Here is a 50,734-nt window from a genome sequence, read left to right on the forward strand (position 1 = left end):
GCTCCTGGTTCCCGGCCCGTTCCGCCCTTCCCGGGCGTACGGCTGCGTGCAGGCCGTACGGAACAGATCGGTGAGCCACCTGTCGATGTCCGCCGCGCGCTCCTTGCGGGCCGCGGCGAACGAGCGAGCATCCCCTCTCATCATGCGATTACAGGGCCTCCGGCCCGCGCTCGCCGGTGCGAACGCGGATCACCGTGTCCACCGGGACGGACCACACCTTGCCGTCGCCGATCTTGCCGGTCTGGGCGGCCTTGACGATGACGTCGATGACGTCGTCGGCGTCGTCCTCCTCGGCGAGCACCTCGACCCGGACCTTGGGGACCAGGTCCACCTGGTACTCGGCGCCGCGGTACACCTCGGTGTGCCCGCGCTGGCGACCGTAGCCGCTGGCCTCGCTGACCGTCATGCCCTTGATGCCGAACTGCTCCAGCGCCGCCTTGACGTCGTCGAGCTTGAAGGGCTTGATCACTGCCGTGATGAGTCTCATGCGTCCACCTTCTTGGCCTCGGCCGGGACCGCCGGCCCGTTGAGGGAGGCTACGCCGGAGGCGTGGATGGTGCCGAGGTCGTAACCGGTCTCGGCGTGGGTCGTGATGTCGATGCCGGTGACCTCCTCCTCCTGCGTGATCCGGAAGCCCATCGTCTTGTCGATGATCTTGCCGATGATCCACGCCATGGCGAAGGAGTAGAGGCCGACGACCACCGGGCCGAGCGCCTGGACGCCCAGCTGGGAGAGCGGGCCGCCGTACAGCAGGCCCTTCTCCTGACCGTCGGCGAACGGGTAGCGGGCGATGATGCCGAGGGCGACCGCGCCGATCGCGCCGCCGACCAGGTGCACGCCGACCACGTCGAGCGAGTCGTCGAAGCCGAACCGGTACTTCAGGCCCACCGCGTACGCGCAGACCGCGCCGGCGATGGCCCCGAGGACCACCGCGGCCCACGGGTCGATGAAGCCACAGGCCGGGGTGATGGCGACCAGACCGGCGACCGCGCCCGACGCCACGCCGAGCGTGGTGGAGTGGCCGTCGCGCAGCTTCTCGACCAGGATCCAGGCGCCCGCGGCGGCCGCCGTGGCGACCTGGGTGTTCATGAACGCCAGGCCCGCGGTGCCGTCGACGGCGAGCTCGGAGCCCGCGTTGAAGCCGAACCAGCCGAACCACAGGAGACCGACGCCGAGGAGGACCAGCGTGAGGTTGTGCGGCCGCATCGGCTCCTTGCGCCAGCCGGCTCGCTTACCGAGCACCAGCGCGAGCGCCAATCCCGCGGCACCCGCGTTCACGTGGACGACCGTGCCGCCCGCGAAGTCCTCGATGCCGAGACCGGCCAGCCAGCCGCCGCCCCAGACCCAGTGCGCGACGGGGAAGTAGACGAGGGTCGACCAGACGACGGAGAACACGACCCAGGCGCCGAACTTGGCGCGGTCCGCGATGGCGCCGCTGATCAGCGCGACGGTGATGATGGCGAAGGTCATCTGGAAGGCCGAGAACACCATGCTCGGCATCCCGCCCTCCGCCTTCGTGGCGGTGTCGATGATGCTCTGCAGGCCGAGGGCCTCGAAGCCGCCGACGAACTTGTCGATGAAGCTGTTGCCGCTACTGGTGAAGGCCAGCGAGTACCCGTAGAAAACCCATGCGATGCTGACCGTGATGATGCTGACGAACGACATCATCATCATGTTCAGGACGCTCTTCGCCCTGGTCATGCCCCCGTAGAAGAACGCGAGGCCGGGAGTCATCAACAGCACCAGCGCGGTGGCTGTGATCATCCAGGCCGTGGTGCCGGTATCGATCTTGTCCATCGAACGCGGCCCTCCTTAACATTGCCATGTGGCCGGCTATTCACGCGCTCAGTTGCGTCCGTCCAGGGCATCGTCGACCGGCTGGCGCACTGACGTTGGCCACAGCGTGTTCCTTCACCGTTTCCGGGCGGGACTCTGTGTGTTTCACGTCTGTGAAACTCGCCTTGGCGGTGTTTCGGGTGCGTTTCGGATGGCTCATACACAAGCGAAACGCGCACCGTAATCGGTGCGCGCTCGCGTTACGTCCTTCTCACGTCGACCGGCGGCTCACATCGACCGGCGGGCGGCCGCGCCGATCTCCCCGTCCTCGTCGCCGTCTCGGCGCTCTCGTCCTTGTCGCCGTCGTCCTTCTTGCCGGTGGTCCTTCTCGGCGCTCGCGTCCGTCTCGTCCGCGCGGCTCAGGCCGCCGCGCCGGCCATCTTGCGCAGGCGCAGCAGCGCGTCGCGCTCCAGCCGCCTGGCCCGGTCACGGCCGATGCCGTACCGCTCCCCCACCTCGGTGAGCGTGTGCTCACGGCCGTCCACGAGGCCGTACCGCCACCGGAGCATCTCGCGGATCTGCCCCTCCAGACCCGTCAGCCAGAGCTCCAGGCGCTCCTTCTCCAGCGTCTCCATCGCCTGCTGCTCCGGATCGGCCCAGGTCTCGTCGGCGATCATGTCGCCGAGCTCGGTCTCGTCCTCGTCACCCACACCGAGCTGCAGCGACACCGGATCGGACGCCCAGCGGCGCAGCTCCTGCACCCGCTCGATCGGCAGGTCGAGCATCTCGGCGAGGTCCGCGTCGGTCGGCTCGACGTCGTACTCGGCCAGCAGATCGCGGCGGACCCGCATCAGGCGGGTCATCTGCTCACCCGCGTGGGTGGGCAAGCGTACGGGCCGCGCCTGCTCGTGGATCGACCTGCCGACCGACTGGCGGATCCACCAGGTGGCGTAGGTGGAAAACTTGTAACCACGCCGGTAATCGAATTTCTCCACCGCGCGGACCAGGCCCAGATTTCCCTCCTGGACGAGATCGATCAACGGCATCCCCCTGCCGGAGTATTTCCGGGCCACCGCGACCACGAGCCGCAGGTTCGCCTGGATGAACTCGTCCTTCGCACGCCGCCCGGAAATCGCGAGGCGTTCCAGCTCCTCGTCCGCCGCGTCGGAAACCCTGGGCTCGGCGCGCCCGCTGTCCAACAGGTGCTCGGCGAACAGGCCGGCCTCGATCCGCTTGGCGAGATCCACCTCCTGTTCCGCGGTCAACAGGGGGACCCGCCCGATTTCGGCCAGGTAGGTCCCCAGCAGGTCCCGATCAGAGACGTGCTGGTCGTGCGTCCGATTCCCCGTCGCCATTCGATGGCACCTCGTTCCGCCGCGCCGCAGTATGTCCGAGTCGAGTCGGCCCAGACCAGGGCTTTCCCGCCGTCTTTGTCCTGACCCGATCAACGATTTCCCTGGAAGAAAGATTCCCTGAACTAATACGACTGGAGAATGGTTTTCGGCGTCCTACTCAAGGAGGAGGCGAACGCCTGGAAAGCCCCTTGATTACCCCTTCCGCGCGTTCTCAAACGACACCAACGACACGGCTTCCGTCCTTCCGGACCCGCGCCACGAGTGGCCACCCCGGGACGGGAGGCCAGGTGCCACGTACGCGCTACCTCCGGACGCCCGCGACGGCGTCGCGGAGGAGGACGCCGACGTCTCCCAGCATGTGCCGCCCGTCCTCGACCACCCGGCGGCCCCCGGAGACGACCGAATGCACGTCACCCGCCGTCGCCGCGAAGACGACGGCCTCGGCGGCCGTGCCCTTCGTCGTGCCCGCCGTACGGACCGAGTCGAGGCGCACCGAGACCAGGTCGGCCCACGCTCCGGGGACGAGCATGCCCGCGTCGGCGAAGCCGAGCGACGCGTGCCCGGCCGCGGTGGCCGCGTCGAGCAGCTCGGCGGCGCGGAAATGGCCGCGCTCGCGCGTGGCCAGCCGTTCGTCCAGCTCCACGGCGCGTGCCTCCTCGAACATGTCGATCACCGCGTGGCTGTCCGAGCCCAAAGTGATCGGCGAGCCGCCGTCCAGCAGCCTGCGCGCCCGCCCGATGCCGTCGGCGAGGTCCCGCTCGGTGGTCGGGCACATGCAGATGTGCGTGGTGGAGCCGCCGAGCAGCACGATGTCCACGTCGGACAGATGGGTCGCGTGGACGGCGGTCGAGCGCGGTCCCAGCGCCCCGTGCTCGTGCAGCAGCTGGACGGGAGTCGCCGAATACGCCTGGACGCATTCGTGGTTCTCCGCGCGCTGCTCGGAGACGTGCGCGTGGAGGGGAATCGCGTGCCGGTTGGCGAACTCCGCGACCAGGCACATCTCCTCGGGGGGCACCGCGCGGACCGAGTGGATCGCCGCGCCGACCACCACGTCCTCGGCCGTCCGCTGGGAGCGGCCGAGCAGCTCGACCCGGTGTGCCCAGCGGGTCGCGTCGCCGTCGCCGAAGCGGAGCTGGGTGCCGATCAGAGGGTGTCCGATCGCGCCCGTGAGGTAGCAGGTGTCCATCAGGGCGATCCGCAGACCGGCGTCCCTCGCCGCCTCGATGAGCGCGTGCCCCATCGCGTTCGGGTCGTCGTACGGCACGCCGCCCGGCCCGTGGTGCAGGTAGTGGAACTCGCCGACGCAGGTGACGCCGGCCAGGGACATCTCGGCGAACGTCGCCCTGGCCAGCGCGAGGTAGCGGTCGGGATCGAGCCGGGCGGCCACGGCGTACATCTGCTCGCGCCAGGTCCAGAAGGTGCCGCGCGCCGTCTGGGTATGCCCGCGCAACGCCCGGTGGAAGGCGTGCGAGTGCGCGTCGGCCAGGCCGGGCAGGGTCAGCCCGGCCAGCCGTACGGCTCCCGACGGCGGTGGGACCTCGGGCTGGATGGCGGCGATCCGCGTCCCCTCGACCCGGACGCACACGCACTCCACCACCTCGCCGGGCGGCAACCAGGCCATCTCGCACCAGTAGGTGACGCCGCCGCCGGCGAGGACACCCGCGTCGTGCCCCGCCCCCGTCGGTCTGACCGGAGCCTTCTCACTCGCCATCGCTACGCCCGGAACGCCCTTTCTCTCCGCCGCCGGCATGGCCGGCGCGGGCTTTCCGCCCCCCTGTCGGTACGACCGGATCACCACCCCCGCATGGCACGGTCGATGGCCCCCTACCCCCGAGGGCCCGGTCGGCGCATCCTCGCCCGCTTCGTACGGCACGCCTGGTGAATGGACTCATTCACCAGGGAGTCGGGATCAGCTCGGGAGGGACGCCGACGGACGGATCGTGATCTCGGTGATCTGGGCGTCCGCGGTGACGGTCACCGCGGCGAGCACCGCCTTCGCGACCGAGTCCACGTTGAGGTACTTGCCGGGTTCGTAGTCGCCGCCCTCCTGCGCCCGGACACCCCTCTGCATGTCGGTGTCGGTCCGCCCGGGATAGATCGTGGTGACGCGCACGCCGTGGGAATGCTCCTCCAGGCGGAGCGCGTCGGCGAAGGCCCGCAAGGCGAGCTTGCTCGCGGCGTACGCGCCCCAGCCGGCGTTCACCCGCTGCCCGGCGGTGGAGTTGATCAGTACGACCTGTCCTGCGGCCGCGCGCAGCGCGGGCAGCAGCAGCCGGGTCAGCTCGGTCACCGCGAACAGGTTGACCTCGAACGTCCGCCGCCACTCCGCCGCGGGAGTCTCCGCGACATCGCCGAGCCGTACGGTCCCGGCGCTGTGGACGAGCAGGTCGAGCCGGTCGACGCCCTCGACGTCCGCGGCGGTGACCGCGGTCAGTTCGACCGGCCAGGGCCGCGCGCCGGGCAGTCCGGCGCACACGGAGTCGAGCGCGGCGCGGTCGCGCCCGCCGAGCAACAGGTCATGCGTGGGGGCGAGGGCCCGCGCGACGGCCGCACCGACCCCGCGAGACGCTCCTGTCACCAGCGCCACAGGTCTTTCGGACACTCGCCCACCATATTGATTCCAGGCGGGCCACGGCGAACACGGGGCGATCACGCGGGTTCGGGCGGGCGTGTTCATCCACCCCTCGACGCCGCGAGCACCTCAGCGTTCGGGGCGGAAGGTGCCGGGGCCGGGACGCTCCAAGGTCAGCGCGTAGACATCGCGCGGATAGCGGTGGTCGTCGGGCCGGACGCGGACCTCGGTCGCGTCGGCTTCGAGTATCACGCAGCGATACCACTCGCCGCCCTCCAGGAAGAGCCACCGGTCGGCGAGCCGGTCGAGCCCGTCCCGCCGCACCCGCTCCTCGGCCTCCTCGTACGGCCCGGCCTCGGCGAGCGGATAGCCGAACACGGTCAGGGCCTGCCACGCGCCGCCCACCGGCCCCACATAGCCGAGCAGCGCGCCGTCCTCGTCACGGTGAATCGCGTCCATGATTGACGATGATACTCAAGTTTGTATAAAAATTTGAGTATGTCGTCGACGCGAGTTCTGATCCTCGGAGTGCTGCTTGACGGACCCATGCACGGCTACGAGGTACGGCGCCGCCTTGAGCTGTGGGGCGCCGATCACTGGGCCAACGTGGCCTTCGGCTCGATCTACCACGGGCTCGCCAAGATGGCCGACGAGGGTCTGCTGACGATCGTCGACAAGGGTCGCGGCGGCAAGACCGTCTACGAGATCACCGACGACGGGCGGCTGGAGTTCCAGCGGCACCTGCTGAGTCACTGGCGGGAGATCAAGCCGATCGTCGACCCGTTCCAGGTCGCGCTGACCTTCATGGACCGGCTCTCCCCCACGGACCTGGCCAACGCCATGGAGGCCCGCATCGCCCAGTTGCGCATGTCGATCGAGATGACGGAACGGGCGATCGGCGGCAAGGCCGGATACGGCGCGGCCCGGCACATCGACGAGTGCCTCCGGCTCAACATCCGCCATCTACGCGCCCAGCTCGAATGGGCGGAGGAGGCGCTAGGGAAGGTCAGGAACGGCGAGCTTCCCTAGCGAGGTCGGGTCCGGCGGACCAGGCCTGCCGCCTTCCACGATGGCCCTTCTCAAGAACGTCCAACGGAATGAGTCGGCCTTGTGATCACGTCTGCGCGCTGAGGGCTCGTGCGACCGTAAGACTGTCTTCGTAGATGTGATAGCGGGTGACGAGCCCGTCCTCGACGGTGAGATGCAGCGCGAACGGGGAGGTGTATGCCGTGCCGCCGGCCCGTACCGTCTGCGCGATCTCTCCCAGCACGACGGCGTGCGTCCCGTCGACCAGGATCCGCGTCACTGACGTGCGGTTCAGCTCGGGCGGGTGATGGGCCTCCAGCGACCGGAAATGGTCTGCCACATCCGTCCGGCTGGACCGAGGTCGGATCCAAGGCACCGCTGGATGCCCCTCAGCTGGCCAGGAGAGCTGCCAGTCGATCGGCTCGGCGAACAACTCCGCCGTACGGTCATGATCACCCTCGGCCATCCGGCGCAGCAGCTCGTCCACAACATGACGGGTATCACTACTCATGCCGCAACTCTCTCGGGTTAAGGCACGATACGTCGATTACCACCGAGGTAAGGCAGAACCCGCCAAGGTACGGACGAGGCGGATCACCTCATTCCGTTAGGTGCCCTGAGGCGAGTCAGCTACCGGCGTTGCTCGGCGGTCAGCAGTCGGCGGTCGGCGGTCGGCGGCGTTGCGAACACGTCGTGTCCTTCCGTCGCCGGCGAGCAGGGCCGCGCGGACCGAACGGACCGCGCGTCGCGTCAGGGGTGGAAGACGCCGGTCTGGTCGGTCATCCGCTCGTACTCGTCGAGCCGCGCCTGGGTGCGCAGCGGCGCCGCGTCCGCCATCGCCTCCACGAGCACCATCGTCAGCGCCATCGGCGCCATGTGCGAGTCGAACACGAGCCGCTCCCCGACCGGCGCGTCCATCACGACGTCGGCGGGGAAGGGCACGTCGCATCGATCGGTGATCACCGCCGTGTTCAAGCCGAGTTCCTTGGCCTGCTCCAACGCGCGTACGGCCTCCGCCGGATACCTGGGCAGGATGACGGCGAGCAGCCACCCCGCTCCCGCCCTCCGCGCGGCGTAGAGCCCCTCGGTCAGTTCGGATCCGCCGTGGACGAGCAACCGCACGTCGGGATGGATCCGCCTGGCGTAGTAGGCGAACGTCGTGGCGAGGCCGCTCGACACCCGCAGGCCGAGGACCGGCAGCGGCTCCGACGCGGCGAGAGCCGTACCGAGCTCGCGGAGCGGTCCGGCCAGACCGGCGGCCCGGCCGTCGTCGGCCAGCCGGTCGCGGATCATGGTCAGGTTGCGTATATCGCCGTCGACGGCGTCACACAGCACTCGGTCGGGCTCGGGACGGCCGGGCTCCGCGCCGTCCGCCCCGTTTCCGCCGACGACCAGGGGACGCAGCGCGTGTCTCAGGTCGAGATACCCCGAGAAGCCCAGGGCCATCGCGAAGCGTGTCACGGACGGCTGGCTGACTCCGGCGCGTTCGGCCAGTTCGACGCTGGACAGGAAGATCGCCTCGTCGAGGTGCCCTTTCAGATAGTGGGCGATCCGGCGTTGAACGGGCGACAGCCGCCGGCCCTCCAGGAGCCGATCAAGTCCACCACTCACGCTGTGCCCAACGCGGAATCCCCCTCCTGCTCATCCCCATGATCGGAAACGGGCGCCGCGCGCGGGGCGGAGGCGGCGGGGCACCCCATGCCGAGGCAGGGATGCCCCGCCCAAGGCCGAGTTCCAGGACGCACCGCACGCGCTCAACCCGGAGCCGGCCATGGCGAAGGAGAGGTTCCGCACTGCCGGATCTTCCCGGTCCATTGGCGGGCCAGCGGGTCAGCGCGGTAAAGGGTCCGTACGACTTCCGCATCGCCGCAGGTCACCGGACGCGCAGTCAACCAGTGACACCATTTCCCGCTGTCATCTCATTCCGTCAGGATGCCGCCCATCGCCTTCTCCGGCGGGCGCGACGCCCCGCGGCGTACGGAACGACGGAGCTCAGGACGCGACGAGGAACTGCGTGGCGGCCAGCTCCCGGTAGAGGTCGTCCGCCTCGACGAGCTCCTCATGCGTGCCGGAGGCCCGGACCCTGCCCGCCTCCATGACGATGATGCGGTCGGCGCCGGTGACCGTGGACAGGCGGTGCGCGATCACCAGGACCGTGGTCTCGCGCGCGACCTCGGCGACCACCTCGCGCAGCCGCAGCTCGTTGACGGCGTCCAGCTGGGAGGTCGCCTCGTCCAGGAGCAGGAGACGCGGCCTGCGGAGCAGCGCCCTGGCGATGGCGACCCGCTGGCGTTCGCCGCCGGAGAGCAGCACGCCACGATGACCGACCGGGGTCGCGAGCCCCTGGGGCAGCCGCTCGACCAGGTCGTCCAGCCGGGTCCTGGCCAGCGCGTGCGCGATCTCCTCGTCGGTCACGCCGGGGGCGGCGAAGGTGAGGTTCTCGCGGAGCGTCCCGGCGAGGATCGGCGCGTCCTGCTCCACGTACCCGAGCGAGGACCGCAGCTCGTCCAGCGGCCAGTCGCGGATGTTCCTGCCGCCGACGGCGATGGTCCCCGAGTCCGGCTCGTAGAACCGCTCGACCAGGCCGAACACCGTGGACTTGCCCGCTCCCGAAGGGCCGACGAGCGCGGTCATCCCGCCCGCGGGGACCTCGAAGCTCACCCCCTCGTGGACCACCGGCCGGTCGTCGCCGTACCGGAAGGCGACGTCGGTGAAGGTGACCCCGACCGGCGCGCCGCCGCCTGTGACCGCGGAGACGGGCGGCTCGGCGGGCAGCTGGGCGATCTCCTGGATGCGGGTCACCGCGGCGAGGCCGTTCTGCATCTGGGTCAGGCTCTGGACGAGCTGCCCGATGGGCGAGACCAGGTAGAACAGGTACAGCAGGAACGCGATCAGCGCCGATATCTCCATCGCCCCGTTCGCCACCCGCGCGCCGCCCACGCCGAGCACCGCGAGGAACGCGAGCTGCACCGACATCCACGCGCTGATTCCCGCGGCGGAGGTCCACGCGGCGGCCGCGACGCCCCGGTCGCGCGCCTCGGTGGCGGCGGTGGTCACCGCGGTGATCTCGCGGGTCTCCGCCCCGCTGGCCTTGACCGTACGGAACGCTTGGAGCGCCCGGTCGAGCGTCGAGCTCATCTCGCCGAGCGCCACCTGGGCCTGGAGGGACGACCGCCTGATCTTCGGCGCGATCGAGACGCCCGCGAGACCCACCAGGGCCACGACGCCGAGCGTCACCAGGAGGAGCACCCCGTCCATGATCGCCATCATCACGACGGCGCCGAGGAACATGAAGACCGACCCGACCGCGCCGGCCAGGGCGTCGGTGCACACGGCCCGCAGGAGGGTGGTGTCGGAGCTGACCCTGGAGAGCAGGTCTCCCGGCTTGAGCCGGTCCACGTCCGGCACCCGGAGGCGCAGGATGCGGTCGACGAGGTTCGTCCGGGACGCGAGCACGATGCCCTCACCCATGCGTTCGAGCAGGAACCGTCCGCCGGCGGACACCACCGCGCCCACCAGCACCGCCACGGACAGGCCGAGAACGGGGCCCACAAGATCCTGTCCCTGCCCGAAGGCGTCGATCACCGTCTTCGCGAGCAGCGGCATCGCGAGGCCGGCGAGACTGCCGAGGAGGCTGAGCGCCCCGCCGAGCAGCAGGGCTCGCCTGTGGGGACGGATCTGGTCGATCAGTAATCGCCAGGCCCCCCGCTCGGTCATGCCGGTCATCCCCGTTACTCGCACCCGCCCCCGAACAGCCTCCTGCCGCCGAACTTCTTGTGCACTGCCTGTTTGCTGACCCCCAGGGCCTGCGCTATCTGCACCCACGACATCCCCTGCACACGGGCTCGCCGTACCTGCACGGCGGCCAGCCGATCGACCTGCCGGCGCAGCTCGGCGGCGGCCCGTAGCGCGCGCAGCGGATCGTCCCCCTCGGCTTCGGTCACCAGAGCCACGAGTTCTCCGTTCATGGAGTCAACTTATGTTGACCGGCATCCCGGGTCAATCTACGTTGACCGCGCGGCGGAGTCAACACTGGTTGACGCGAAAGCGGCGGCGAGACCGAGCCGGAGAGGACCGCCCGCCGGCCGGGAAGCGCCGTCGCATCTAGCCCGTGCGGTAGGCGCGGAAGGCGGGCACGGACAGGCCCACGATGATGACGGCGACGGCACAGAGCACACCGCCTCCCACCCAGGCGGGCACCAGGCCGACTGCCGCGGCGGTCGCCCCCGCCCTCATGTCACCGAGCCGCGGCCCGCCCGCGACCACGACGTAGAAGACGCCCTGCAGGCGGCCGCGCATCTCGTCCGGCGCGTACGTCTGGAGGATGGTCTGCCGCCACACCGCCGAGACCAGGTCGGCGAAACCGCCCGCCGCGAGCAGCGCGACGACCAGCCACAGCTGCTGGGCCAGACCGGCGGCGGCCACCGTGAGACCCCACAGCGCGATGACGAAGGTCAGGGCCACGCCCTGCCGGCGGACCCGGCCCACCCAGCCGGAGAACAGGCCTCCGACGACCGCCCCGAGCGCCACGCTCGCCGACAGCCAGCCGAACGCCATCTCCGAGCCCCCGAAGCGCGTCGCGGCGAGCTCGGGATAGAGCGCGCGGGGCAGCGCGAAGGCCATGGCGATGATGTCCACGACGAACGACATCAGCACGACCGGGTTGCCCATGATGTACCGCAGGCCGTCCACCACCGCGCGCACACCCGGCGCGGTGGACTCGCCCAGCGGTTCGAGCCGCGGCAGCCGTGCCGCCGCGTAGAGGGTGGCGCCGAACAGGAGCGCGTCGATGAGGTAGGCCATGCCGGCTCCGCCCCGGGCGAGCACGAAACCGCCGAGCAGCGGCCCGAGCACGGAGGCGAGGCTGCCCAGGGTGTAGTTCAGCGTGTTGGCCGACGGCACCAGCTCGGCGGGCACCAGCCTCGGGATGATCGCGACCCGGGTGGGCGAGGCCACCGCCACGCCGATGGACTGCACGGCGACGGCCGCCATCAGCAGCCACACGTTCGACAGGAAGAACGCGTTGAAGAGCAGCACCAGCGTGGCCGCCCAGCTGATGAGAGAGCAGACGAGCAACAGCTTGCGGCGGTCCACCGCGTCGGCGATCGCGCCTCCCCACAGCCCGAACACGACCAGCGGCACCAGCGCCACCGGACCGAGCATCCCGACCCACAACGACGACTTGGTGAGCGCGTAGACCTGGGCGCTGACCGCGACCGCGGTGAGCTGGAACCCGATGAACGAGAGGGCCTGGCCGAACAGCAGGCGGCGGAAGTGGGGGATCGCCAGCGGCCTCGTGTCCAGAAAATGCCGACGCATGAACCCCTGGACACCCACCGCTTGGTCACTCACGATCGTTCACCATCCCATGCCCCCGAAATCGCAAAGCGTGCGGGTGGCGGCAAAACATGCGTACGACGGCGGAGGCGGACGACCGGGCCTTCACGTCCCCGGCACGGCGTTGCCGCCGTTACGGGCGTATGGGTCAGGGTGCGGTGTCGTCGCCGGGCGGCAGAGTGGGGATGTCGGCCGGGTAGAGCGCGAGCAGGAGCCCGTACGGCTCGGAGTCGGGGCGGCCGGCGGGGCCGAAGACGGGCACGAGGTCGCGTAGGCGGTCGGCGAGGGCGCCGGCTTCCTCAGGGGTGAGCCAGATGTGGTTCAGCACGGTGTGCTCCGCCTGGCCGGGGCGGGCAGGTCGCATCTCGTCCAGGGCGGCCCGCACGAGGAAGGCGGCGCCGGCCGGGGCCTCTTCGTGCACTCTGAAGCCCCGGTTGACCAGGGCGAGGGTCTGTTCGGTGCCGCCTCGCACGTGGCGGGTGCCCGCGAGGTGGACGATGCCGGCCCCGCGCAGGACGCGGAGGTGGTAGGCGACGGTTCCCTTGGCCGCCCCGAGTGCCTCGGCGAGCTCTCCCAGCGTGGCCGGGCGCTGGCGCAACAGGTTGACGATGCGATGGCGTACGGGGTGGCCGAGCGCCTTGAACTGCTCAGGGGCATGCAGCACGAGCACGTCGGGGTCTTCGGGAGCCCGCTCCCCCACTGCCGGCCGGTCGTCCACGGCAGAAGTGTCGATGATTCTCGACGCTTTGACAAACGGAAAGTCGGGTCGGGACAATCGCCCACGAAGCGTTCATTTTTCCCGACGCTTTCTGCTCGATCTGGAGGTATGCAGATGCCGTACTCGACGGCGTACGTCGTGGCCGACCGTCCCGAGCGCTACGTGAAGCAGCTGGTCTCGCACATGGGTCACAAGGCCGAGGCCGTCCTCGGGAGCGACGGCCGCGGTGTGATCGATCTTCGTGCGGGCCGCTGCGTGCTGCGTCCCTCCGGGGGCGGTCTGGAGCTGATTGCCACCGCGGCCGACGAGGAGGCCCTGGCCGGGGTGCGGGACGTCGTCACCCGCCACTTGCTGCGCTTCGCCACGCAGGAGGAGCTCCGTGTCGACTGGACGCCGACCGCGGCGGGCGACGCGATGCGCGTCCTCGATCCCGTCGTGGACGACTACCTGCTGACGCACTGCACTCCGGCCGACGAGGTGCTGACGGATCTGGCCGCCACGACGCGGGAGGCGACCGGCGACGTCGCGGGCATGCAGGTGTCGCACGACGAGGGCGCCCTGCTGACCATGCTCGTACGGATGTCGGGCGCCCGCAGGGCCGTCGAGGTGGGGGTGTTCACCGGCTACTCCTCGATCTGCATCGCGCGGGGGCTTCCGGCGGACGGGCGCCTGCTGGCCTGTGACGTCAGCACCGAGTGGACCTCGATTGCCAGGGCCCACTGGGAGCGCGCGGGCGTGGCCGACCGGATCGACCTGCGGATCGGGCCGGCGCTGGAGACGCTGCGGGCGCTCCCCGCCGAGCCGGTCTTCGACTTCGCGTTCATCGACGCGGACAAGACGGGCTATCCCGGGTACTACGACGAGATCGTCCCGCGGCTGGCTCCCGGCGGCCTGATCGTGATCGACAACGTGTTCCTGGGCGGGCGGGTGTTCGACCCGGCCTTCCAGGGGGAGGCGCACCGGGCCGTGCGCCGCCTGAACGAGACGGTCGTACGGGACGAACGGGTCGAGTCCGTGATGCTGCCGGTGCGGGATGGCGTGACGATCGTGCGCCGGGTGGTGTGAACTCACAGCGAGTCTCCCCGCGGCTCGGGCGGCCCCCTGTCGTGCGGTGCCCGCACCTGCAGCCCCACCGCGTTGTCCGGGGCTCAGCCCCGGCGATCGCGTCGCCGGGTCACGGCCGGGAGGTCGAGGCCGCGGGACCGCCGGCGCGGGGAGGCGGTGCGGCGCACGTCAGGGCTCTGTGAGCGAGCATGGGATGATCACAACCGCCCATGCTTCCTTCCGCTGAGGCCGTTATGGACATCCCCCTCACCCTGACCCTCTCGTTCGGCATCCTCGTGATGATCATCGCGCTGGCCGTCTCGGCCAGACGGCTCCTTGGCGTCAGGTTCGGCGCCATCCGCACCGCTCTGGCCGCGATCATGGCGTTCGCCCTGGCCGAGCCGCTGCTGTCGCCCGTCCTGATGTCGTTCAAGAGCACCGACATGCAGAAAGACCCCGGCCTCGGCCCACTTTGGGTGCTCGTGCTCGTGGTCATGTGCATCGTGCTGATCCCCATGGTCATCCTGGTGGTCGCCGAGGCGCTCGTGCCGCCGGGATCCATCCCCGGGCCGATCGAGTTCGCCCGCTCGCTCCGCGGCCGGATCTCCAGAGCCCGCCGTTACTCCCAGATCACCCGCATCGCCTTCCGGCACGGCCTCGGGCCGTACCTGCGCGGCCGCGGCGACCGTCTCGAAGACCGGGGCGGCAGGGTACGGCTCGCGCGGGCGCTGCGCGGCGCCCTCGACGACGGCGGCGTCACCTTCGTGAAGCTCGGCCAGGTGTTGTCCACCCGCCGGGACCTGCTGCCCACCGAATTCGTCGACGAGCTCGGCAAGCTCCAGGACCACGTCGCCCCAGCGCCCTGGGATCAGATCGAGCAGGTCCTCGTCGCCGAACTCGGCGGTCCCGTCGACGAGATCTTCGCCGAGTTCACCCGTCACCCGCTGGCCGCCGCCTCCATCGCCCAGGCATACACCGCCCGCCTGCACACCGGCGAGAGCGTCGTGGTCAAGGTCCAACGCCCCGCCATCCGCTCCGTCGTCGCCCGCGACCTCGACATCGTCGCCAGGCTCGCCCACACCCTGGAGACCAAGACCCGCTGGGGCCGCACACTCGGCATGCGCGACCTGGCCGAGGGCTTCGCCGTCGCCATCCGTGAAGAGCTCGACTTCAGGATCGAGGCCGGGAACATGGCCGCCGTCGCCGCCTCCGGAGGCGGCAGCGTCACCTACCCGTCCCCGTACGCCGAACTGTGCACCGAACGCGTCCTCGTCATGCAGCGCCTGACCGGTGGCCCGCTGTCCGGCGCCACCCGCGAGCAGGGGCCCGAATTGGCCCGTACGCTGCTCGACTGCCTGCTACGGCAGATCCTGCTCGAAGGGGTCTTCCACGCCGACCCGCACCCCGGCAACATCATGCTGCTCAGCGACGGCACGCTCGGCCTGCTCGACTTCGGCTCCGTCGGCCGGCTCGACAGTTCCGTACGCGCCGCCCTGCAGCGCTTCCTGACCGCGATGAACCGTCAGGACCCGCTCGGGGTCACCGACGCGCTCCTGGAGATCGTCCCCAGGCCGGAGGAGATCGACGAGGCGGCGCTGGAACGGGCGATGGGCCAGTTCATGGCCAGACATCTGGCACCGGGGACGGGAAGCCTGCTGATGTTCACCGACCTGTTCAAGATCGTCACAGAGTATGGCCTGTCCATCCCGCCCGAGGTCGCGGCCGTCTTCCGGGCGTTGGCCACTCTCGAAGGCACCCTCGTCACCCTCGCGCCCGGCTTCAACCTCATCGACGAGGCTCGTTCGTTCGCCGGCGGATATCTGGCCGAGCAACTCGACACCACGTCGGTGAAGGACGCCGTCACCCACGAGATCGCCGCCTTGCTGCCGATGTTGCGACGGCTGCCCCGGCGTATCGAGCGGATCGCCAGTGCGGCCGAGCACGGGCGCTTCTCGATGAACGTACGGTTACTCGCGGACGAACGGGATCGGCGGTTCATCACCGGCCTGCTGCATCAGGTGCTGCTGACGGTACTGGGGGCCACCGCGGGGATCATGGGCGTCGTCCTGCTGGGCACGGACGGCGGGCCTCGGGTGATGCCAGGGGTCATCAGCCTGTACGAGCTCATAGGGTTCAACCTGATCGTCATCAGCTCAATCCTGGTGCTGCGCGTCCTCATCGGGATCTTCCGCCGAGATCGGGCCTGACCGAGCCGGTGGGCGTGGGCCGCCGGAGCCGACGAAAACGCGGACGCGTACGTGGCGGCGCATCCATTCGCGGGGAGAGTGCGTGCGGGATCAGAGATTCCGTCATGAAGCGCAGGGACCCGGCACGAGATTTGATATCAATCAGTCCGAGAACCGTACAGATCGAGAAGGGGATTACTACGGTTCTCGGCGTGTCGCCAAGATCGTGGAGTTGGTGGGCGTTCGCCCTGTCGGTCTCGACGGCGGGTTGCGCGTACGCCGTGATCCTCGGAGTGACGGGCATCTCATGGGTCAGCTGGGGGTCGTGCCCGGGCAGCGACTTCTACCTGACGAGGGCGGTTCCGGTCTGGTCGGCGCTCTCCTACATCCCGTTCACCTGGCTGGCGGGACTGCCTGCGGTGGCCACGGGCCTTCTCGTGTTCCGGCTCGCCGTGCGGCGGGGGCGGCCGCAGTGGGGCCGGATCACCACGTGGATCCTGTCCACACTGCTGTTTCTCACGCACGGGGGCGCTCCCGTGGCGTTCTCCGTCGATCTGCTGATCGATCGCAGCTGCCTGGACACCTGGGGCGGGCCACCCGGTGTGCGGTACTTCGTGCTTTCGGCCGTGGCCCCACTGCTGGCCGCCGTCTGCATGCTGCTTGCTGTACGGCAGCGCCGCCAGTCACGGGGGTGCGGAATGGGCGAAATCCCGACCCCCAGGCACGAGTGATCGTGGTCGAAGGTGACCATCTCGCCGGCGCGCGTTCAGCGAGATGTCGCACCCCGCCGATCACGATCAAATAGCTCGAGCGCGTGCAGCCCACGCGCAGCCGTACGCGCGGACACGCACTCGCCCGTCGGATACGACGAAGGGCCCGCCTCTCCCCATGGAACGCCACGGAACGCCATGGAACGCCACGGAACGCCTCCGTTGGAACGCCATGGAACGCCTCCCTATTGAGAGACGCCTCAGAGAAGGGAACAGCAGCACATGTCACTCAGAAGAATCGTGATCGGGGTGGTCCTGGCCATCGTGGCACTGGCCGGTGCCACCGCCCCGGCCTCGGCCGCCGTCCAGTCCATCGCCGGCGTCCAGGAGACCCAGGAGTTCCAGGGGGACGGGGTCGGTACGACCCGGGCCGCAGCGATCACGATGGCCCGGTCCGACGCCAACGCGCAGGCCGTCGCCGCAGGGTTCCGCAGCACCCTATGCCGGACGGTCAGCTCGAGCGCCTACTTCGACGGGGACTTCTACCTGGCCACGGTCACCATCTCGTGTAGCCGCTGAGCGCAATCGAGGAGGGGACGGGCTTGACCCGTCCCCTCTCCCACCACCGGGCATGCGGGCCCGCATCCGGCGGCGAAACCACTCATCCAGATCCTTGAACACCCTGGGGGTGTCGGCCCTACGAGCGGCCCGCGATGTCAGCCCTCGCCGGGCGCACGGCTATCCCTGGCGGCGGCGGGAGTTCCGGTGCGGAGCCGGCAGGTCGTGCCGGCCGGAGACGAACTCCTGGAAAGCGATCTTCATCCGGATGGCCGGCCGCCGCCACCGCTCCTCCCGGTGTACGGCTCGCGCCATCCGCCTGGGCTTGGGCCGCCTGGCGCTTTCGGCGTAGAACCAGCGGGCCCAGGGCGAGCCGGGCCGGGCCAGCCGTACCGCGCCGACGTAGACGACCGGCGGCAGGAAGAGTCCGAGCAGACCGCTCCAGATCTTGCCCTTGAGCAGCGTGGTCACCGCGAAGAGGAGGTTCACCATGAGGAAGCCGGCCGCGAGCCATCTGCCCTCCGGCGTGCCGTCGGACTCGCCCCAGCCGAGCGGGCGCAGGCCGAACAGCAGCAGGCCCGTCGCGGCGACCGCCACGAAGACCGCGTCGACGGAGGTGCGGCCCTCCTGCGACCAGTAGACGTCCCTGACGTGCAGGATCAGGGCGAACTCGTCCAGCACGAGGGCGGACCCCACCCCGAACACCGCCGCGGTGAAGGCGTACCAGCCGGTGGAGATGCCCGACACGATCAGGCTCGCGACGCCGCCGAGCAGCATGAGGATCACGCCGAACACGACGTGATGGATGTGCATCTCACCGACGCTGACGTTGCCGAACCACCGTACCCGCGACCTGATCAGCCGGACGTTGATGCGTGTGAACACGAAGGCCACGATCAGCGCCACGAAGAAGCAGAACAGCGGCAGGCGGTGGGTCTCGACCACGCTCTCGTGAAACCAGTCAGCCATGTGGAAGTCCCCGTCCCCGCCCGTGATGCTAGCGCCCCTTCGTCAATCTTTGCCCCGTCGCGTCGCCCGAGGCGCCACCTCGCGGCGTTGTCGGCGTCGGCCGTAGGGTCCGCTGGGGTACTGGGACCGACGGAGCCCTTGGGCACCTGGGCTTGGCGGCAGGTGTGGCAGATGAGGTACCCGATCATGCCGAGGCGGTGGCCGCGTCAGGTCAGGGTGATGGAGACCGGCCTCGCCGTCGCGTCCCGGCCGGCGTGCCGCGGACGACGACGCCAATCTTGATCATGCCTCCACCTCCACTATGACCTTTCCGCGAACAAGGCCGCGCTCGGCGGCCCGGTGCAGGTCTGCCAGGGACTCCAGCGGGCGCACGTCCGCATTGACGTGGACCACGCCCTTGTCGATCAGCGCCACGAGCTCGGCCAGCTGGCCCGGGTCGTTGCGGGCCACGAACTGGACGGCGCGCGGATGCTCGATGGGCTGGGTGATCGAGACGAACTCCTTCGCCAGCCGCGTCACCGAGGCGGGCACGTCGGCCACCAGGTTGATCAGCACGTCGTTGCCGCCCGGCAGGGGAACGCTGGTGTAGTCGACGACCTCGTCGGCGCCCAGCGCCCGCACGGCAGCGGCACTGCGCGGGCCGGCGGTCGCCACCACGTGCGCGCCCGCGTACTTGGCCAGCTGCACGGCGAACAGCCCGACGCCGCCGCCGGCCCCGTTGATCAGCACCCGGCTGCCGCGGCCGATGCGGGCATGCTCGAAGACCGCCTGCCACGCGGTGAGCCCTGCCACCGGCACGGCGGCCGCGTCCGCCAGCGGAATCCGCTCCGGAGCCCTGGCCAGCACACTCGCCTTCGCGACCGCGTACTCGGCCGCCGCCCCGTCGATGAGCCCGAACACCCGGTCGCCGGGGGCGAGGTCACCCGCCCCGGTGACCACGGTGCCCGCGACGTCCCAGCCGAGCGTGTGCGGCAGCGTTACGCCGAGCGTGTCCTCCAGCAGGCCCATCCGTAGGCCGACCTCCGACGGGTTGAACGACGTAGCGGCCACCCTGATGAGTACCTCGCCCGGCCCGGGCTTCGGCACCGGCACCTCGTCCAGCGAGATCACCGAGGCGTCGCCGTACTCGTGGATGCGGGCGGCCCGCATGGTGCCGAGGAAGTCCGCGGCGTGCTCGCTCGCCCACGTCTCGAACGTGCTCGCGGGCGCTCCGGTGACCTCCTCCACGGTCCCGGTGGCCGGGCCGGGCTCGGCCAGACCGCGCAGCATCCCGTCGACGGCCGGCGCGGGCCACCCCAGCCCGAGCAGCCGCAGCCTGGCCTCCTCCGGAGGCTCCTCCTCCCAGCGCACCGACCGGCCGATCGCGGCGCCGATCGCCCGCGCCTGCTCCCGCTGGGTCAGCGGCCGGGGTCCGGTCAGCGTGTAGACCGCGCCGTGGTGCCCTTCGTCGAGCAGCGCGCGCACCGCGACGGCTGCGACGTCTCGCTCGTGGATGGGGGAGAAGGCCGCCTCGCCGTACGGCTGCCGCACGACGCCCGCGCGGACCTGCTCGGCCCATCGCAAGGTGTTGGCCGCGAACGCGTGCGGGCGCAGCACCGTCCACTCCCGGGCGGCCCCAGCGATCAGGCGCTCGATCTCGACCTCGTGTGGGCGCGCGGCGGCCGAGGACAGGTAGACCAGCCGCCGCGCCCCGATCAGATCCACCACCTCGCGGGCACCCTCAGCCGAAGCGAACGGCCACAGCAGAAACACCGCGTCGACACCGTCGAGAGCCGCCTCCAGCGCGATCGGGTCGGTCAGCTCCCTCGTCACCGTGCGGACGTCAGCGCCCGCGTCTTCAAGCTTGTTCACCAGTGGGCGGCCGATCGTGCCGGTCGCCCCGCTGACCAGGACTTTTGTCATGTCGTCAACCATAGAAGCCGTGAGAGAGGCAGCCAATGTGCTCTTGTCTGCAATTTATACGCGATCGTCTCCCGGCATAGACTTGCGGCATGGATGTGCTGAGCGACGTGGTCGCCTCCATGCGCATGGGCGTGCCGCGCTCGGCGCGCGTCGAGTGGCGGGCGCCCTGGGGGCAGCGGTTTCCGTCGGCGCCTGGTTCTGCGGGCTTCCAGGTGGTGTTGCAGGGCTCGTGCTGGGCGATCCCGCCGGAAGGTGAGCCGATCCCGGTCGGGGCGGGCGACGTGCTGTTCTTCCCCCACGGACAGGGCTACACGCTGGCCGACTCGCCCACCAGCCCCATCGCGGAGCCCGACTGTGACCCCTATGCCGATGCCGAGCTGTTCGCCTCGGCCTCGGTGGAGGGTGCCGGGCCCGTCACGGTGACGCTCTGCGGCGGCTACCAGCTCGACTCCAGCCGGACGCATCCGCTGCTCAGAGGGCTGCCCGCGCTGATCCACCTGCCCGCCAGGCTGGGGCACAACACCGAACTTCGCGCCGCCGTCGAGCTGCTCGGGAAAGAGATCGACGCCCCGCGGCCAGGCGCTGACATGGTGGTGTCGGCACTGCTGGACATGCTGCTGCTGTACATCCTGCGTGCCTGGTTCGACGTCTCGATGGAGCACTGCGAGGTTGACGGCTGGGCCGCCGCGCTGGCCGACCCGGCCGTCAGTGCCGCACTCGACGGCATCCACCGCGATCCCGCCCACCCGTGGACGGTCGAGTCACTCGGCCGCCGCGCAGGGCTGTCCCGCGCGGCGTTCTCCCGCCGGTTCACCCAGTTCGTCGGGCAGCCGCCGCTGACCTATCTGACCTGGTGGCGGCTGGGCACGGCGGCGCGCATGCTGCGCGACTCCGACGCCGCGTTGAGCGGAATCGCCGGTGCTGTCGGCTACGGCTCGGAGTTCGCCTTCGCCAACGCCTTCAAGCGCCAGTACGGCCTGGCCCCCGGCAGATACCGCCGGCTGGGCTGCCCGCCTACGGGTCGAACGGCGGCGGGCACCGCTTGAGGTCACGTGGCTACGCGCGATGCGCCGAGTTCGCTTTGACGAGCAGCCTCACTCCTCGGGCGTGCGGCGGGCCGACAACTCGTCGGAGGCCACCTCCAGCCGGTTGAGCCGTTCCCGCATCTCGGCGACCTGCTCGCGCACCAGGGCGACGGCGGTCTCGCCCGATGTGACGGGGGCGGGCAGATTGATCAGCGTGCGGGAGCGGCGGCCGATCCCGGCGAAGACCGGCAGTGACACCACCGCCCACGCCAGCACGGCCACCCCTGCCGCCAGGGCCTGGCCGGCAGCGGGGCTTTCGGCGTAGACCATCGCCACGGTGCTCGCGCCGTACAAGGTCCAGGCCAGGCGCACGCCCCAGGACCGGAACAGGCCGAGCAGCCACAGGCCCACCCCGGTCACCGCCCAGGCCTTCCACAGCGCCTCGGCGGTGATGGGAAGACCTGCGGCGTGCTCAGTGAGATAGGCATGGACCGGCTTGGTGATGACGTCCATGAACCGCGAGGAGGTCGCCGCGTCCACCCCTTCGGCGGCGGCGCCTGTGGCGGCTCCCACGAGGGCTACGCCGATCGCGATCACCACCCACAGCACAGCGATCACGAAGGCGAGGGCGGCCAGGACCACCGCGGCCACCACGGCGACGAGCACGATCCGGCCGCGCTCGCTGCCTTCGCCGTACCGATGATCGATCCGGGCCAGGAGGCTGTCGTAGAGGGTGAGCAGCCTGATCAGTAGGGGTTCGTCGGTGTCAGCTTCGCGGGGGTCGGGCGATTGGGCCATCAGCAGTGCTCCCGCTTGCCGAGATCATCGCTCATATCTCCATAGGAACATTTCAGCGGGGCTGTGGCACCCCTCAACATCTTTTGTCAGGGGTCGGCGGGGATGTCCTCCTGCGCGCCCACGCGCGTAGGTACGCGCGCGAGGCCGGGCCGGTCAGGTTTCGTCGCTCGCCGCGGTGGTCACCGGCGTGCGACGAAACCCGCGGACGCGGGCGGCGTGGGTAGTCGGCGGCGTGGGGTAGTCGGCTGCGGTGTGCTCGTGATCGTGGGCCGCGCCGGCGGTCGCGGCACCAGATGGGTTCAGGAGAGGAAGCCCCGCAGCAACGCCGCCGTTCCTTGGAGATGTTCGGCGACCGCCCGGCGCGCCGCGTCGGGGTCGCGGGCGAGGATCGCGGCCACGATGGCGGCGTGCTGGACGGAGGCGTGCTCGATGTTGGGCCCCAGCACGGGGATGGCGTTGAGCAGGTCGGTCACCCGCAGTCGCGCGTCCGCGCAGGCGGCGGCGAGCAGTGGCGAGCCCGTCAGCTCGGCGATCGACAGATGGAAGGCCGTGTCCAGGCGCCGGTAGTCGGCGGGAGCGGCCTCGTTCACCTCCTCCAGGCGGCGGGTGAGCGTCCCGCGCTGCGCGGCCGTCAGATCCGCGCTCGCCAGGACCTCGGCCGCGCCGCATTCGACCGCCATCCGAAAGGTCAGGGCGTCCTCCAGGTCACCCTGGCCCATCGCCTTGACCGCCCTGCGCAGGTCACCCTGCTCCGGGCGCGGCGGCTCGTAGACGACGAACGCGCCGCCGTACCGGCCGCGCCGTACGTCGAGGAATCCGGCGTCCTGCAACGCGCGGATCGCCTCCCGGAGGGTCACCCTGCTGATGCCGAGCTGGGCGGCGAGCTCGCGTTCGGGGGGCAGCTTCTCACCGTGGGCGACGACCCCGAGCTTGATCGCCTGCAGGAGCCGCTCGACCGTCTCCTCGAAGGCGTTTCCCGACCTGACCGGGCGGAGCAGCGAAAGCAGCGGGGCGCTCACCACGCTCACCGCGCTCGCGCGGGCTCGGGGCGCGTCCACTGCGGCTCCCTCCCTTGTCACCTGCTCGGTCATCCGCTCGGTCACGTGCTCGTCGCCACCTGCTCGTTCCGGTGCGGCTCTCCCGGGTATCTCACTCAGGCGTCCCACCCTGTGCGGCCGCCCCGGCGTACGCGTCCCGGCGGTGAGATCCGCAGGACACGCCCCCTGGTCCGTCCCCGTCTCGTCCTCACAGGGCGTTTTGGCCCGAGATTAGCTCACGGCCATGGTTGACGCGGGGCCGGGCCGAATGCTTGCATCCATCCATTGGTCTGTTTCCAGACTTTTGACGCCCCGAGGAGGCGGTGTGCTGACCGTCGAGCAGCTTCGCGCGGAAATCGAGGCGGGCCGGGTTGACACCGTCCTGCTGGGGATCACGGACATGCAGGGCCGGTTGCAGGGCAAGCGACTGGCCGCCAGATACTTCCTCGACGAGGTGCTCGAACACGCCGCCGAGGGGTGCAACTACCTGCTCGCCGTGGACGTCGACATGAACACGGTGGACGGGTACGCGATGTCCTCCTGGGACCGGGGATACGGCGACTTCGTGATGAGGCCCGACCTCTCGACCCTGCGCAGGGTGCCATGGCAGGAGGGAACGGTCCTCCTCCTCGCCGACCTTGTCTGGGAGGACGGCTCGGACGTCGTGCCCTCCCCCCGGCAGATCCTCAGGAGGCAGATCGACCGGCTCGCGGCGTGCGGCTGGACCGCCTTCGTCGGCACCGAGCTGGAGTTCTGCGTCTACAACGACACCTACGAGCAGGCCTGGCAGCGCGGCTACCGCGATCTCTCCCCGGCCAACGTCTACAACGTGGACTACTCACTGCTCGGCACGGCCAGGATCGAGCCGCTCCTCCGGAAGATCCGGCTCGGCATGGAGGGCGCCGGGCTGTACGTCGAGTCGGCGAAGGGCGAGTGCAACCTCGGGCAGCACGAGATCGCCTTCCGGTTCACCGACGCGCTGACGACGTGCGACAACCACGTGTTCTACAAGAACGGCGCCAAGGAGATCGCCGCCCAGGAGGGCAGGTCGATCACGTTCATGGCCAAACCGAACCAGCGTGAGGGGAACTCCTGCCACATCCACATCTCGCTGCGCGACGCCGACGGCGTCCCTGTGATGGCGGGACGGGAGCAGTACGGGCTGTCGAAGATCGGGGAGCACTTCATCGCGGGCCAGCTCGCCGCGATGCGGGACCTGACGCTCTTCTACGCGCCGAACATCAACTCCTACAAGCGGTTCGTCCCGGGCAGCTTCGCCCCGACCGCCGTGAAATGGGGCATCGACAACCGCACCTGCTCGCTGCGCCTGGTCGGGCACGGCCCCTCCCTGCGCATCGAGAACCGGGTGCCCGGCGGCGACGTCAACCCCTACCTCGCGGTGGCCGCCCTGATCGCCGCCGGGCTGCGCGGCATCGAGAACGAACTGCCCCTCGACGAGCCCTACGGCGGCAACGCGTACACGTCGGGGGCCGAGACGGTGCCGAGCACGCTGCGTGACGCGCTTTTCCTCTGGGAGAACTCGGCCCTCGCCGAGGAGTCCTTCGGGAAGGACGTCGTGGATCACTACGCCAACAACGCCAGGGTCGAGATCGCCGCCTTCGACGCGGCCGTCACGGACTGGGAGCTCTTCCGGGGGTTCGAACGACTGTGAAGATCATCAATCCGGCGACCGAGGACGTCATCGCCGAGGTCGAACTGGCCGACGCGGCCGAGGTCGATCGCGCGGTGGAGCGTGCCAGGGCCGCGTTCGCGTCCTGGCGGGCCACCGCTCCGGGCGACCGGGCCCGGCTGCTGCGACGGTTCGCCCAGGTGGTGGACGACCACGCCGAGGAACTGGCCCGGCTGGAGGTCGCGGGCGCCGGGCACACGATCGGCAACGCCCGCTGGGAGGCCGGGAACGTCCGCGACGTGCTCGACTTCTACGCCGGGGCGCCCGAGCGCGACCACGGGAAGCAGATCCCCGTCCCCGGCGGCGTGGACGTCACCTTCCAGGAGCCGCTGGGCGTCGTGGGGGTGATCGTGCCGTGGAACTTCCCCATGGTGATCATGATGTGGGGCGTCGCGCCCGCGCTCGCGGCCGGGAACGCGGTCATCGTGAAACCCGCCGAGTGGACCCCGCTGACGGCGCTGCGGCTGGCCGAGCTGGCCCTCGACGCCGGCCTCCCCGAGGGGGTGCTCCAGGTCCTGCCTGGGGCAGGGGAGGTCGCGGGATCCCGGCTGGTCGAGCATCCGGACGTCGCGAAGATCGTCTTCACCGGTTCGACCGAGGTCGGCAGGATCATCGGCGCCAAGGCCGCCGCGGGGGTGAAGCGGGTCACGCTGGAGCTCGGCGGCAAGAGCGCGAACATCGTCTTCGCCGACGCCGACCTGGACCGGGCCGTCGCCTCCGCGCCGATGGCCGTCTTCGACAACTCGGGGCAGGACTGCTGCGCCCGCTCCCGCCTGCTCGTGCAGCGCGAGATCTACGACGAGTTCCTGGACCGGCTGGCGCGGGCCGTACGGGAGGTGCGGGTCGGAGACCCGCTCGACCCCGCCACCCAGATGGGGCCGCTGGTCAGCGCCGAGCACCTCGCCCGCGTCGCGTCGTTCACCGGGCCCGAGGTGACGCCGTACGCGCGGGGCGCCTGCCCTGACGGGCCCGGCTACTGGTTCGCGCCGACGGTCCTCGCCGCACCGCCCGGGTTCGACCCCCTGTCCCGTACGGGGGATCCGGAGTTCCGCCGGGCCTACGAGGAGGAGATCTTCGGGCCGGTCGTGACGGCGATCCCCTTCGACGGCGAGGAGCACGCGGTGCGCCTCGCCAACGCCACGCCGTACGGGCTGAGCGGGTCGATCTGGACCGGGAACGTCGGGCGGGCGCTGCGGATGGCGCGCGCGGTCGAGGCGGGGAACCTGTCGGTCAACTCGCATTCGAGCGTCCGCTACTGGACCCCGTTCGGCGGGTTCAAACAGTCGGGCCTGGGCCGGGAGCTCGGCCCTGACGCCCTCGCCGCCTTCACCGAGACCAAGAACGTCTTCATCTCAACGGAGTAGACCTATGCAGCGTTTGCAGGACCGCGTGGCCGTCATCACGGGTGCGGGCAGCGGCATCGGGCTCGCCACGGCGCGCCGGTTCGCCCAGGAGGGCGCGAAGGTCGTCGCCGTGGACCTCGACGAGGTGGCGGGGACCAAGGCGGCCGACGAGGTCGGCGGGCTCTTCGTCAAAGCGGACGTCTCCCAGGAGGACGACGTCATCCGGATGTTCCGGACGGCGCATGAGACCTACGGCAGCGTGGACATCGCCTTCAACAACGCGGGCATCTCGCCTCCGGAGGACGACTCGATCCTCACGACGGGCATCGACGCCTGGCGCCGGGTGCAGGAGGTCAACCTGACCTCGGTCTACTACTGCTGCAAGCACGCGATCCCGTACATGCAGCGGCAGGGCAAGGGGTCGATCATCAACACGGCGTCGTTCGTGGCGGTGATGGGGTCGGCCACCTCGCAGATCTCCTACACCGCGTCCAAGGGCGGCGTGCTGGCGATGACGCGGGAGCTGGGCGTGCAGTTCGCCCGCGAGGGCATCCGGGTGAACGCCCTCTGCCCGGGGCCGGTCGACACGCCGTTGCTGCAGGAGTTGTTCGCCAAGGACCCGGAGCGGGCGCAACGCCGGCTGGTGCACATTCCGATCGGCCGCTTCGCGCGGGCCGAGGAGATGGCCGCGGCCGTCGCGTTCCTCGCCTCGGACGACGCGTCCTTCATCACGGCGTCGGAGTTCCTGGTCGACGGCGGCATCTCCAGCGCGTACGTCACGCCGCTGTAATCGGGGTATCGGACCCCTCGTCACACCGGACGCACAGAGTGTCGTCGATCACGCGCGTACGCGGTCGCGATCGTGGACGCCTGTGCGTTCGCCGTGACGTGGGCATCGGGGAAGCACGAGGAAAGGCGGCGGCATGTCCCGTCCCGTCATCGGGATCACCTGTTACGTCGAGCCCGCGAAGTTCACCGTCTGGGAGATGACGGCGGCGCTGCTGCCGTACATGTACGTCGAGCGGGTGAGCCGGGCGGGCGGGCAGCCGGTCATCCTGCCGCCGGCGGGGGACCCGGCCACAGTCGCCGGACGGCTCGACGGGCTGATCATCGCGGGCGGGGGCGACATCGACCCGGCCAGGTACGGCTCGCCCCCGCACGACCAGACCGGCTACATCCGGAAATTTCGGGATGAGGCGGAGTTCAGGGTGTTGCGTGCGGCCCTCGACGCGGGCATGCCGTTCCTCGGCGTCTGCCGGGGCATGCAGGTGCTGAACGTCGCCAGGGGCGGGACCCTCCACCAGCACCTTCCGGACATCGTCGGCCACTCCGGCCACTCCCCCGCGCCCGGCACCTTCGGCCGGATCCCGGTACGGCTCTCCCCCACCCTGGCCAAGATCTACGAGGCCGAGGAGGTGACCCCGGCGCACTACCACCACCAGGCGATCGACCGCCTGGGCGACGGGCTGGCCGTCACCGCGCACGCGGACGACGGCACGATCGAGGCGGTCGAACTCGACGGCCACCCCTTCGCCCACGCCGTCCAGTGGCACCCCGAAGCCGACGAACACGCGCCCGTCTTCCACGCCCTCGTCACCGCCGCCGCCCGCGCCGCCCGCGCCCGGCGCCGCTGACTGTCCGGTCACTCCCGGGCGAGCAGGCGGGCGAGGGGCAGCCGCTGTGCGAGCAGGGCGGGGGCGACGGAGGCGGATGCGGCCAGCAGCACTGCGAGCCCGCCAGCGGCCCCTGCCCCGGCGACGACGGGGGCCGGCAGCTCGCCCGCCACGGCGTACGTCGCGACGAGCCCGGCGACCGAACCCGACAGGGCACCGAGCAGGCCGATGCCGACCCCTTCCGCCACGATCAGACGAGCCAGCGCGCCACCGGACCAGCCGGTGCTCCGGAGCGCGGCCAGTTCGGTGTCCCGCTCACGCACGCCGAGGTACAGCACATCGGCCACGGCCAGCGCGGCCAGCGCGAACATCACCCCGATCGCGACGTAGTCGGCCGTTCGCGCCTGCAGGACGATCGCGTCCCCCAGCAGGGAGCCGACGACCCGCCCGCGGAAGCCGTACGTCACTCCGAGGAGCAGGGTCAGCGCGAACACCGCCACCGCCAGGGTCGACGCGCCGAGGAGGGCGCGGCCGGGGACCCTGGTCAGCGCGGTCAGCGCCAGCCCGGTCACCCCGCGGGGCGACCTGGCCCGGCGCGGCAGCCGTACGGCGGGCCTGACCGCCTCCACCGGGGGCACCCGCGACGCGCGCCACGCCGGCACCAGCCCCGCCGGCAGTGCGAGCAGCAGGGCCGCGGGTACGGCCAGCCAACTACGGGCACCGGGGTCCGGCAGGCCCGCCCACGAGGAGAGCGGGACGGCCGGCGCCGCCGCGAGGCAACCCGCGAGCAGGCCGATCACGCCGACCTCCAGCAGCACGGTGCCGAATATCCGGGGCCGCGACCAGCCGAGACAGCCGAGCACGCCCAATTCGGCGCGGCGTGCCCGTACGGCGGCCGACACCGCGTTGACGACGAAGAGCCCGCACACGGCGAGAATCAGCACGAACAGCGCCATCGATTTGCGGTCGGCCGCGGCCAGGATGCGGTAGGCCACCCCCTTGTTCACCCAGCCCTCGCGCAGGGTCAGCGCGGGCCGCCCGTACGAACCTGCGGGCAACTCCACGGTCGTCGGCGACGGCGACGACCCGATGGTGATGTCCACGTCCAGGCCGGTGGCGGCCACGATGTCCCGGGCCACCTGGCTGATCCGCTCCCGGCTGACCGGGTCGGGGCCGGTCACCCCGGCCACGCGCACCCTGACCACGCTGAGCGGGGCGGCGTCCGTGGCCGCCTGCGCCTTCTCACCCGCGCCGCCACCGGACGACGCTCCCTTGGTCGCCGAAGTGATCCGCCGCAGCCCTTCGAGGTTGGTCAGCAGCAGGGGCGGCGTCTGGAGATATCCGCCGACGTTGTCGTTCGGCAGCAGGTCACGCCCCGCGAGCAGTTTCTCCGTACGGCTGTCTCCCGGCTTGGCGACCGGCGGGTTGTAGGTCTCCATCGGCAATCCCGTCAGCTCGCTGAACCCCGGCAGCCTCTCCGGGTCGAACCGGCCGATCACGCGGGTGGACAGCGTGTCGATGTCCGGCACGAACGTGGGACGCAGTGGCCGGAACTGCGCGTCCGCCGCCCCGATGGGCGCGTTCGCGTGCCCCTCCCATCCGAGGAAGAAGTACGCCGGCTCCCCGAAAGCCTTCCCCCACGCGGGGTCCTTCCAGACGGCCGGATCGTTGTCCACCGGAGCTGCGGCGACGTGCCGGTCTCCCAACTCCCGGTACTCGGTCGGGCCCGCCGTCCAGAAGCGGGTCAGCGGGGCCGACACCTGGCCTTCCGGGATGTCCTGCCACCCGTCGAGCATGCCGTCGTAGACGTCGGCGGCGTCCAGTGTCACCCGCTTGACGACCTCGCCGTCCTGCGCGGTGAGGTACTTCTTCAATGCCTCCGCCGGCGTTCCCTTGACGACCTTGTCCGCCGCCTCGGCCGGAAGCCTGCGGATCTCGATCTCGTCCCGCTGGTCGGCGTACGGCCGCGCCGCGGCGAGGAGCAGGACCTCCCTGCCGCCTCCGGTCGGCGGCACGCGATACTCCTCCTCCGCCCTGAGGTAGCGGCCGGCGACCATCGCCTTGTCCAGGCCGGCCAGCCGGGCCTCCGCCTCGGGATCGACGGCGGCGAGCAGGAACGGGAACTCCTGCTCGACGCTGACGATCGCCCGTCCCGGGGTCCAGTCGCCCAACGTGCCCTCGGTGATCGTCCCCATGCCGTACGCCGTGCTCGTGGACCAGTACCCGACCTGCGCGCCCCCTTCGAAGGGGAACGTCTTCTGGGCCGCCCAGCCGCGTTCCTTCCGTTCGAGCAGCGATGGGCCGAGCGCGACCTCCCGCCCCGAGACGGTCGTCTCCTTGGCGAGCGACCTGGCGTCGCCGCCGTTGTGCTTGGTGACGGGCACCGTGACCGGCCTGCGGGTGACGTACTGGTAGCGCGGCCCGCCGTAGGAGATCCGGGTGAGACCGCGGTCGGCGACCCGGGTCTGATCCATCCGCAGCATGGTCCGGTCGCCCTTGTGGAGCACGTCGGTGACGTCGATGTCGGCCGAGCCTCCCATGGTGAGGTAGCCGACCATGCCGATCGGCGCCGCGATCTCCACCCCGTTGATGTGCTTGACCTTCTCGTACTGGTCGAGGGTGATGCCGCCGAAGATGCCCGACAGGTGGTTCTGCCGTACCAGCGAGCGGGTCCGCTCCAGATCGGTGGTCGAGCCCTTGGGCCGGACGAGGATGTCGTACTGCGCGCGGAAGTTCTTCCCGACGGTCCCGACGATCTCCAGGCGCTGGGTCTCGGCCGTGCCGGTCAGCACGGTGAAGCCTGTGGCCGCGACCAGGATGCCGATCAGCAGCACGAGCGAGCGGCCCAGCCGGTGACGGAGCTGGGCCAACATCAGGCGGATCACCCGAGCCTGCCGATCCGGTCGAGCACGTCGTCGGGTGGGGTCAGCCACTCGTCGGCGGTGATCTTCCCGTCCCGCATCCGTACGACCCGGTCGCACACGGCGGCGACCTCGGGATTGTGGGTGGCGACCAGCATGGTCATGCCGTACGCCTCGCGGAGCGTGAGAAGCAGATCGACGATCTCGTGACCGGTGCCGCTGTCGAGGTTGCCGGTGGGCTCGTCGGCGAGCAGGAGCGGCGGGCGGCCGATGAGCGCCCTGGCGATGGCGACGCGCTGTTGCTGGCCTCCGGACAGCCGGCTCGGCAGCGCGGAGGCGCGGTCGGCCAGCCCCACCGCGTCCAGCAGGTCCATCGCCCTCGCCTTGCGGTCGAAGTCGACCCGGCGGGGCAAGACGGGGGCGAGCACGTTGTCCAGCACGCTGAGCGCGGGCAGCAGGTGGAAGCGCTGGAACACGAACCCGATGCGGCGGCGGTACCGGTCCAGTCCCCGGCGCGGCAGGTCGTCCACCCTGGCGCCGTCGACCAGGATCTCTCCCGCGTCCGGCCGGTCCATCGCGCCGACGAGATGGAGCAGCGTGGACTTGCCCGCTCCGGACGCGCCCATGAGCGCGACCGCGCTTCCCGCTTCGATGTCCAGGCTCACCTCGTCGAGCGCCACGGCGGACGCGTATCGACGGCTCACATGCCGAAGGCTGACGTCGACTCCCATGCGCCCATACATTGTCACAATGTAGGGCAGTATGGGAGTCCCTACATTGTGACAATTCAGGAAGGCAGCTCCGGATGCCGCTCAGCCACGCGGTCCTGACCCTCCTCGCCGACGGCCCGAGTCACGGCTACGAGTTGAAGGCCAGGTTCGAGGCCGCCATCGGCCCTCAGTGGGGCGGGCTCAACATCGGGCACCTGTACCAGATCCTCGACCGCCTGGTCCGGGACGGGCACGTCGTCCGCGACCACGTCGCGCAGAGCGACCGGCCGGACAAGACGACCTACCGGCTCACGCCGGAGGGATTGGAGGAGCTGCGATCGTGGGCGACCAGCCCGTGGACCCGCTCGTCCGGCTTCAGGGACGAGCTGTTCCTCAAACTCCTCGGCGCGAGCAGGCTCGGTGCCGAGTCCCTGGCCGCGTTCGTCACGGCGCAACGGCAGGCCCACCTGTCCGACCTCGGCGCGCTCACCAGGCAACGCCGCGCGCACACCGGCGATCCGCTCGTCGCGCTGCTCATCGACGCCGCCGCCGCGCACATCAAGGCCGACCTCCAAGTGCTCGACACGGCCGAAGAACGCCTGGCCGGCCTGACGGCGGGAGACGTCCAGGTCCACACCGCCTCCGCCGACGGCCAGGCCACCGCCTGACCCGGCGACACCCGTCACGCGGCGATGCCGTCTGGCCGACGGGAGCTCCGCGACCTGCCGGAAGGACCGCCGCACAGGCGGGCTCCGGGAGACGCTCCGGGAGACCCGGGAGACAGGGTGAGACCGTCGGCCGGAGATCGCCCACAGGGGATGTCCGGATCAACCGGGCGTGGGCCGGGCGGCGGCTGCCGCCCGGCCCACGCCAGGATCCTCGGACATTCCCTTCAGGTCACGTCAGTTGACGCTGATCACGGTTCCGACCCCGTTGGGGTACTCGATGTAACCGGTGTGGGGCCGCCCGTCCGGCAGGCTCGACCAGCCGGCGGTCACCGTCTCGGGAACCCCCGGGGTGCCCTTGAGCTTGCGCGGCGACACGGTCAGACCACCCACGCCCGGGGCGTCGGTCACCACGTTCGCCTGCGCGTGGAACGGGGTCGACGTGGTACCCGGCGCGGTCAGGTAGCTGACGAGCACGAAGGTGTACTTCCCGGCCTTCGGCCGCGAGATGACCAGCCGGTAGTCGTCGCCGTCGCGATCCACCCAGCCCGCGAACTCCCGGCCCTCGTAGAGCACGCCTCCGCCGAAGCCCAGCTCCAGGCCGTTGTCGGGGCGGGCCCAGAACTCCACGGCCTTGGTCCCCTCGGGGACGTCGATCGTGTACTGCTTGCCGTTGGCCTCCTCGGGACCGACCGAGCCGACGATCTCCGGGCCGGAGACCAGCCCGTAGGCCGTGATGGCGGTCTTCTTCGTGACCGGGGTCACCTCGAAGGACACCGACCCGTTCGCGTCCTTGCCCCTGACCTCGGCGGGGGCGAGCATGCCCTGCGCGGTCACCGCGACGACGCTGCGAACGGTCCGGCCCTCGCCGGTCCAGGTCAGCGAGCCGGTGATGCCGGTCGCGACCTCGTCCTTCAGTTCCATGGTGACGGTGAACGACTTGGTCTCACCGGCCCGGTCGAAACGCAGCGTGGAAGGGCTCACCTTGGCCTTGACGCCGGGCAGGTCGATGTCGGCCTTGTACTTGCCGGGGGTGACGGCCGTCAGCGTACGGGTGACGGTCCGGGGGCCGGCCAGCCCGCCGAGGGCGATCGAGGGGTAGTTCAGGTCGCTGGTGGCGATCGGCGCCACCCCACTGCCCGTCCTGACGCCCAGGCCCTCCAGGTAGCCGAGCCAGTTCTGCTCCGTGGAGTCGTAGACCAGGCCGGGCTCGAGCATCCGGGCCGGATCGACGTTGCCCGCGCCCTGCGCGAAGGCGTCGGTGCTGTCCGTGCCGTCGGCGTTCCTGGTCGGCGCGGTGGTCGTCATCATCGCGGACTTGATCGCCATGGGCGACAGGTCAGGGTGCTTGCCCAGGTAGAGCGCGGCCAGACCCGCGATGTGCGGGGTGGCCATCGAGGTGCCGTCGTAGAAGCCGAAGTCGTTGCCGTTGTTCGTCGGCGGAGCGACTGCCGCCAGGATCGAGACGCCCGGGGCGGCGATGTCGGGCTTGAGCAGGTCGCCGCGGTTGGTCAGCGACGGTCCGCGCGAGGAGAACCCCGCCACCCGCGGGTAGACGGCGCCCTCAGCGCTCACGGGCCGCAGGATGGCGGTCGCCCCGTCCGTCGCCGCGTAGGCCAGCACGGCCGGCACGCCGGGCCCGCCGATGTGCACGGTCGGCACGGCGTGCGAGTCGGTGATGGTGTCCTCGTCGGCCATGTTGACCATGATCATGCCGACGCCGCCGGCCCGCTTGACCTCACCGGACTTCTCCAGGCGCGTGACGGTGCCGCGCTCGCAGACGACGATCTTCCCGGCGGTCCTGGCCGGGTCTAGGCTGTTCGGGGCGCAGACCTGCGCCTCGAAGTCGTCGACGGAGGCGTTCTTGACCACCGGGCCCGTGGCCAGCGGCTTGGGCCCGAACGTGTCGCTGACCGTGGTGCTCGAACCGCGATGCCTGGTGCCGTCGCCCAACTCCACCTCGCCCACGTACGGCGCGGCCGTGCTCGCGGCCACGGTGGTCGTCCACGGCATGGTGTTGTCCAGCGTCGAGGCACCCGGGCCGCTGTTGCCGCCGGCGGTGGCGACGAAGATGCCGCTCGCGGCGGCCGCGCGGAAGGCGAGCCCGATCGGGTCCTCCGCCGGGGACTCCGCCTCGGAGCCCACGGAGTAGTTGATCACATCGACGCCGTCGGCCACCGCCTGGTCGACGGCGGCCAGGATGTCGGAGTCCAGGCCGCCGGTCTGCCGGCCGTCGGCGCTCTCCCAGAGCGCCTTGTAGACGGCGATCGCCGCGCCGGGCGCGACACCGGAGATCTGGCCGAAGTCGGTGCCGTTCACGCTCGCCGGCACGTCCGCGTTGCCCGCGGCGGTGGAGGCGGTGTGCGAGCCGTGCCCCTGCGCGTCGCGCGGCGAGACGTAGTCGGCGCGATTGGCCGGCGGTACCCGCTTCAGCCAGGCGTCACCGAAGTAGCGGGCGCTGATCAGCTTCTGGTTGCACAGGTTGGCGGCGAACTCCTCGCCGGTCTGGCAGACGCCGGTGAACGTGCCGCCGTCGGCCTTCTTCATGACCGTGGCCGAGCCCTGCAGATAGGGCCGGTACGGATCGGCGTCCGTGGGCGCCGTGGCGTCGAGGGCCGGGGCCGCGAACAACGGGTTCTCCGGCCAGATGCCGGTGTCGATCACGCCGACCACGATGCCCTTGCCCGCGTTCGCGGTGCCGCCGAGCCTGGACCACAGACCGGACTCGCCGGACAGGCCGAGGAAGTCGGTGGACCTGCGGTCGTCCAGAGCCTTGCGCAGGCGGTCGGGAACGACGGAGAGCACACCGGGCGTGGTGTTCAGCCGCGCCGCCTGGGTCATGGTGAGCTCGGCGACGAACGCGTTGGAGGCCACGGAAAGCTGCTTGGCCGGCGTGGCGTCGACGCTCCGGGAGACCTGGTCCTGCCTGCTCTTCAGGTGGTCGCGGTAACGCTTGGCGTTCGCGCTGCCGATGTCCACCTTCTTGCCCTTGCCGGGCTTGGTGGCGGGGATGCCGGCGACGCCGCCGTCATAGGTCGCGAGCGGCTGCTCGGCCAGCGTGACGATGTAGGTGTCGGTCGGGCCGGCGGTCAGAGGATCGGTGGTCAGGGGATCGGCCGAAGCCGGCGCCGAGGCCGTGGTGATCACCACGGCGGCGGCGAGCGCCATCGCGCCGAAGGCACTCACTCGTCGGGGGTTGCGGGCCATTGCTCCTCTTCGAGACGGGGGGTGCCGCCCTGCAGCAAGGTCGCCGGGAGGCAGCTAGAAGTGAACGGCCCGTGAGGATCAGTTGTCGAGATATAGTGCTGGCGTTTTCGGTCATATGGCGAAAAGCGTCACGATCCGGTCAGGTGGTGCGTGGACGACCAGCCAGTGCTCGGTGCGGTGGGCATCGGCGATTTCGACGAACAGATCTACCGGTCCCTGCTCCGCCACCCCGACCGCACGGTCACCGACCTGGCGGGCTCGCTGCGGGTCAGCGCCGCACGGGTACGGCACGCGCTGGCCCGGCTGGCCGAACTCGGGCTGCTACGACGGATCAGGCCGGGCAGGTACGAGCCGGTGGCGCCGGAGGCGGCGCTCGGATGGCTGATCAACCGGCGCCGGCTGGAGGCCGAGGCGGGACTGGCCGAAATCCGGACCACGGTCGCCGACTTCGCGCAGCTCTACCAGTCGGGCCGGCTGCGGGCCGACCCGGCCGGCCTGGTGGAGATCCTCTCGGGCGAGGACGCGGTGAAGCGGCAGATGACGGAGACGAACAGATCGGTCACGTCGGAGGTGTTGGCGCTCGACCGGCCGCCCTACATCGGGTGGCCCGACAACTCGGTGGACAGCAACGAGTCGGAGGTCGCCGGCACCCGGGAGCTGATCGCGCGCGGGGTGGACATCCGGGTCGTGTACTGCCCGGAGTCCCTGCGACGCCCCGGCCGGTTCGAGACCCTCCTCCGGCTGGCCGAGGAGGGCGAGCGGTCCAGGTTCCTGCCCAGCCTGCCGTTCAAGCTGCGGATCGTCGACCGGCGGGTGGCACTGATGCCCCTCGTGGACGGCGTCTACGACAACGTCGCGCTGATCCGTCCCTCCGGCCTGCTCGACGCGCTCATCGAGCTGTTCGACGCCTACTGGGAACGCGGCCGGCCGCTCACCGGGACCCGGCCGCCCGTCGGCGACCGGCCGGACGAGGAGGACCTGCTGGTGCTCCAGATGCTCAAGGCCGGGCTCAAGGACGAGACGATCGCCAGGCAACTCGGGGTCAGCGCGCGTACCGCGACCCGCCGGATCGCCGCGGTCGTCGAACGGCTGGGCGCCACCACCAGGTTCCAGGCCGGAGCGGAGGCGTCGGCGCGCGGCTGGATCTGAGAGAGGCCCACCGGTTTCGCGAGACGGGGTACGACCACTAGGCTGGGAGAACACCATCGATCCCGTGCGGGAGAGCGTCCTGACAGCCGGTCAGGTCCCCTGAAGGAGCAAGCCCTCCCCGCGAACCTCTCAAGGCAAAGGACCGCGCGGGCCAGGTGTCCTCTGGAAAGCAGGCCGTACGCGGCCTCGCCGAAGGTGAAAGTCCGGGTAAGGAAACGGACGAAGCTCTCAGGCACCCATGACAGAGGGGGAGGATGCTGTCATCCGTCTTCCTGAGGTGCGATCATGTCCCGATCTACCCCGTTGCGTGAGGTTCACGAGAGCCTCGGCGCGACGCTCACCGACTTCGCGGGATGGCAGATGCCCCTGCGCTACGGCAGCGAGTCAGCCGAGCACAACGCGGTGCGCACCGCTGCCGGCCTGTTCGACCTGTCCCACATGGGCGAGATCCACGTCACCGGCCCGCAGGCGGGAGAGGCGCTGGACTTCGCCCTCGTCGGGCATCTGAGCGTGCTGGAGCCCGGCCGCGCCAGGTACACCATGATCGTGACCGAGGACGGCGGCGTGCTGGACGACCTGATCGTCTACCGCCTCCGGCCCGAGGAGTTCATGGTCGTCGCGAACGCCTCCAACTACGCCAGGGTGGCCGAGGAGCTGGCCGAGCGCGCCAAGCCGTACGACGCCCGGGTCGAGGACAGGTCGGACTCCTACGCGTTGATCGCCGTCCAGGGGCCGAACAGCACGGACATCCTCGGGAAGCTGACCGACGCCGACCTGGTCGGGCTCAAGTACTACGCGGGGCTCCCCGGCGAGGTCGCCGGATTCGAGGTCATGATCGCGCGTACGGGTTACACCGGCGAGGACGGCTTCGAGTTGTTCGTCCGGCCCGAGGACGCGGTCCCGCTGTGGAACGCCCTGTCCGAGGCGGGGGCGGAGCTCGGACTGCGGCCCTGCGGGCTGTCCGCGCGTGACACGCTGCGCCTGGAGGCGGGCATGCCGCTGTACGGCAACGAGCTGACCGCGGCCACCACGCCCTTCGACGCCGGCCTCGGCCGGGTCGTGAAGTTCGACAAGCCGGGCGACTTCGTCGGGCGGGCCGCGCTCTCCGGGCGCACGGCCCCCGGACGCCGCCTGGTCGGTCTGGTGGCGCGCGGCCGCAGAGTCCCCCGCCACGGCTATCCCGTCACGTGTGAGGGCGAGGTCGTCGGCGAGGTGACCAGCGGCGCGCCCTCGCAGACGCTGGGCAAGCCCATCGCCATGGCGTACGTCGCCGCGGACGCTCTCGAAAAGGGAGGCCTGGCCGTGGACATCCGTGGTAGCCATGAACCCGTTGACGTCGTTGATCTGCCTTTCTACAGGAGGAGCAAGTGAGCAGCATTCCCGACGAGCTGAGCTACACCAAGGAGCACGAGTGGGTGGCCGGTCTCGATGACGGCCTCACCGTGACGGTGGGCGTGACCGCGTACGCCGCGGAGCAGCTCGGCGACGTGGTCTTCGTGCAGGTGCCGGAGGTGGGCACCACCGTCGAGGCCGGTGACGCGGTCGGCGAGGTGGAGTCCACCAAGTCGGTGAGCGACATCTACGCGCCGGTCGGCGGCGAGATCGTGGAGACCAACCCCGCGGTCGTGGACGATCCGTCTCTGGTCAACTCCGACCCGTACGGCGACGGCTGGCTGTTCCGCGTGCGCATCGAGGGCGAGCCGGAGGACCTGCTCTCCGCCGCCGAGTACATCACCCTCACGTCGGGTGAATCCTGACATTTCCAGATAAGGGCATGGATCAATGGCGATCAGTGTCTTCGATCTGTTCAAGGTGGGCATCGGGCCGTCCAGTTCGCACACGGGCGGCCCGATGGCCGCGGCGCACAAGTTCGCCCGCGGTCTCCACCAGGACGGTCTGCTCGAGAAGACCTCGCGCGTCGAGGTCATCCTGTACGGCTCGCTCGGCCTGACCGGCAAGGGCCACGGCAGCGACAAGGCGGTGCTGCTCGGCCTGTCGGGTGAGAAGCCCGAGCTCGTCGACGTGGACACCGTCGACGAACGGCTCGCCGCCATGCGGGACACGGGCACGGTCACCCTGTTTGGCTCCCGCGAGATCCCCTTCGTCGTCGGCGAGGACCTCGTCTTCGAACGGAAGATCACACTGCCCCACCACCCGAACGGGATGCGGTTCACCGCCTTCACCGAGTCGGGCGAGATCCTGCGCGAGAAGATCTACTACTCGGTGGGCGGCGGGTTCGTCGTGGACGAGAACGCCACCGGCGCCGACCGCATCAAACCGGACGACACGGTCCTCCCGCACCCGTTCACCACGGGGTCGGAGCTGCTCGCCCGGTGCGGGGAGACCGGCCTGTCGATCTCCGCCCTCATGCTGGAGAACGAGCGGGCCTTCGGCCGTACCACCGAGGAGATCCGCGCGGGGCTCCTGCACCTGTGGTCGGTCATGGCCGAGTCGGTACGGCGCGGCAGCATCCAGGAGGGCGTCCTCCCGGGCGGCCTCAAGGTGAAGCGGCGGGCGAACCAGCTCCTGCGCAGGCTGCAGACCGAGGCCGACCTCGACCCGCTGCGCGCGATGGACTGGGTGACCCTGTTCGCGCTCGCCGTGAACGAGGAGAACGCGGCCGGCGGCAGGATCGTCACGGCGCCGACGAACGGCGCGGCCGGCATCATCCCCGCCGTGCTGTCGTACTACACGCGGTTCGTCTCGGGAGTGGACGACGACGGGGTCGTCCGCTTCCTGCTCACCGCCGGTGCGATCGGAGTGCTCTTCAAGGAGAACGCGTCGATCTCCGGCGCCGAGGTCGGCTGCCAGGGCGAGGTCGGGTCGGCGTGCTCGATGGCCGCGGCCGGGCTCACCGAGGTCCTCGGCGGCACGCCCGAACAGGTCGAGAACGCCGCCGAGATCGGCATCGAGCACAACCTCGGCCTGACCTGCGACCCGATCGGCGGCCTGGTCCAGATCCCGTGCATCGAGCGGAACGCGGTGGCCTCCATCAAGGCGATCGCCGCGGCCCGGATCGCGCTGCGCGGTGACGGCCGCCACTTCGTGTCGCTCGACAAGGCCATCAAGACCATGCGCGACACCGGCAGGGACATGCTCGACAAGTACAAGGAGACCAGCCGGGGCGGCCTCGCCGTCAACGTGATCGAGTGCTGACCGGGGCGCCGGTCCGCCCGCGCGGCGGGGCCGGCACGGTCACCCTGTAAGAACCGGGCACAGGCGGGCGCGACGTCCGGCACGGGGCGACCCGTGACCGGACGCGGTCTCCGTGGAAACGGCCCACATGTACGCCCTCCTATACACTGCGTATATACCTCCGCTATATAGTCGTCCGTCATGACAGTCCCCTTGGCCCTGATGGGCCTCCTGGACCGCGAGCCCAGCTACGGATACGACCTGAAGCGCGACTACGACACCTACTTCGGCAGGGGCAAGCCGCTCCCCTTCGGGCAGGTCTATTCGACACTCGGCCGCCTGGCCAGGGACGGCAAGGTCACGGCCGGCCAGAGCGAGCCGGGCGACGGCCCCGACCGCAAGCGCTACACCATCACCCCGCTGGGCAAGCAGGAGGTGAAGGTCTGGCTGGCCGAGCCGGTGGCGGCGGAGCCGTTCCTGCAGACGGTGCTGTTCACGAAGGTCGTGCTGGCGCTGATGCTGGGCCACGACGCGGAGCGCTACCTGGTCACCCAGCGGGCCACGCACATGCGGCGCATGCGCGAGTTGTCGGAGATCAAACGCGGTGGCGCCCTCGTGGACGCCCTGCTGGCCGACCATGCCCTTTTCCACCTGGACGCCGACCTGCGCTGGATCGACCTGACCACGGCCCGGCTGGGCGCGCTGGCGGAAACGGTGCGCCGCGCATGAGCGTCGACGCCCTTCCCGTGCCGGGCCCGCTGCTGGAGGCCCGTTCCATCGACCGCTCCTACGGCCGGACGCAGGCGCTGCGCGAGGCGAGCCTGTCCGTGACGGCGGGGGAGATCCTGGCGATCATGGGCCCGAGCGGCTCCGGCAAGTCCACGCTGCTGCACTGCCTGGCCGGCATCTTCACCCCCGACGCGGGCGAGGTCTGGTTCGACGGGCGGCGGCTGGACACCCTGAGCGACGCCAGGCGGTCCGAGCTGCGCCGCACCTCGTTAGGCTTCGTCTTCCAGTTCGGCCAGCTGGTGCCGGAGCTCACGGTGGCCGACAACGTCGCCCTGCCGCTGCTGCTCGGCAAGGTCAGGCGCAAGCGGGCCTACCAGCGGGCGGACGGCTGGCTGAAGCGGCTGGAGCTGGACGACCTGGGCGAGCGGCGCACCGGCGAGCTGTCCGGGGGGCAGGCACAGCGGGTGGCGATCGCCAGGGCGCTGGTGGCGCGACCCAAGGTGATCTTCGCGGACGAGCCCACCGGCGCGCTCGACTCGCTCACCGGCGAGAAGGTCATGGAACTGCTCGTCGGCCTGGCCCGCGAGGAGGGCACGACCGTGATCGTGGTGACCCACGACGCCCGCGTCGCCGCCTGCGCCGACCGGGAGGTCATGGTGCGCGACGGCAAGGTCACCGACCCCTACGCCGACGAGGCCGTCCGATGATGCTCTGGCTGGGCCTGCGGCTGTCGCTGCGCGGCGGCCGGGAGGCGGTGGTCCGGCTGGCGCTCGTCACCGCCGCCGTCGCGATGGGGGTGACGGTGCTGCTGTCCACGGTGGCGCTGTTCAACGCCTTCCAGGTCACCGCGGACCGCCCGTGCTGGGAGTGCACGACCGGCTCCGCGCCGGGCGGCTGGGCGCTGGGAGCCACCCCGGGCGCGGTGCTGTGGAACCACCGCCAGGACTCCTACGCGGGCCGTCCGATCAAGCGGCTCGACGTCGCCGTCCTCGACGCGCGGACGTCCACGCCGACCATGCCCGGCGTCCCCGCACTTCCCGGCGCGGGGCGGTACTACGTCTCGCCCGCGCTCGCCGAGTTGATGGACACCGTGCCGCGCGAGCAACTCGCCGATCGCTTCCCCGGCACCCGCGCCGGCCTCATCGGACGGGCGGCGCTGTCCGGCCCTGACGACCTGGTCGTCGTCGTCGGCCAGCGCCCCGACGGGCTGGCCGCCATGGCCGGCACCGTGGCCGTCGACGCCGTCGCCACCACCCGGGTCGCGGACGACACCACGGCCCTCTACGAGCATGGCTTCGGCATCGCCGCCATCGGCCTGATCTTCCCGCTGCTCGTCCTCATCGGTACGGCCACGCGCCTGGCCGCCGCCCGCCGCGAGGCGCGCTTCGCGGCGATCAGGCTGGCGGGCGCCACCACGCGGCAGATCAACGCGATCGCCTCGGTGGACGCGGCGCTCGGCGGGCTGCTGGGCGCGCTCATCGGCATCGCGGTCTTCCAGGCGCTGCGGCCCGCCCTGGCCGGCGTCGCCATCACCGGCTCCCGCTTCTTCCCCGACGTGATCGCGCCCACCGCGCTCCAGTACGCCGCCGTGGTCGCGGGCGTGCCGCTCGCCGCCACAGGCGCCGCCCTGTGGTCGCTGCGCCGGGTGCGGATCACACCGCTCGGCGCGGCGCGCAAGGTGCGGGCCTCCGCCCCGGGATGGTGGCGGGCGCTTCCGCTCCTGGCGGGGCTGGGGCTGTTCGCGGGCCCGGTGTTCGCGGGCGGCAACGACCCGAACGCGGTGCTCGTCGACGTCGGCCTGGCACTGATCATGGTCGGTCTCGTGGTGGTCGGACCCTGGCTGACGATGCTGGCCGCCCGGCTGGCCGCCCGGGTCACGCCCGGCGCGGCTACGCTGCTGGCCGCCCAGCGGCTGGCGGCGGACCCGAAGGCGGCCTTCCGGTCGGTGAACGGAATCGTGCTGGCGGTCTTCATCGGCACGGCCGTCGCCGGCATCGTCCCCGCCGTCGTCTCGGGCCAGGAGGCGGCGGGTGGCGGCACGCTGAGCGAGGTCATGCGGGCGTCGTTCGGGTACGGCAAGGACATCAACGGCCTCCCTCTGCCGCCTGACACAGCGGCAGAACTACTCGCCGAGGTACGTGTCCATCCCGACGTCACCGTGCTGCCGATCTACCGCAGGGCCGAGGCGCTGACCTGGCCGGACACTCCTCCGCCATGCGACCCGGGCCCCGGCTGCCGGCCCGACTTCCTGCTCGGGCACGTCGTCGAATGCGACGCCCTGACCAGCTTCCCGGCGCTCGGCCGGTGCACCCCGGGCACCCGCGCGGTGAAGGCCGACTTCATCCGGCTGCTGTCCAGCGAGAACATGCTCTCCGTCGACCGCAAGCTGCCGATCGTGGACGCGGCCAACCCGCCCGTACCCGGCGCCCCCGGTGGCTCCAGCGGCTCCGGCGGCTCCGGCGGCTCCGGCGGCTCCGGCGGCTCCGGCAAGGACGCCCAGGCCGCCTCGGCCGGCCTGTCCCTGGCGGCGGTGCTGATCCGCGCGGACGACCCGGACGTCCGTGAGCAGATCCGTACGCTGCTCAGCGCGTACGTCGCCCGCTCCGGCAGCACCGAGACGCCGCAGACGTTCGCCGAGGTCGCCCAGGCCCGCGCGGTGCTGCTGGACCAGACGGAACGCGTCGCGCTGGCCATCGTCGCGCTGACCCTGCTGGTGGCGGGCTGCGGCCTGCTGGTGGCGGTCGCCGGCGGCGTGGTGGAGCGCAGGCAGCCGTTCACGCTGCTGCGGCTGTGCGGCACGCCGACCCGAACCCTGTCCAAGGTGGTGCTGCTGGAGACGGCGGCCCCCGTGGTGGTGGCCGCCCTGGTGGCGGCGGCCGCGGGCTTCGGCGTGGCCGAGCCGTTGATCGACCAGCTGGCGATCAAGAGCGCACCGGCGGTGCTGCCGGGCCCCGCCTACTTCCTGACCGTCGGCGGGGGGCTGCTGGTCGCCCTGCTCGTGGTTCTCGCCGGTCTGCCGCTGCTCAAGCGTGTGACCTCGCCCGACAACGCCCGCTTCGAATAGGACCATCGGTGATCATAAATCGTGCCAGGCGGCTGGCCGCACCACTCGTGGCGGCCCTGGCCGGCGCCCTCCTCGTGGCGGCGCCCGCGCCGGCGCGGGCCGCCGAAGGCCGCTACGCCGCCGACATCAGGCGCACCGAATACGGCATCCCGCATATCTCCGCGAAGGACCACGGCGGCCTCGGCTATGGCTACGGCTACGCCTTCGCGCAGGACAATCTGTGCGTCATGGCCTCGTGGGTGCTCACCTTGCGCGGCGAGCGGTCGCGCCACTTCGGCGCGGAGGCGATGTCGGACGACGCCGTCGACCCGGTCACCAACCTGGCCAGCGACGTGTACTACAAGAGCGTCCAGGCGTCGGGCGTGCTGCGCCGGGTGCTCGCCCGCCCCGCGCCCTACGGTCCCAGCGCCGAGCTGCGCGCGCTCGTGGACGGCTATGTCGCCGGGTTCAACCGCTACCTGAGCGACACGGGCGTGGCCCGGCTGCCCGACCCGGCCTGCCGGGGCAAGGAGTGGGTCGGCCCCATCACCGCCACGGACGTCTGGATGAACCTGCTCGACCTCGGCCGCCTGAGCGGCAGCTCCTCGTTCAAGGAGGCCATCGCCGCCTCCGGGCAGGCGGAGAAGCAGGCGGAGAAGCAGGCGGAGGAGCAGAAGGACAAGGAGGCGGACAAGCAGGAGACGAGCCAGCCGAAAGAGAAGATCGCCTCAAAGACGGTGACCGCCCCCGGCAGCAACGCCTTCGCCATCGGGCGCGAGGCCACCCGCGACGGCCACGGCATGCTGCTCGCCGACCCCCACTTCCCGTGGAACGGCAGCCGCCGCTTCTACCAGGTCCACCTGACCATCCCGGGCGTGCTCGACGTGTCGGGTGGCAGCCTGTACGGCACCCCCATGGTCCAGATCGGCCACAACGCGAGCGTGGCCTGGACGCACACCGTCTCCCACGCCCAGCGCTTCACCCTGTACCAGCTCAAGCTGGTGCCGGGCCAGCACACCGCATACCTGGTGGACGGCCGGCCCGAGCCGATGGGCCGGCAGGAGGTGTCGGTCACCGTCCGGGACGCCCAGGGCCAGATCAACCCCGTCACCACCACCCTCTACACCTCCCGGTACGGCCCGGTACTGGCCACCGGCTGGACGGAGGAGACGGCGATCGCCCTGGCCGACGCGAACGCCGCCAACCTGCGCTTCGCCGACGAGTGGCTGGCCATGGGCGCCGCCCGCGACCTGACCGCGCTGCGCCGCGCGCAGAATACGTACCAGGGCATGCCCTTCGTCTACACGCTCGCCACGGACGTCGGCGGCGAGGCGTACTTCGCCGACGCCTCGGTGGTCCCGCATGTCACCGACGAGCAGGCGGAGCGCTGCCGCACCAAGGACGACTCCGAGATGCTCATCCTGGACGGCTCCACATCGGCCTGCCTGTGGGGCAAGGACGCGGACGCGATCGAGCCGGGCATCTTCGGCCCCGCCGCCCAGCCCCGGCTGACCCGCGTCGACTACGTGACCAACGCCAACGCCAGCCCCTGGCTGGCCAACCCGAAGGCCCCGCTCACGAACTATCCGCGTATCTACGGCGACACCCGTACGGAACGGGACCTGCGTACCCGGGTCGGCCTCGACATGATCGCTCAGCGACTGTCGGGCGACGACGGGCTCGGCGCCCCTGGCTTCACGCTGGAGACTCTCCAGCGGACGGCGACGGGCAAGCGCAACCTGAGCGCCGAGCTGCTCCGCCCGGATCTGCGCGCGCTGTGCCGGGCCACGCCCGTGATGACGGCGACCGACGGCGAGAAGGTCGATGTCCGCCGGGCCTGCGCCACGCTGACGGCCTGGGACGGGCGGGCCCGCCTCGACAGCCGTGGCGCGATCCTGTGGCGTGAGTTCTTCCTGGGCCTGAACCGCCCGCAGAGACGGCCCGACGGCACGGTCGTCCCGCCAAAGAGCTGGTGGAAGGTGCCGTTCGATCCCGAGCACCCGCTCACCACGCCGCGCGGGCTCGACACCGGCAACCCGGCGGTGCCGACCGCGCTGGCCGACGCCGTGCAGGCGTTCACGGCCGCCGGCCTCCCGCTGACGCTCACGCCGGGTGAGGCCCAGCGGTACGGCTCCGTCCCGGTTCCTGGCTGCACCGAGGGCGAGGGCTGCTTCGACCGGATCCGCACCGGCGGCTCGCTCAGTAAGGAGGGCCGCTATCCGGACGTCAACACCGGCTCCAGCTTCATGATGGCCGTGGAGCTGACGCCGGCCGGGCCGCGCACCAGGACCGTGCTGACGTACTCGTTGTCGGCCAGCTCGGCATCGCCGCACCACGCCGACCAGACCGAGCTGTTCTCGCGCGGCCAGTGGGTGACGGAACGGTTCACGGAAGCCGAGATCAGGGCGTATCCGCGGCTGACGACGACGTCGCTGCGGTAGCGGACACGCGCACCGGCAGGAGCGTGCGAGGGCCGCGGAATCCCCGCTCAGGCGAGGTTCGGCGGCTCATCGCACCGCTCTTGCCGGCACCCCGTGACGGGAACGCCAGCCGATCATGCCCTATTCTGGCTGTTCCTGATTTGTCGGGCGGATCGCGAATCGCAGGGGGGACATTGACCTCGTTCCTGCGGTCGCACCTGGCGTTCTTCGTCGCCCTCCTCATCGGCGTGGCGCTGCGGGCGCTGGCCGTGTTCGGCTACCGGCCCGCGCTGTGGTTCTGGGCCGACTCGTTCGCCTATCTCAGCTCGGGCCTCGATCTACGCCCGCTGGCGTCCCGCCCGTCGGGCTACTCGCTGTTCCTGTGGCTGCTCAGCCCGCTGCGCGACATCCAGTCCGTGGTGGTCGTCCAGCACCTGCTCGGGATCGGCATCGCCGCCCTCGTCTACGCGGTCCTGCGACGCCGTACGGCACTGCCGGGCTGGGGCGCGGCCCTCGCCGCGGCGCCGGTTCTGCTCGACGTCCACCAGATCCAGCTCGAACACCTGATGATGGCCGACCTGCTGTTCACCTTCCTGGCCGTGGCCGGGGTGGCGATCCTGGTGTGGTGGCCCAAACCGCCGGTGTGGGCCGCGACGGCGGCGCTGTTCCTGCTGGCGCTCGCGACGATCACCCGGACCATCGGGCTCCCGCTGATCGTCATCGCCGCCGCCTGGGTGCTGCTGTCCCGTGCCGGCCGCAGGGCGCTGGTCGCGGGTGTCGCCGCGGCGGCCGTCGTCCTCGGCGGTTACGCGGTCTGGTTCAACAGCGCGCACGGCTCGTACGGCATGGGCGGGAGCAGCACCTGGCTGTGGTCGCGGACCATGACGTTCGCCGACTGCGACAAGATGAACCCCGCTCCGCGCCTCACCGGCCTCTGCCCGTCGGAGCCCCGGCTCGCCGCGCCCGCGTACATCTGGGACGCCGGCTCACCGCTCCAGAAGGTCGGCGCGGGCAGGGAGGAACTGGCCGGGGAGTTCGCCTCGCTGGCGATCCGCAGCCAGCCGCTCGACTTCCTGATGACCGGGCTGAAGGACGCCCTCTGGGCGTTCGAATGGGAGCGCCGGGTCTACCCCTCCCCCGGCCCTCAGAGCGCGTACGTCTTCCCCGAATCGGTGAAGCCGTTCAGCGACAAGATCGCGTCGGCGGGCCGTACCGCCACCCAGCTCACCACGGCGTACCAGGGGTCGCCGGGCGAGACACGCGTCGTCGAGCCCTGGGCCGGGGTGCTGCGCGCCTACCAGCAGCAGGGCTACCTGCGCGGGCCGTTCCTCGCGATCATCCTGCTGATCGGGCTCGGCGGCCTGGCCGCCCGGCGGTGGGCCGTGTCGCTGCCGCTGGCCGCGGCGGCGGCCCTGCTCGTCCTGCCGCCGATGATCGCGGCCTTCGACCACCGCTACGTCGTCCCGGTGGTGCCGCTCGCCTGCCTCGCCGCCGGACTGGCCCTGGGAGCACGGCGCTCAGCGTCGCCGGATGTGCAGCCTGACCAGCGTCGGAAGGTCGCCGCGGCCCACCACGCCGCGAACTCGTGAGACCGCCTCGCGGTTCAGCCGCCCGATCACCTCGGCCGGGTCGGCGTCGGGCAGGAGATCGATCCGGATCCGCATCCTGCGCTCGCCGACCAGCCTGACGTACAGCTTGCCGATGCCTTGGACGCCCTTCAGCGCGACGCCGAGCATGGCGATCCCCGAGCCGGTACGGCTGCCGCACCGCCCCCAGCCGGACGCGATCAGCAACCACCGCGTCGCGACCAGCCCGATCGCCACGGGCAGCAGGATGCCGATCGGGCGCGCCCACGCGTTGTCGGTGAAGAAGCTCAGATCGAGGACCTCGTCCCCGGGACGGTCCCTCGCGGCGAGCAGCATCGTGATGCCACCCGCCAGCAGGGCCACCCCCACCAGGAGGATGCCGACACGATTTCCGATGTGAGAACGCATGGTCAGACCCTCGTCCTGCGCACCCGTACGACGACGTCCTGGCGGCTCTGGACGCCGAGGCCCGCGAGCCGGTCTCCGACGGCGGTGCCGACCGCCCGGAGCAGTTCGCCCGTCCCCTGCGCGCGGGTGATCACCGTCACCTCGATCCGCCGGGGATGGATGCGCACGCGGGCGGCCTCCACCCCTTCGACGCCGCGCGCCGCGCTCGACAACGTCCGGCGCAGGCCGCTCCGGGTGAGGCCGATCACGAGCAGCGGGTCCGTGGTCTCCACGGCGATGAGCCGGGGGCGGCCGGGGATCAGAGCGAGGGCCACCAGGAGCGCTCCGGTGACGACCATCGCGCTGGCCGCGCTGCGGATGACCGGATCGCCGAGGGTCAGCGACATCAGACTGCCCAGCCGGGGGTCCGCGGGGGCGCCGAACAGGCCGCCGATGGCCACGGCGAGGACGGTCCACGACGACGTGGCGAGCAGAGCGGAGACCACGATGCCCGCGGGTGTCCGCCCGGGGCGCAGGGCGCGGATCGCGTTGCGCCGCAGCGTCCGCTGTTGGGTCCGCACCGCCGCGGCCGGGGAGGCCGCGAGGATGTCCTCCACGATGCTCATCAGGCCGATCACCACTTCCCGTGTACAGGCATGCTCACGTGCCTATGGGTACACCGCAAAAGATCTCGGGGGGACGCGCACCACTCCTTCGACCGGATCTTGAAGGTGCGGCGCCGCAAAATTTGCCCGGCGATTAATATGAACGCCACTCATATATTTCGCCTCGGCGGCATTAAGCTGCCCATATGGACGACCGAGAGCGCCTGGACCGGGCCACCGCACACCTGGAGGCGCCGTTCGCGGTGCTCGACCTCGACGCGCTGCGGCTGAACGCCGAGGGCATGGTGCGGCGGGCCGGCGGGAAGCCGATCCGGGTGGCCAGCAAGTCGATCCGGAGCCGCCCGATCCTCGAACGTGTCCTGGCGATGGACGGATTCGCCGGGATCATGGCGTTCACGCTCCCGGAGGCGCTCTGGCTGGTCTCCACCGGCATGCGCGACGTGCTCGTGGCCTATCCCACCGCCGACCGCGCGGCCATCCGCGCCCTGGGCGCCGATCCGGTCGCGGCCCGGGAGATCACGGTGATGGTCGACTCCCCCGAGCACCTGGATCTGCTCCAGGGTCAGCCCCACCAGATCCGGATATGTCTGGACATCGATGCGGCGTTCGTCGCGTTCGCCGGAAAGCTGCGCGCCGGGGCGCTGCGCTCCCCCCTGCGTGAGCCCGAACAGGCCGCCGAGATCGCGGCCGAGATCGCCAAGCGGCCCGGCCTCCGGCTCGCCGGGCTCATGGCGTACGAGGCGCAGATCGCCGGGGTGGGCGACAAGATCCCCGGCCTGTACGGCAGGGCGGTCCGCTGGATGCAGGCGCGGTCACGCCGCGAGCTGATCATCCGGAGGGGCCGGATCGTGCGGGCCGTACGCCAGGTGGCCGACCTGGAGTTCGTCAACGGCGGCGGCACCGGCAGCATCGAGAAGACCGTCAAAGAGAAGGCGATCACCGAGGTCGCGGCCGGATCCGGTTTCTTCCACCCGCGGCTGTTCGACTTCTATCGCAACTTCGAGGGGCATCCGGCCGCGCTGTTCGCCCTGCCCGTGGTGCGCAAGCCCGCGGCCGATGTCGCGACCGTGCTCGGCGGCGGCTACCACGCCTCCGGGGCGCCCGGACCGACCCGGCTGCCGCAGCCATACCTGCCCGCCGGCCTGCGGTACGACTCCGACGAAGGGGCGGGCGAGGTGCAGACCCCGCTGCTCGGCGACGCCGCCTCCGACCTGCGCGTCGGCGACCGGGTGTGGTTCCGCCACGCCAAGGCCGGCGAGCTCTGCGAGCGGTTCGCGACCCTGCACCTGATCGAGGGCGACCGGGTGGTCGAGGAGGTGCCCACCTACCGGGGCGAGGGGAAGACCTTCCTCTGACCCGCGGGCCCGATGACCGGGTGGGAGGTCGGCGATGACCGGGCGGGGCGGTCAGCTCCGGTTGCGGCGGCGCAGCAGGAGAACGGTCGCGCCGACGACGAGCGCGACACCCATGGCGATGAGAACGGGGCTGATGTCCCGGGGCGCGTACTCGTCCCAGACACCGGCCTCGCCCTCTTCACCGGGCCTGACATGACGATGCTGAGCGCCCCCCACGAGACGCTCGGCGTTGGCCTTGACCTTCGCCACGCTCCGCTCGGCCACGCGCTTCGGGCTCACACGGTCCGCGATGGCGTCGACCGTACGAGCCAACTCCACCCGCGTACGCTCGATCTCCCGCTCCAGCGCATCGGGATCGGTCTCCGCCATGGCGACCCCCTCCTAGGTACTCGTGTCCGATCAGTCTGCCAGCTCGCGGGGCCGCGCCGCGCAGCGGCCGACCCGGTAGTTTGATTAGCGCCTACCCGCATCCGCACGGGTCACCCCCGTGGCACACGAAGCATGGGCTTTTCCGTCCAATAGCAGGAGGACTTCATGAGCAGGCTCGAGCCCGGCGACGCCGCGCCGGACTTCACCCTTACGGACGCCGACGGGAACGACGTGTCGCTCGCGTCGTTCCGCGGCACGCGGGTCATCCTCTACTTCTACCCGGCGGCGTTGACGCCCGGCTGCACCAAGCAGGCATGTGACTTCCGCGACAACCTGAACGCCCTGACCGGCCACGGCTTCGCCGTCCTCGGCGTGTCCAAGGACAAGCCCGCCAAGCTCCAGCAGTTCCGCGAGCACGACGCCCTCACCTTCCCGCTGCTCTCCGACACCGGCCTCGACGTCCACAAGGCGTACGGCGCGTACGGCGAGAAGACCAACTACGGCAAGACGATCATGGGCGTCATCCGGTCCACCTTCGTCATCGACGCGGACGGCAAGATCGAGAAGGCTCTCTACAACGTGAAGGCCACCGGCCACGTCGCCCGCCTGCTCAAGGAGCTCGGCGTCTCCTGATCCGGGGGATCCGGGGGCGCCCCGCCGGTCGCGCACGTCGCGATCCCATACTCGGGCGGGGTCCGAACGTGGGGATGTGCCACATATCACGTGAACATCGGCGAATGTACCGTCACGGGCAAATGTCGGGCCTGTGAACGAGGAGCCGTTCGTGACCCCACTCCCCGACGGCGGTGCCCCGCTGTCCCTCCCCCCAGGAC

45 protein-coding genes, 1 pseudogene and 1 riboswitch (1 of these 47 cut by a window edge) are annotated in these 50,734 nt (G+C 70.9%); of the genes and pseudogenes, 23 read left to right on the forward strand and 23 right to left on the reverse strand.

The window, feature by feature from the left end; translation table 11 throughout:
• The 7 genes from IMZ11_RS05210 to IMZ11_RS05240 form a co-directional block, all read right to left on the reverse strand.
• On the reverse strand, positions 1 to 141 hold the 5' portion of the coding sequence (locus IMZ11_RS05210; protein ID WP_255706025.1) for a [protein-PII] uridylyltransferase. 2,169 nt of this gene lie to the left of the window's left edge; 141 of the gene's 2,310 nt are visible here — the first part of the coding sequence; its start codon is at positions 139 to 141; its stop codon lies off the left edge, out of view.
• A gap of 7 nt (positions 142 to 148) precedes the next feature.
• The gene (locus tag IMZ11_RS05215; protein WP_228638011.1) at positions 149 to 487 is read right to left on the reverse strand and encodes a P-II family nitrogen regulator; all 339 of its coding nucleotides are present in this window, start codon (positions 485 to 487) and stop codon (positions 149 to 151) included.
• On the reverse strand, positions 484 to 1,797 hold the full coding sequence (locus tag IMZ11_RS05220) for an ammonium transporter (RefSeq protein ID WP_228638013.1): 1,314 nt from the start codon (positions 1,795 to 1,797) through the stop codon (positions 484 to 486). Before IMZ11_RS05220 ends, IMZ11_RS05215 begins: the two co-directional genes overlap by 4 nt.
• Before the next feature lie 398 nt (positions 1,798 to 2,195).
• Positions 2,196 to 3,131 (reverse strand): RNA polymerase sigma factor RpoD/SigA, encoded by a 936-nt coding sequence (locus IMZ11_RS05225; RefSeq protein ID WP_228638015.1) that lies wholly within the window; start codon positions 3,129 to 3,131, stop codon positions 2,196 to 2,198.
• Between the two features lie 301 nt (positions 3,132 to 3,432).
• On the reverse strand, positions 3,433 to 4,842 hold the full coding sequence (locus tag IMZ11_RS05230) for a formimidoylglutamate deiminase (RefSeq protein ID WP_255706026.1): 1,410 nt from the start codon (positions 4,840 to 4,842) through the stop codon (positions 3,433 to 3,435).
• A gap of 198 nt (positions 4,843 to 5,040) precedes the next feature.
• Entirely contained in the window at positions 5,041 to 5,733 is a 693-nt protein-coding gene (locus tag IMZ11_RS05235; protein WP_228638017.1) for an SDR family oxidoreductase, read from the reverse strand.
• 99 nt (positions 5,734 to 5,832) lie between these two features.
• Positions 5,833 to 6,162: a hypothetical protein gene (locus IMZ11_RS05240; protein WP_228638019.1), complete on the reverse strand. Its 330-nt coding sequence runs from the start codon at positions 6,160 to 6,162 to the stop codon at positions 5,833 to 5,835.
• 39 nt (positions 6,163 to 6,201) lie between these two features.
• On the opposite strand from IMZ11_RS05240, the gene IMZ11_RS05245 reads away from it, so the two are divergent.
• Positions 6,202 to 6,732 (forward strand): PadR family transcriptional regulator, encoded by a 531-nt coding sequence (locus IMZ11_RS05245; RefSeq protein ID WP_228638021.1) that lies wholly within the window; start codon positions 6,202 to 6,204, stop codon positions 6,730 to 6,732.
• Between the two features lie 85 nt (positions 6,733 to 6,817).
• Here IMZ11_RS05245 and IMZ11_RS05250 read toward each other — a convergent pair whose 3' ends face one another.
• The 6 genes from IMZ11_RS05250 to IMZ11_RS05275 form a co-directional block, all read right to left on the reverse strand.
• A complete protein-coding gene (locus IMZ11_RS05250; RefSeq protein ID WP_228638023.1) occupies positions 6,818 to 7,240 on the reverse strand; it encodes a nuclear transport factor 2 family protein in 423 nt (140 codons plus the stop codon).
• A 239-nt stretch (positions 7,241 to 7,479) separates the two neighbouring features.
• Entirely contained in the window at positions 7,480 to 8,340 is an 861-nt protein-coding gene (locus IMZ11_RS05255) for a MurR/RpiR family transcriptional regulator (protein WP_228638026.1), read from the reverse strand.
• A gap of 381 nt (positions 8,341 to 8,721) precedes the next feature.
• Complete coding sequence (locus tag IMZ11_RS05260; protein WP_228638028.1) at positions 8,722 to 10,446, reverse strand: ABC transporter ATP-binding protein; 1,725 nt, start codon at positions 10,444 to 10,446, stop codon at positions 8,722 to 8,724.
• Between the two features lie 14 nt (positions 10,447 to 10,460).
• Positions 10,461 to 10,697, reverse strand: a complete 237-nt coding sequence (locus tag IMZ11_RS05265) for a hypothetical protein (RefSeq protein ID WP_061259032.1) — start codon at positions 10,695 to 10,697, stop codon at positions 10,461 to 10,463.
• A 136-nt stretch (positions 10,698 to 10,833) separates the two neighbouring features.
• Positions 10,834 to 12,081, reverse strand: a complete 1,248-nt coding sequence (locus IMZ11_RS05270; protein ID WP_228638030.1) for an MFS transporter — start codon at positions 12,079 to 12,081, stop codon at positions 10,834 to 10,836.
• 133 nt (positions 12,082 to 12,214) lie between these two features.
• The gene (locus IMZ11_RS05275; RefSeq protein ID WP_228638032.1) at positions 12,215 to 12,784 is read right to left on the reverse strand and encodes a winged helix-turn-helix domain-containing protein; all 570 of its coding nucleotides are present in this window, start codon (positions 12,782 to 12,784) and stop codon (positions 12,215 to 12,217) included.
• Positions 12,785 to 12,898: 114 nt separating this feature from the next.
• Between IMZ11_RS05275 and IMZ11_RS05280 the strand changes: the two are divergent.
• The 5 genes and pseudogenes from IMZ11_RS05280 to IMZ11_RS05300 all read left to right on the forward strand — a co-directional run.
• Positions 12,899 to 13,162: pseudogene (locus IMZ11_RS05280) on the forward strand (DUF2218 domain-containing protein); the annotation flags it as partial.
• Between the two features lie 36 nt (positions 13,163 to 13,198).
• On the forward strand, positions 13,199 to 13,849 hold the full coding sequence (locus IMZ11_RS05285) for an O-methyltransferase (protein WP_228638095.1): 651 nt from the start codon (positions 13,199 to 13,201) through the stop codon (positions 13,847 to 13,849).
• A 233-nt stretch (positions 13,850 to 14,082) separates the two neighbouring features.
• On the forward strand, positions 14,083 to 16,035 hold the full coding sequence (locus IMZ11_RS05290; RefSeq protein WP_228638034.1) for an AarF/ABC1/UbiB kinase family protein: 1,953 nt from the start codon (positions 14,083 to 14,085) through the stop codon (positions 16,033 to 16,035).
• A gap of 191 nt (positions 16,036 to 16,226) precedes the next feature.
• Positions 16,227 to 16,745 carry a hypothetical protein gene (locus tag IMZ11_RS05295; protein ID WP_228638036.1) on the forward strand — a complete coding sequence of 173 codons (519 nt, stop codon included), beginning with the start codon at positions 16,227 to 16,229 and terminating at the stop codon, positions 16,743 to 16,745.
• A gap of 261 nt (positions 16,746 to 17,006) precedes the next feature.
• Positions 17,007 to 17,303, forward strand: a complete 297-nt coding sequence (locus tag IMZ11_RS05300; protein ID WP_228638037.1) for a hypothetical protein — start codon at positions 17,007 to 17,009, stop codon at positions 17,301 to 17,303.
• A gap of 159 nt (positions 17,304 to 17,462) precedes the next feature.
• On the opposite strand, the gene IMZ11_RS05305 is transcribed toward IMZ11_RS05300, so the two are convergent.
• Together IMZ11_RS05305 and IMZ11_RS05310 are read right to left on the reverse strand one after the other, a co-directional pair.
• Positions 17,463 to 18,251: a hypothetical protein gene (locus tag IMZ11_RS05305; RefSeq protein WP_228638038.1), complete on the reverse strand. Its 789-nt coding sequence runs from the start codon at positions 18,249 to 18,251 to the stop codon at positions 17,463 to 17,465.
• Positions 18,252 to 18,533: 282 nt separating this feature from the next.
• Entirely contained in the window at positions 18,534 to 20,153 is a 1,620-nt protein-coding gene (locus IMZ11_RS05310) for an alcohol dehydrogenase catalytic domain-containing protein (protein ID WP_228638040.1), read from the reverse strand.
• Between the two features lie 89 nt (positions 20,154 to 20,242).
• On the opposite strand from IMZ11_RS05310, the gene IMZ11_RS05315 reads away from it, so the two are divergent.
• A complete protein-coding gene (locus IMZ11_RS05315; RefSeq protein ID WP_228638042.1) occupies positions 20,243 to 21,199 on the forward strand; it encodes an AraC family transcriptional regulator in 957 nt (318 codons plus the stop codon).
• A gap of 48 nt (positions 21,200 to 21,247) precedes the next feature.
• Here the strand turns inward: IMZ11_RS05315 and IMZ11_RS05320 are convergent, their stop codons facing one another.
• Positions 21,248 to 21,976 (reverse strand): hypothetical protein, encoded by a 729-nt coding sequence (locus IMZ11_RS05320; protein ID WP_228638044.1) that lies wholly within the window; start codon positions 21,974 to 21,976, stop codon positions 21,248 to 21,250.
• Positions 21,977 to 22,275: 299 nt separating this feature from the next.
• Positions 22,276 to 23,034 (reverse strand): FadR/GntR family transcriptional regulator, encoded by a 759-nt coding sequence (locus IMZ11_RS05325; protein WP_374462153.1) that lies wholly within the window; start codon positions 23,032 to 23,034, stop codon positions 22,276 to 22,278.
• A gap of 247 nt (positions 23,035 to 23,281) precedes the next feature.
• Here IMZ11_RS05325 and IMZ11_RS05330 point away from each other — a divergent pair, with 247 nt between their 5' ends.
• From IMZ11_RS05330 to IMZ11_RS05345, 4 genes are all read left to right on the forward strand, one after another.
• Positions 23,282 to 24,685, forward strand: coding sequence for a glutamine synthetase family protein (locus IMZ11_RS05330; RefSeq protein WP_228638048.1), 1,404 nt, complete (start codon positions 23,282 to 23,284; stop codon positions 24,683 to 24,685).
• Positions 24,682 to 26,067 (forward strand): aldehyde dehydrogenase, encoded by a 1,386-nt coding sequence (locus IMZ11_RS05335; protein ID WP_228638050.1) that lies wholly within the window; start codon positions 24,682 to 24,684, stop codon positions 26,065 to 26,067. Before IMZ11_RS05330 ends, IMZ11_RS05335 begins: the two co-directional genes overlap by 4 nt.
• Positions 26,068 to 26,071: 4 nt before the next feature.
• Positions 26,072 to 26,836: a 3-oxoacyl-ACP reductase gene (locus IMZ11_RS05340; RefSeq protein ID WP_061259023.1), complete on the forward strand. Its 765-nt coding sequence runs from the start codon at positions 26,072 to 26,074 to the stop codon at positions 26,834 to 26,836.
• 133 nt (positions 26,837 to 26,969) lie between these two features.
• A complete protein-coding gene (locus IMZ11_RS05345; protein ID WP_061259022.1) occupies positions 26,970 to 27,680 on the forward strand; it encodes a gamma-glutamyl-gamma-aminobutyrate hydrolase family protein in 711 nt (236 codons plus the stop codon).
• 8 nt (positions 27,681 to 27,688) lie between these two features.
• Here the strand turns inward: IMZ11_RS05345 and IMZ11_RS05350 are convergent, their stop codons facing one another.
• Together IMZ11_RS05350 and IMZ11_RS05355 are read right to left on the reverse strand one after the other, a co-directional pair.
• A complete protein-coding gene (locus IMZ11_RS05350; RefSeq protein WP_228638052.1) occupies positions 27,689 to 30,532 on the reverse strand; it encodes an FtsX-like permease family protein in 2,844 nt (947 codons plus the stop codon).
• Between the two features lie 8 nt (positions 30,533 to 30,540).
• A complete protein-coding gene (locus IMZ11_RS05355; protein WP_228638054.1) occupies positions 30,541 to 31,224 on the reverse strand; it encodes an ABC transporter ATP-binding protein in 684 nt (227 codons plus the stop codon).
• Positions 31,225 to 31,325: 101 nt separating this feature from the next.
• On the opposite strand from IMZ11_RS05355, the gene IMZ11_RS05360 reads away from it, so the two are divergent.
• Positions 31,326 to 31,898 carry a PadR family transcriptional regulator gene (locus tag IMZ11_RS05360; RefSeq protein WP_228638056.1) on the forward strand — a complete coding sequence of 191 codons (573 nt, stop codon included), beginning with the start codon at positions 31,326 to 31,328 and terminating at the stop codon, positions 31,896 to 31,898.
• 234 nt (positions 31,899 to 32,132) lie between these two features.
• Here the strand turns inward: IMZ11_RS05360 and IMZ11_RS45890 are convergent, their stop codons facing one another.
• The gene (locus tag IMZ11_RS45890; RefSeq protein ID WP_305075848.1) at positions 32,133 to 35,102 is read right to left on the reverse strand and encodes a S8 family serine peptidase; all 2,970 of its coding nucleotides are present in this window, start codon (positions 35,100 to 35,102) and stop codon (positions 32,133 to 32,135) included.
• A gap of 150 nt (positions 35,103 to 35,252) precedes the next feature.
• Here IMZ11_RS45890 and IMZ11_RS46080 point away from each other — a divergent pair, with 150 nt between their 5' ends.
• From IMZ11_RS46080 to IMZ11_RS05420, 9 genes are all read left to right on the forward strand, one after another.
• Positions 35,253 to 36,251, forward strand: a complete 999-nt coding sequence (locus IMZ11_RS46080; protein WP_228638059.1) for a helix-turn-helix domain-containing protein — start codon at positions 35,253 to 35,255, stop codon at positions 36,249 to 36,251.
• Positions 36,252 to 36,308: 57 nt separating this feature from the next.
• Positions 36,309 to 36,406, forward strand: a riboswitch (glycine riboswitch).
• A gap of 130 nt (positions 36,407 to 36,536) precedes the next feature.
• Entirely contained in the window at positions 36,537 to 37,622 is a 1,086-nt protein-coding gene (gene gcvT / locus IMZ11_RS05385; RefSeq protein ID WP_228638061.1) for a glycine cleavage system aminomethyltransferase GcvT, read from the forward strand.
• Positions 37,619 to 38,008: a glycine cleavage system protein GcvH gene (gcvH, locus tag IMZ11_RS05390; protein ID WP_228638063.1), complete on the forward strand. Its 390-nt coding sequence runs from the start codon at positions 37,619 to 37,621 to the stop codon at positions 38,006 to 38,008. Before gcvT ends, gcvH begins: the two co-directional genes overlap by 4 nt.
• A gap of 25 nt (positions 38,009 to 38,033) precedes the next feature.
• On the forward strand, positions 38,034 to 39,407 hold the full coding sequence (locus tag IMZ11_RS05395; RefSeq protein WP_228638065.1) for an L-serine ammonia-lyase: 1,374 nt from the start codon (positions 38,034 to 38,036) through the stop codon (positions 39,405 to 39,407).
• Between the two features lie 180 nt (positions 39,408 to 39,587).
• Positions 39,588 to 40,115, forward strand: a complete 528-nt coding sequence (locus IMZ11_RS05400) for a PadR family transcriptional regulator (protein WP_061259013.1) — start codon at positions 39,588 to 39,590, stop codon at positions 40,113 to 40,115.
• A complete protein-coding gene (locus IMZ11_RS05405; protein WP_228638067.1) occupies positions 40,112 to 40,822 on the forward strand; it encodes an ABC transporter ATP-binding protein in 711 nt (236 codons plus the stop codon). The genes IMZ11_RS05400 and IMZ11_RS05405 overlap by 4 nt, the downstream gene beginning before the upstream one ends.
• Positions 40,819 to 43,179, forward strand: coding sequence for an FtsX-like permease family protein (locus tag IMZ11_RS05410; protein ID WP_228638069.1), 2,361 nt, complete (start codon positions 40,819 to 40,821; stop codon positions 43,177 to 43,179). The genes IMZ11_RS05405 and IMZ11_RS05410 overlap by 4 nt, the downstream gene beginning before the upstream one ends.
• A gap of 8 nt (positions 43,180 to 43,187) precedes the next feature.
• Positions 43,188 to 45,599 carry a penicillin acylase family protein gene (locus IMZ11_RS05415; protein WP_228638071.1) on the forward strand — a complete coding sequence of 804 codons (2,412 nt, stop codon included), beginning with the start codon at positions 43,188 to 43,190 and terminating at the stop codon, positions 45,597 to 45,599.
• A gap of 173 nt (positions 45,600 to 45,772) precedes the next feature.
• Complete coding sequence (locus tag IMZ11_RS05420) at positions 45,773 to 47,167, forward strand: hypothetical protein (protein ID WP_228638073.1); 1,395 nt, start codon at positions 45,773 to 45,775, stop codon at positions 47,165 to 47,167.
• Here the strand turns inward: IMZ11_RS05420 and IMZ11_RS05425 are convergent.
• Together IMZ11_RS05425 and IMZ11_RS05430 are read right to left on the reverse strand one after the other, a co-directional pair.
• Positions 47,096 to 47,572 (reverse strand): hypothetical protein, encoded by a 477-nt coding sequence (locus IMZ11_RS05425; RefSeq protein ID WP_228638075.1) that lies wholly within the window; start codon positions 47,570 to 47,572, stop codon positions 47,096 to 47,098. The two genes, IMZ11_RS05420 and IMZ11_RS05425, sit on opposite strands and share 72 nt — an antisense overlap.
• A gap of 2 nt (positions 47,573 to 47,574) precedes the next feature.
• The gene (locus IMZ11_RS05430; RefSeq protein ID WP_228638077.1) at positions 47,575 to 48,177 is read right to left on the reverse strand and encodes a DUF6286 domain-containing protein; all 603 of its coding nucleotides are present in this window, start codon (positions 48,175 to 48,177) and stop codon (positions 47,575 to 47,577) included.
• Positions 48,178 to 48,362: 185 nt separating this feature from the next.
• Between IMZ11_RS05430 and IMZ11_RS05435 the strand changes: the two genes are divergently transcribed.
• On the forward strand, positions 48,363 to 49,532 hold the full coding sequence (locus IMZ11_RS05435; RefSeq protein ID WP_228638079.1) for an amino acid deaminase/aldolase: 1,170 nt from the start codon (positions 48,363 to 48,365) through the stop codon (positions 49,530 to 49,532).
• Between the two features lie 51 nt (positions 49,533 to 49,583).
• Here the strand turns inward: IMZ11_RS05435 and IMZ11_RS05440 are convergent, their stop codons facing one another.
• Entirely contained in the window at positions 49,584 to 49,901 is a 318-nt protein-coding gene (locus tag IMZ11_RS05440) for a DUF3618 domain-containing protein (RefSeq protein WP_228638081.1), read from the reverse strand.
• Between the two features lie 165 nt (positions 49,902 to 50,066).
• Between IMZ11_RS05440 and bcp the strand changes: the two genes are divergently transcribed.
• Positions 50,067 to 50,534, forward strand: coding sequence for a thioredoxin-dependent thiol peroxidase (bcp, locus tag IMZ11_RS05445; protein ID WP_061259005.1), 468 nt, complete (start codon positions 50,067 to 50,069; stop codon positions 50,532 to 50,534).
• The last annotated feature ends 200 nt before the right edge of the window (positions 50,535 to 50,734 follow it).

Origin of the sequence: Microtetraspora sp. AC03309 (genome assembly GCF_020826795.1) — a bacterium.
In the GTDB taxonomy this organism is placed as follows: Bacteria; Actinomycetota; Actinomycetes; order Streptosporangiales; family Streptosporangiaceae; genus Microtetraspora; species Microtetraspora glauca.

What these genes read in the sequence shown, in the direction of transcription:
- IMZ11_RS05350 (WP_228638052.1), bottom strand. Translation starts at nt 30,532, where the DNA reads ATGTTGGCCCAGCTCCGTCACCGGCTGGGCCGCTCGCTCGTGCTGCTG.
- IMZ11_RS05290 (WP_228638034.1), top strand. Translation starts at nt 14,083, where the DNA reads ATGGACATCCCCCTCACCCTGACCCTCTCGTTCGGCATCCTCGTGATG.
- IMZ11_RS05440 (WP_228638081.1), bottom strand. Translation starts at nt 49,901, where the DNA reads ATGGCGGAGACCGATCCCGATGCGCTGGAGCGGGAGATCGAGCGTACG.
- IMZ11_RS05410 (WP_228638069.1), top strand. Translation starts at nt 40,819, where the DNA reads ATGATGCTCTGGCTGGGCCTGCGGCTGTCGCTGCGCGGCGGCCGGGAG.
- IMZ11_RS05405 (WP_228638067.1), top strand. Translation starts at nt 40,112, where the DNA reads ATGAGCGTCGACGCCCTTCCCGTGCCGGGCCCGCTGCTGGAGGCCCGT.
- IMZ11_RS05425 (WP_228638075.1), bottom strand. Translation starts at nt 47,572, where the DNA reads ATGCGTTCTCACATCGGAAATCGTGTCGGCATCCTCCTGGTGGGGGTG.
- gcvT (WP_228638061.1), top strand. Translation starts at nt 36,537, where the DNA reads ATGTCCCGATCTACCCCGTTGCGTGAGGTTCACGAGAGCCTCGGCGCG.
- IMZ11_RS05345 (WP_061259022.1), top strand. Translation starts at nt 26,970, where the DNA reads ATGTCCCGTCCCGTCATCGGGATCACCTGTTACGTCGAGCCCGCGAAG.
- IMZ11_RS05300 (WP_228638037.1), top strand. Translation starts at nt 17,007, where the DNA reads ATGTCACTCAGAAGAATCGTGATCGGGGTGGTCCTGGCCATCGTGGCA.
- IMZ11_RS05260 (WP_228638028.1), bottom strand. Translation starts at nt 10,446, where the DNA reads ATGACCGAGCGGGGGGCCTGGCGATTACTGATCGACCAGATCCGTCCC.
- IMZ11_RS05340 (WP_061259023.1), top strand. Translation starts at nt 26,072, where the DNA reads ATGCAGCGTTTGCAGGACCGCGTGGCCGTCATCACGGGTGCGGGCAGC.
- IMZ11_RS05435 (WP_228638079.1), top strand. Translation starts at nt 48,363, where the DNA reads ATGGACGACCGAGAGCGCCTGGACCGGGCCACCGCACACCTGGAGGCG.
- IMZ11_RS05245 (WP_228638021.1), top strand. Translation starts at nt 6,202, where the DNA reads ATGTCGTCGACGCGAGTTCTGATCCTCGGAGTGCTGCTTGACGGACCC.
- IMZ11_RS05305 (WP_228638038.1), bottom strand. Translation starts at nt 18,251, where the DNA reads ATGGCTGACTGGTTTCACGAGAGCGTGGTCGAGACCCACCGCCTGCCG.
- IMZ11_RS05400 (WP_061259013.1), top strand. Translation starts at nt 39,588, where the DNA reads ATGACAGTCCCCTTGGCCCTGATGGGCCTCCTGGACCGCGAGCCCAGC.
- IMZ11_RS05285 (WP_228638095.1), top strand. Translation starts at nt 13,199, where the DNA reads ATGCGCGTCCTCGATCCCGTCGTGGACGACTACCTGCTGACGCACTGC.
- IMZ11_RS05430 (WP_228638077.1), bottom strand. Translation starts at nt 48,177, where the DNA reads ATGAGCATCGTGGAGGACATCCTCGCGGCCTCCCCGGCCGCGGCGGTG.
- IMZ11_RS05320 (WP_228638044.1), bottom strand. Translation starts at nt 21,976, where the DNA reads ATGGCCCAATCGCCCGACCCCCGCGAAGCTGACACCGACGAACCCCTA.
- IMZ11_RS05395 (WP_228638065.1), top strand. Translation starts at nt 38,034, where the DNA reads ATGGCGATCAGTGTCTTCGATCTGTTCAAGGTGGGCATCGGGCCGTCC.
- IMZ11_RS05240 (WP_228638019.1), bottom strand. Translation starts at nt 6,162, where the DNA reads ATGGACGCGATTCACCGTGACGAGGACGGCGCGCTGCTCGGCTATGTG.
- IMZ11_RS45890 (WP_305075848.1), bottom strand. Translation starts at nt 35,102, where the DNA reads ATGGCCCGCAACCCCCGACGAGTGAGTGCCTTCGGCGCGATGGCGCTC.
- IMZ11_RS05265 (WP_061259032.1), bottom strand. Translation starts at nt 10,697, where the DNA reads ATGAACGGAGAACTCGTGGCTCTGGTGACCGAAGCCGAGGGGGACGAT.
- IMZ11_RS05310 (WP_228638040.1), bottom strand. Translation starts at nt 20,153, where the DNA reads ATGACAAAAGTCCTGGTCAGCGGGGCGACCGGCACGATCGGCCGCCCA.
- IMZ11_RS05220 (WP_228638013.1), bottom strand. Translation starts at nt 1,797, where the DNA reads ATGGACAAGATCGATACCGGCACCACGGCCTGGATGATCACAGCCACC.
- IMZ11_RS05360 (WP_228638056.1), top strand. Translation starts at nt 31,326, where the DNA reads ATGCCGCTCAGCCACGCGGTCCTGACCCTCCTCGCCGACGGCCCGAGT.
- IMZ11_RS05230 (WP_255706026.1), bottom strand. Translation starts at nt 4,842, where the DNA reads ATGGCGAGTGAGAAGGCTCCGGTCAGACCGACGGGGGCGGGGCACGAC.
- bcp (WP_061259005.1), top strand. Translation starts at nt 50,067, where the DNA reads ATGAGCAGGCTCGAGCCCGGCGACGCCGCGCCGGACTTCACCCTTACG.
- IMZ11_RS05250 (WP_228638023.1), bottom strand. Translation starts at nt 7,240, where the DNA reads ATGAGTAGTGATACCCGTCATGTTGTGGACGAGCTGCTGCGCCGGATG.
- IMZ11_RS05225 (WP_228638015.1), bottom strand. Translation starts at nt 3,131, where the DNA reads ATGGCGACGGGGAATCGGACGCACGACCAGCACGTCTCTGATCGGGAC.
- IMZ11_RS05315 (WP_228638042.1), top strand. Translation starts at nt 20,243, where the DNA reads ATGGATGTGCTGAGCGACGTGGTCGCCTCCATGCGCATGGGCGTGCCG.
- IMZ11_RS05330 (WP_228638048.1), top strand. Translation starts at nt 23,282, where the DNA reads ATGCTTGCATCCATCCATTGGTCTGTTTCCAGACTTTTGACGCCCCGA.
- IMZ11_RS05215 (WP_228638011.1), bottom strand. Translation starts at nt 487, where the DNA reads ATGAGACTCATCACGGCAGTGATCAAGCCCTTCAAGCTCGACGACGTC.